The organism is Mesorhizobium sp. DxT, from assembly GCF_058448885.1.
Map to the genome: position 1 here is coordinate 164,938 of NZ_JBZFLJ010000011.1, position 43,215 is coordinate 208,152.

At 63.0% G+C, this 43,215-nt stretch carries 41 protein-coding genes and 2 tRNA genes (1 of these 43 only partly in view); 11 read left to right on the forward strand and 32 right to left on the reverse strand.

Annotation, left to right across the window (positions count from 1 at the left end):
- A protein-coding gene (locus ACVJNE_RS19930) for an SDR family oxidoreductase (RefSeq protein WP_499568408.1) crosses the window boundary here: on the forward strand, window positions 1–808 show its 3' portion. It extends 101 nt beyond the left edge of the window; 808 of the gene's 909 nt are visible here — the last part of the coding sequence; the start codon falls outside the window, past its left edge; it ends in the stop codon at window positions 806–808.
- Window positions 809–876: 68 nt separating this feature from the next.
- Here ACVJNE_RS19930 and ACVJNE_RS19935 read toward each other — a convergent pair whose 3' ends face one another.
- From ACVJNE_RS19935 to ACVJNE_RS19945, 3 genes are all read right to left on the reverse strand, one after another.
- Complete coding sequence (locus ACVJNE_RS19935; RefSeq protein WP_499568410.1) at window positions 877–3,738, reverse strand: SPOR domain-containing protein; 2,862 nt, start codon at window positions 3,736–3,738, stop codon at window positions 877–879.
- Window positions 3,739–3,839: 101 nt separating this feature from the next.
- On the reverse strand, window positions 3,840–5,597 hold the full coding sequence (gene argS / locus ACVJNE_RS19940) for an arginine--tRNA ligase (RefSeq protein ID WP_499568411.1): 1,758 nt from the start codon (window positions 5,595–5,597) through the stop codon (window positions 3,840–3,842).
- 62 nt (window positions 5,598–5,659) lie between these two features.
- Window positions 5,660–6,874: a deoxyguanosinetriphosphate triphosphohydrolase gene (locus ACVJNE_RS19945; RefSeq protein WP_499568413.1), complete on the reverse strand. Its 1,215-nt coding sequence runs from the start codon at window positions 6,872–6,874 to the stop codon at window positions 5,660–5,662.
- A 96-nt stretch (window positions 6,875–6,970) separates the two neighbouring features.
- On the opposite strand from ACVJNE_RS19945, the gene erpA reads away from it, so the two are divergent.
- The gene (gene erpA, locus ACVJNE_RS19950) at window positions 6,971–7,321 is read left to right on the forward strand and encodes an iron-sulfur cluster insertion protein ErpA (protein ID WP_444725627.1); all 351 of its coding nucleotides are present in this window, start codon (window positions 6,971–6,973) and stop codon (window positions 7,319–7,321) included.
- 4 nt (window positions 7,322–7,325) lie between these two features.
- The gene (xth, locus tag ACVJNE_RS19955; RefSeq protein WP_499568415.1) at window positions 7,326–8,108 is read left to right on the forward strand and encodes an exodeoxyribonuclease III; all 783 of its coding nucleotides are present in this window, start codon (window positions 7,326–7,328) and stop codon (window positions 8,106–8,108) included.
- Window positions 8,109–8,141: 33 nt separating this feature from the next.
- Here xth and ACVJNE_RS19960 read toward each other — a convergent pair whose 3' ends face one another.
- The 11 genes from ACVJNE_RS19960 to ACVJNE_RS20010 all read right to left on the reverse strand — a co-directional run bounded on the left by ACVJNE_RS19960 (window position 8,142) and on the right by ACVJNE_RS20010 (window position 21,445).
- A complete protein-coding gene (locus ACVJNE_RS19960; RefSeq protein ID WP_499568417.1) occupies window positions 8,142–8,951 on the reverse strand; it encodes a tetratricopeptide repeat protein in 810 nt (269 codons plus the stop codon).
- Window positions 8,952–9,296: 345 nt separating this feature from the next.
- Window positions 9,297–11,132 (reverse strand): dihydroxy-acid dehydratase, encoded by a 1,836-nt coding sequence (ilvD, locus tag ACVJNE_RS19965; protein WP_499568419.1) that lies wholly within the window; start codon window positions 11,130–11,132, stop codon window positions 9,297–9,299.
- A gap of 136 nt (window positions 11,133–11,268) precedes the next feature.
- Window positions 11,269–12,258 (reverse strand): TerC family protein, encoded by a 990-nt coding sequence (locus tag ACVJNE_RS19970; RefSeq protein WP_499568421.1) that lies wholly within the window; start codon window positions 12,256–12,258, stop codon window positions 11,269–11,271.
- A gap of 264 nt (window positions 12,259–12,522) precedes the next feature.
- On the reverse strand, window positions 12,523–13,638 hold the full coding sequence (locus ACVJNE_RS19975) for an OmpP1/FadL family transporter (RefSeq protein ID WP_499568423.1): 1,116 nt from the start codon (window positions 13,636–13,638) through the stop codon (window positions 12,523–12,525).
- A 294-nt stretch (window positions 13,639–13,932) separates the two neighbouring features.
- Window positions 13,933–16,833, reverse strand: coding sequence for a valine--tRNA ligase (locus tag ACVJNE_RS19980; protein WP_499568425.1), 2,901 nt, complete (start codon window positions 16,831–16,833; stop codon window positions 13,933–13,935).
- A gap of 151 nt (window positions 16,834–16,984) precedes the next feature.
- Window positions 16,985–17,620, reverse strand: coding sequence for a PopZ family protein (locus ACVJNE_RS19985; RefSeq protein WP_499568427.1), 636 nt, complete (start codon window positions 17,618–17,620; stop codon window positions 16,985–16,987).
- A gap of 171 nt (window positions 17,621–17,791) precedes the next feature.
- Window positions 17,792–19,174: a TolC family outer membrane protein gene (locus ACVJNE_RS19990; protein ID WP_499568429.1), complete on the reverse strand. Its 1,383-nt coding sequence runs from the start codon at window positions 19,172–19,174 to the stop codon at window positions 17,792–17,794.
- A gap of 204 nt (window positions 19,175–19,378) precedes the next feature.
- Window positions 19,379–20,053: a protein-L-isoaspartate O-methyltransferase family protein gene (locus tag ACVJNE_RS19995; RefSeq protein WP_499568431.1), complete on the reverse strand. Its 675-nt coding sequence runs from the start codon at window positions 20,051–20,053 to the stop codon at window positions 19,379–19,381.
- Between the two features lie 349 nt (window positions 20,054–20,402).
- Window positions 20,403–20,476: transfer RNA gene (locus ACVJNE_RS20000), tRNA-Cys, on the reverse strand.
- A gap of 154 nt (window positions 20,477–20,630) precedes the next feature.
- A complete protein-coding gene (locus ACVJNE_RS20005) occupies window positions 20,631–21,119 on the reverse strand; it encodes a CreA family protein (RefSeq protein ID WP_499568433.1) in 489 nt (162 codons plus the stop codon).
- Between the two features lie 23 nt (window positions 21,120–21,142).
- Entirely contained in the window at window positions 21,143–21,445 is a 303-nt protein-coding gene (locus ACVJNE_RS20010) for a hypothetical protein (RefSeq protein ID WP_499568435.1), read from the reverse strand.
- A 170-nt stretch (window positions 21,446–21,615) separates the two neighbouring features.
- Between ACVJNE_RS20010 and ACVJNE_RS20015 the strand changes: the two genes are divergently transcribed.
- Both ACVJNE_RS20015 and ACVJNE_RS20020 read left to right on the forward strand, forming a co-directional pair.
- Window positions 21,616–21,690: transfer RNA gene (locus ACVJNE_RS20015), tRNA-Asn, on the forward strand.
- 108 nt (window positions 21,691–21,798) lie between these two features.
- A complete protein-coding gene (locus ACVJNE_RS20020; RefSeq protein WP_499568437.1) occupies window positions 21,799–22,020 on the forward strand; it encodes a hypothetical protein in 222 nt (73 codons plus the stop codon).
- Between the two features lie 77 nt (window positions 22,021–22,097).
- Here the strand turns inward: ACVJNE_RS20020 and ACVJNE_RS20025 are convergent, their stop codons facing one another.
- Window positions 22,098–22,283 carry a hypothetical protein gene (locus ACVJNE_RS20025; protein WP_499568438.1) on the reverse strand — a complete coding sequence of 62 codons (186 nt, stop codon included), beginning with the start codon at window positions 22,281–22,283 and terminating at the stop codon, window positions 22,098–22,100.
- Window positions 22,284–22,546: 263 nt separating this feature from the next.
- Between ACVJNE_RS20025 and ACVJNE_RS20030 the strand changes: the two genes are divergently transcribed.
- Window positions 22,547–22,768, forward strand: a complete 222-nt coding sequence (locus tag ACVJNE_RS20030) for a hypothetical protein (protein WP_499568440.1) — start codon at window positions 22,547–22,549, stop codon at window positions 22,766–22,768.
- Between the two features lie 586 nt (window positions 22,769–23,354).
- Here the strand turns inward: ACVJNE_RS20030 and ACVJNE_RS20035 are convergent.
- The 13 genes from ACVJNE_RS20035 to ACVJNE_RS20095 form a co-directional block, all read right to left on the reverse strand.
- On the reverse strand, window positions 23,355–24,089 hold the full coding sequence (locus ACVJNE_RS20035; RefSeq protein ID WP_499568442.1) for a phosphoribosyltransferase family protein: 735 nt from the start codon (window positions 24,087–24,089) through the stop codon (window positions 23,355–23,357).
- Window positions 24,090–24,388: 299 nt separating this feature from the next.
- The gene (locus ACVJNE_RS20040; protein ID WP_499568444.1) at window positions 24,389–24,568 is read right to left on the reverse strand and encodes a hypothetical protein; all 180 of its coding nucleotides are present in this window, start codon (window positions 24,566–24,568) and stop codon (window positions 24,389–24,391) included.
- Complete coding sequence (locus ACVJNE_RS20045; RefSeq protein WP_499568446.1) at window positions 24,561–24,806, reverse strand: cold-shock protein; 246 nt, start codon at window positions 24,804–24,806, stop codon at window positions 24,561–24,563. The genes ACVJNE_RS20040 and ACVJNE_RS20045 overlap by 8 nt, the downstream gene beginning before the upstream one ends.
- A 205-nt stretch (window positions 24,807–25,011) precedes the next feature.
- Window positions 25,012–26,136 (reverse strand): phage major capsid protein, encoded by a 1,125-nt coding sequence (locus ACVJNE_RS20050; protein ID WP_499568448.1) that lies wholly within the window; start codon window positions 26,134–26,136, stop codon window positions 25,012–25,014.
- Between the two features lies 1 nt (window position 26,137).
- Window positions 26,138–26,458, reverse strand: a complete 321-nt coding sequence (locus tag ACVJNE_RS20055; protein WP_499568450.1) for a hypothetical protein — start codon at window positions 26,456–26,458, stop codon at window positions 26,138–26,140.
- Between the two features lies 1 nt (window position 26,459).
- The gene (locus tag ACVJNE_RS20060; protein WP_499568452.1) at window positions 26,460–26,927 is read right to left on the reverse strand and encodes a hypothetical protein; all 468 of its coding nucleotides are present in this window, start codon (window positions 26,925–26,927) and stop codon (window positions 26,460–26,462) included.
- 140 nt (window positions 26,928–27,067) lie between these two features.
- Window positions 27,068–28,003 carry a hypothetical protein gene (locus tag ACVJNE_RS20065; protein WP_499568454.1) on the reverse strand — a complete coding sequence of 312 codons (936 nt, stop codon included), beginning with the start codon at window positions 28,001–28,003 and terminating at the stop codon, window positions 27,068–27,070.
- Between the two features lie 187 nt (window positions 28,004–28,190).
- Complete coding sequence (locus tag ACVJNE_RS20070; RefSeq protein ID WP_499568456.1) at window positions 28,191–28,394, reverse strand: hypothetical protein; 204 nt, start codon at window positions 28,392–28,394, stop codon at window positions 28,191–28,193.
- Between the two features lie 196 nt (window positions 28,395–28,590).
- Window positions 28,591–28,770 (reverse strand): hypothetical protein, encoded by a 180-nt coding sequence (locus tag ACVJNE_RS20075; protein ID WP_499568458.1) that lies wholly within the window; start codon window positions 28,768–28,770, stop codon window positions 28,591–28,593.
- 199 nt (window positions 28,771–28,969) lie between these two features.
- On the reverse strand, window positions 28,970–30,214 hold the full coding sequence (locus tag ACVJNE_RS20080) for an AAA family ATPase (RefSeq protein WP_499568460.1): 1,245 nt from the start codon (window positions 30,212–30,214) through the stop codon (window positions 28,970–28,972).
- Window positions 30,215–30,218: 4 nt separating this feature from the next.
- Complete coding sequence (locus ACVJNE_RS20085) at window positions 30,219–31,049, reverse strand: DUF7146 domain-containing protein (RefSeq protein ID WP_499568462.1); 831 nt, start codon at window positions 31,047–31,049, stop codon at window positions 30,219–30,221.
- Window positions 31,050–31,124: 75 nt separating this feature from the next.
- A complete protein-coding gene (locus ACVJNE_RS20090) occupies window positions 31,125–31,331 on the reverse strand; it encodes a helix-turn-helix transcriptional regulator (protein WP_499568464.1) in 207 nt (68 codons plus the stop codon).
- 248 nt (window positions 31,332–31,579) lie between these two features.
- The gene (locus tag ACVJNE_RS20095) at window positions 31,580–32,839 is read right to left on the reverse strand and encodes a tyrosine-type recombinase/integrase (protein WP_499568465.1); all 1,260 of its coding nucleotides are present in this window, start codon (window positions 32,837–32,839) and stop codon (window positions 31,580–31,582) included.
- Between the two features lie 562 nt (window positions 32,840–33,401).
- Here ACVJNE_RS20095 and ACVJNE_RS20100 point away from each other — a divergent pair.
- From ACVJNE_RS20100 to ACVJNE_RS20115, 4 genes are all read left to right on the forward strand, one after another.
- On the forward strand, window positions 33,402–34,658 hold the full coding sequence (locus ACVJNE_RS20100; RefSeq protein ID WP_499568467.1) for a class I SAM-dependent methyltransferase: 1,257 nt from the start codon (window positions 33,402–33,404) through the stop codon (window positions 34,656–34,658).
- A gap of 124 nt (window positions 34,659–34,782) precedes the next feature.
- Window positions 34,783–35,793, forward strand: coding sequence for a TRAP transporter substrate-binding protein (locus ACVJNE_RS20105; RefSeq protein WP_368803246.1), 1,011 nt, complete (start codon window positions 34,783–34,785; stop codon window positions 35,791–35,793).
- Between the two features lie 66 nt (window positions 35,794–35,859).
- The gene (locus tag ACVJNE_RS20110; protein ID WP_499568469.1) at window positions 35,860–36,441 is read left to right on the forward strand and encodes a TRAP transporter small permease subunit; all 582 of its coding nucleotides are present in this window, start codon (window positions 35,860–35,862) and stop codon (window positions 36,439–36,441) included.
- Window positions 36,434–37,750: a TRAP transporter large permease gene (locus ACVJNE_RS20115; protein ID WP_499568471.1), complete on the forward strand. Its 1,317-nt coding sequence runs from the start codon at window positions 36,434–36,436 to the stop codon at window positions 37,748–37,750. The genes ACVJNE_RS20110 and ACVJNE_RS20115 overlap by 8 nt, the downstream gene beginning before the upstream one ends.
- A 20-nt stretch (window positions 37,751–37,770) precedes the next feature.
- Here ACVJNE_RS20115 and ACVJNE_RS20120 read toward each other — a convergent pair whose 3' ends face one another.
- From ACVJNE_RS20120 to ACVJNE_RS20130, 3 genes are all read right to left on the reverse strand, one after another.
- Window positions 37,771–38,514 (reverse strand): sulfite exporter TauE/SafE family protein, encoded by a 744-nt coding sequence (locus ACVJNE_RS20120; RefSeq protein ID WP_499568473.1) that lies wholly within the window; start codon window positions 38,512–38,514, stop codon window positions 37,771–37,773.
- Between the two features lie 91 nt (window positions 38,515–38,605).
- On the reverse strand, window positions 38,606–40,582 hold the full coding sequence (locus ACVJNE_RS20125; protein WP_499568475.1) for a bifunctional 2',3'-cyclic-nucleotide 2'-phosphodiesterase/3'-nucleotidase: 1,977 nt from the start codon (window positions 40,580–40,582) through the stop codon (window positions 38,606–38,608).
- Between the two features lie 139 nt (window positions 40,583–40,721).
- Window positions 40,722–41,195, reverse strand: a complete 474-nt coding sequence (locus ACVJNE_RS20130; RefSeq protein WP_173191847.1) for an Lrp/AsnC family transcriptional regulator — start codon at window positions 41,193–41,195, stop codon at window positions 40,722–40,724.
- Between the two features lie 151 nt (window positions 41,196–41,346).
- Between ACVJNE_RS20130 and ald the strand changes: the two genes are divergently transcribed.
- Window positions 41,347–42,462, forward strand: a complete 1,116-nt coding sequence (ald, locus tag ACVJNE_RS20135) for an alanine dehydrogenase (RefSeq protein ID WP_499568477.1) — start codon at window positions 41,347–41,349, stop codon at window positions 42,460–42,462.
- Window positions 42,463–42,596: 134 nt separating this feature from the next.
- Here ald and ACVJNE_RS20140 read toward each other — a convergent pair whose 3' ends face one another.
- Complete coding sequence (locus tag ACVJNE_RS20140; RefSeq protein ID WP_499568478.1) at window positions 42,597–43,070, reverse strand: DUF1203 domain-containing protein; 474 nt, start codon at window positions 43,068–43,070, stop codon at window positions 42,597–42,599.
- Window positions 43,071–43,215 lie beyond the last annotated feature (145 nt).

A 43,215-nucleotide genomic window follows, 5' to 3' on the forward strand; every position in this document is an offset into this window, starting at 1 on the left:
GACCGGGCGCACAACGCGCACCCGGCAGTCGGAATATCGCCGTGCCGAAACGATCGAGGAAACGGCCGAGCTGGTCGATGTGCTGGGTGGCCACGGCATCGCCGTTCAGGTCGATCATCTGGAGCCGGACCAGGTGGCCGCGCTTGTGGCTCGCATCCGTGCCGAACACGGCCGTCTGGACGTGCTCGTCAACGATGTCTGGGGCGGGGAACTGTTCGTGGAATGGGACACGCCCGTCTGGAAACACGACCTCGAGAAGGGCCTGCGCATGCTGCGTCTGGCGATCGACACGCATCTGATCACAGCGCACCACGCCCTGCCTCTGCTGATCGAACGGCCCGGCGGCTTGCTGGTCGAGGTCACCGACGGCACGGCCGACTACAACGCCGATCACTACCGGATTTCGCCCTTCTACGATCTCGCCAAGGTGGCCATCAACCGGCTGGGCTGGGCGCACGCGAAGGACCTCGCGCCGCACGGCGCAACCGCCGTTTCGCTCACGCCCGGCTGGCTGCGCTCGGAAATGATGCTGGAGCATTATGGGGTTTCGGAGGAGAACTGGCGCGACGCGACGGCAAAGCAGCCGGATTTCGCGATTTCGGAAACGCCGCGCTATGTCGGCCGCGCTGTCGCAGCCCTCGCCGCCGACCCCGAGCGTGCCCGCTGGAACGGGCAATCACTGTCCAGCGGGCAGCTCGCGCAGGTCTACGGCTTCACAGATCTCGATGGGTCGCAACCGGACGCGTGGCGCTACATCACCGAAGTGCGCGAAGCCGGAAAGCCCTCGGATACAACCGGCTACAGGTAGCGCCCAGAAAAAAAGCCGCCACGCTTTGAGGCGCGGCGGCTTTATATTTCGCGGCTGAGTATCACGCGTCAGCGCGATACGAAGCAGCTTCCGCCGGCCGCCTTGTAGCGGGTGCAGAGCTGGATGGCCTCATCGCGCGTGTTGGCCGGAATGCGAACCCGGTAATAGGTGCCGAGGCCGTCGATGTCGGCGCGCACGATGTTCACGCCCCTACCCTCGAGCACGTTGCCGTAACGGCGCGCAAGATCCTGGTAGGTAGCCTGCGCGCCCTCGGCGGTCGGCTGCGAGGCGATCTGCATCGACCACGCGCTGGCCCCTGCCGCGGGTGCTGCAGCGGCCGGCGCAGAGACCGGCGTTGCTGCGGGCGTCTGCGTTGCAGGCTGCTGAACCACCGGCTGCTGCGGAGCGGCCGCTGCGGTTTGCTGGGGTTCGCGACGCTGCGAAGGCACGACCGAAACGGTAGCAGGTGTCTCGACCGACGGCCCTTCATCCTGGGCGTCTGCGCCTGCTGGCGCCAGCGGCTGCGCATCGCCAACGGTGGCGGCGGCCAGATTGGTCTGCTCGGGCTGCGCCGGCGTCGGATCCTCGCGCGGCACCATGGTGCCATCCGAGCGAACGACCATTGTGCGAACCCGGCGCGGCGCGACAGCCAGCACGTCGTTGCTGGCTCCGACGCCTTCTGCCTCGGCCACCGGTTCGATGCGATCGTCTGCCTTCGGTGCGGCGGCGGCAACGTTCTGCTCGCCCGCGGCGGGATCGTTTCCTGCGGCCGTCGGCTCTTCGACAGCTTCGCCTATCGCGGACGGGAGCGCTGCCTGCTGCTCGCTGCCGGCCTCGATATTGACCGGTTCCTCGGAGGTGCTGATAAGCCGCTCCTGCTCCGGCGCCGCGTCTGAGGCACCGCCTGTGACACGCTGATAGACCTCGTTGTCCTGGTTCGGGACGGTCGTACCGCCGGGATTTTCCGGCCGCACCTTCATCGGATCGTCGCCGGCGCGCACGATAGCCGGCTCATCGGAACCGCCGCCGAAAAGCGACATCGCGAGGACACCGACGCCGCCAACCACTGCCACGCCCGCAACGACCGCTGCAATCATCAGGTTGCGGTTGCGCGGATAGGTCCGGGCAACCGGCTCGTCCTCGTAGGAGGACATGGCGATCGCCTGTTCGAGATCGGTCTCGTAGTTGAAATCGTCGTCCGCGAACCCGTTATCCGTCTGCCACTGCCCTTCGCCGACAGCGTAGGCATCGGCCGATGGCTGCTGGTGATCATGGGAGGCTTGCGCAGCCGATGCCGAGGAGGCAGCCGTTGCTGCATAGGCAGCGGCTCCGGTGGCCGCGGCTGCAACACCCCACTCGGGTGCGCTCGACGGCTGGGCTGCCGGCGCGGGCTCGTCCATGGACATATCGCCGAACGCCTGTGCGATCTCGCCCTCGAGATCGTCGTAGAGACCGGTCGAAGGCGCCGGTGCGCCATAATCGGGTTCCGGAATGTCGAGATCGTCGACCATGGCCTGGGCGGACTCGGCAACGTCGATGGTCTCGATGTCCGGCGCGGCACTGGCCGCCGCCACCGCTGCCGCCGGAGCAGCCGGGCTGAACGTCCGTTCAGGCTGCCATGTGGCAAGCGCCTCGACGCCGCTGGCCTCGGGCTGCTGCTGCATTTCCGGCTGGCTTTCGGGTTCCTTGATTTCGGGCTCTGAATCGAGACCGAATATCTCGGCGAAGGTATCTTCGAGCGGCGTGTCCGCCTCGGCCTCAAAAGGCGCTTCCTCGGCCTCGTAGGTCTCGGCGGTCAGCGTCTCGGCAGCCGGCGCTTCAGCAGGCTCGGCAGCCGGCGCAGTCTCGCGCATCGCCGCAAAGTTCGAGCGGCCGAATGTGCTGACGGCAGGCTTCCAGTCGTCAGCTGGTGCTTCAGCCGCGCGCGCCGCCGGCATAACGATCGGCTGCGGCTCCTCATGCGCCGCTTCAGGCTGCGCTGAGCCCTCGCCAAGCAATGCACTCAGCTCGTCTTCAAGGCTAAGTTCTGCTGCAACACTCTCTTCGGGTGCGGGTTCCGCCTCATCGGCGGGGGCAAAGAAGACCGGCCCGAATGACTCCTCGCTGGAAGTCGCTTCAGGCTCGCTTTCGGCAAACGGCTCGGGCTGCCAGTCGTCGGCGGCGGGGTCGATCGCGCGTGACGGCACCATGGCAGGCTCGACGGCAGCGGCGAGCTCCTGCTCCAGCATGCCGAAATCCATATCAACCTCGGCCATGCCGTCGTCGCCCTGGGCGACCGCTGGCGAGGATTCCTCCGCCCCGAAATCGACAGGCTCTTCCGTATGCGCAGCTTCGACGGCGTTGTAAGCACCCCCCTCGAAAGTCTCTGCCTCGAAGGCCTCCGGCTCTTCGGAAGGAGCCTCGAACGGGGCGTCATCGCCAACCAGTTCGCGCTCGAGCGACATCTCGAAGTCGTCTTGCACGGGCTCCGGGCTGGGGGCGGCAACCGCCTCCGGCTCCAACGCCGTCTCGATGGCATCGTCCTCGGCCATCTCCGGCTCGGGATCGAAGGCGTGCACCTCATCCTCAACGAAGGCTTCTGCCGCCATGTCGAAATCGATGGAGGCGTCGGCGGCTTCGACCGGCTGGGGCTCGCTATAGTGCTGCGCCGGCTGATACTCTTCCTCGGCCTCGGCAGCATGCTGCCACTCCGGCTCCGGGGCCTGCGGCTCGGGCTCTTCGCTTTTCGGCTCGTCGAATTCCCTGAAATCGAGGTCGCCCATCAGCTCTTTTTCAAGATCGAGGTCGAGGTCGAAATCGTCCTGTGCAACGGGCTTGGCGGGCTCGGGCGCTCTTGGGGCCTGCCCCATGATGCGCGTCAATTCCGCGAAGGGATCGTTGTCCGAAAATTCCGTAAAATCCGAGCGCCTGCTCTGGTTTGTGTCTGCCATGCTTTTTCCCGCACTCATACTGGGTCGGACGCCGGCGACGTCACTTGGGGTTGGCCCTACCAGCGCATTGTGGGTAAAAGGTGACAGAACGTTTGGTGAACCTAGCGCATTTCCGCGGGTGCTTCGGCACCCACCAATGCAAGGCCGGATGTCAAAACATCCGAAACGGCCTGCACCAGACCCAGTCTGGCATGCGTCAATTGTGGGTCGTTAACCTTAACAAACCGTAAGTCCGGGTTGTCGGTGCCGCGATTCCAGTGCGCGTGAAACACCTGCGCGAGATCGTAGAGGTAGAAAGCGAGCCGATGCGGCTCCATGGCCTGGGCCGCGGCCTCGATCAGCCTGGGGTATTCCGTCAGCTTGCGGATGACGGCGATCTCGCCCTCGTCGACCAGCAGCCGGGCGGCCTCCTTCATCGAAGCGCGCTCGATCCAGCTATCGCCAAGCTGCTCCTTCGCCTGCCGGAACACCGAATGACAGCGCGCTGAAGCATACTGCACGTAGAAGACCGGATTGTCCTTCGACTGCTCCGTCACCTTGGCGAAGTCGAAATCGAGCGGCTCGGAATTCTTGCGGTACAGCATCATGAAGCGGATCGGATCGCGGCCGACCTCGTCCACCACCTCGCGCAGCGTGACGAACTCGCCCGAGCGCTTGGACATGCGTACCGGCTCTCCATCACGGAACAGCTTCACGAGGTTGCACAGCAGGATCGTGACATCGACCGTGCCGCCCGAAAGGGCCTTGCCCAGCGCTTCCATGCGCTTGACGTAGCCGCCGTGGTCGGCGCCGAGAATAAATACGAGTTGCTCGAAACCGCGACCGATCTTGTCCTTCATATAGGCGACGTCGGCCGCGAAATAGGTGTAGGCGCCGTCCGACTTGATCAGCGGACGGTCCATGTCGTCGCCGACATCGGTCGAGCGGAACAGCGTCTGCTCGCGGTCTTCCCAGTCGTCGTTCTTCTCGCCCTTGGGCGGCGGCAGCTTGCCCTTGTAGACATGGCCGGACATCGTCAGGTCGTTGATCGCGGTGCGGATCGCCCCGCCATTGCCGGCATGCAGCGAGCGCTCGGAGAAGAACACCTCGTGATTGACGTTGAGCGCGGCAAGGTCCTCACGGATCATCGCCATCATCGCGTCGATCGTCCGGTCCTTGACGAGCGCCAGCGCCTCGGTCTGCGGCATCGACAAAAGCTTCGGGCCGAATTCGTCGGCCAGCGCCTTGCCGACGGGCACCAGATAGTCGCCAGGGTAAAGCCCCGCCGGAATCTCGCCGATGTTTTCACCCAGCGCCTCGCGGTAACGCAGCATCACCGAGTTGGCGAGCACGTCGATCTGCGCGCCGGCGTCGTTGATGTAATATTCCTTGGTCACGTCGTAGCCGGCAAACGCCAGAATGTTGGCCAGCGCATCGCCAACTACCGCGCCACGGCAGTGGCCGACATGCATCGGCCCGGTCGGATTGGCCGACACATACTCGACATTGACCTTCTTGCCGCCGCCGAAGGTCGACCGGCCGTATTCGGTTGCCGCGTCGAGCACGTCGCCGAGCCGCGCCTGCCAGAACCCGTCGGCCAGCCGCAGATTGACGAAGCCGGGTCCAGCCACATCGGCGGCGGCCACGTCCGGGTCATCGCGAAGCGCGCGTGCGATCTGTTCGGCGAGCGCACGCGGGTTCTGACCGAGCCCCTTGGCCAGCACCATCGCCGCGTTCGTCGCCAGGTCGCCATGGCTGGGATCGCGCGGCGGTTCGACGGTGACGCGCGCAAGGTCGGGTCGCTCGCCTGCCGGGGTCTTCAAGTCGAGCGTTTCGATGGCCTTAGCGATGCGGGTCGCGAAATCCGCGAAGATGTTCATGATGACGACTCTGTCGGAATGTGGAAAGGAGCGGCCATAGCGGCCGCAAAGTCGCGCTTCGCCTAGCCCAAATCGGGAGACCGGTCAAACAAGCGCCGGTGCTCCTTGATCGCATAGGTGTCCGTCATGCCGGCGATGAAGTCGGCAACGTCGCGCGCCTTGATCCGGTCTTCCGCTCTATCCAGCCCCTCGCGCCAGCCCTCCGGCATGTCGCGCGGGTTGGCGAAATAGTGGCCGAAGAGATCGCGCACGATCCGGTCCGCACCCTCACGCACCGCCATTACGCTCGGGTGGCGGTAGAGATTGGCATAAAGGAATGTCTTCAGTTCCTTCTCTTTCGCCGCCATGTCGGCCGAGAAGGTGACGACCGGCCGCCCCGCATTGTGAATATCGGCGCTCGATGCCGGCTTGAGCGCATCGAGATTCGCGCGCGCGGTGCCGATCACATCCTCGACCATCGCGGTTATCTGCCGGCGCATCAGTTCGTGGCCGGTTCGCACGTCGTCGAGCCGCGGATACTTGGTACGCACTTCGGCGAGTATCCCCGCAGGCAGCGGCACGGCATCCAGCATGTCCAGGCTGAGCAGCCCCGCGCGCAGCCCGTCGTCTATGTCGTGCGTATTGTAGGCGATGTCGTCGGCAATCGCCGCCGCCTGCGCCTCGACGGACGCGAACCTGTCCAGCTCGAGATCGAACAGCTCGGAAAAGTTGGCGATCGTCGCCGGCACCGGCCCTTTCAGTCCCCTTCCCTCGCCATCCGTCAGCGGCCCGTTGTGCTTGACCAGCCCTTCCAGCGTCTCCCAGCTCAGGTTCAGGCCTTCGAACTCGGCGTAGCGCCGCTCGATGCGGGTGACGATACGCAGCGACTGCGCATTGTGGTCGAAGCCCCCCCACGGCTTCATCATCGCGTCCAGCGCGTCCTCGCCGGTGTGGCCGAAAGGTGTGTGGCCGAAGTCGTGCACCAGCGCGATGGCCTCGGCCAGGTCCTCGTCCACGCACAGTGCCCGCGCCAGCGCGCGCGCGATCTGGGCGACTTCGATCGAATGCGTCAGCCGCGTACGATAATGGTCGCCCTCATGCGCGATGAACACCTGCGTCTTATGTTTGAGCCGCCGGAACGCGGTGGAATGAATGATGCGGTCGCGGTCGCGCTGGAACGGCGTCCGCGTCGGGCTTTCCGGCTCCTGGTAAAAGCGGCCGCGCGTCAAAGCCGGGTCGCATGCATACGCCGCACGCGGCCGGTAGCCGAAGCCGATCCCGTCGAAAGATGCTGACAATTCCGTCACCTGATGCCAAGCCCCGGTCGCCGGCTTGTTGACTTGCCCCTTGCGGCTTCATACCTATTGGGAGGATGCAAACGCAAGGTGACAGCCATGGGCGTCGACGCGAAGAGCGGCATGAAAAGCGTTGAAATGAGCGAGACGGCGGCGAAGCGGATCACGCAGATCCTCGCCAAGGAGCCGGACAAGATCGCGCTGCGTGTCTCAGTCGAAGGTGGCGGCTGTTCCGGTTTTTCCTACAAGATGGACCTGGTCGATGCGCGCAACGACGACGACATCGCTATTGAGCGCGATGGTGCGACCGTTCTGATCGACGACCTCTCGCTTGTCTATATGGGCGGCTCGGTCATCGACTTCGTCGACGACCTGATGGGCCAGTCCTTCCAGATCAGGAACCCCAACGCGGTCGCGTCCTGCGGCTGCGGCACCTCGTTCTCGATCTGACGCGATGAAGATCGCCACCTGGAACATCAACGGCGTCAAGGCGCGCATCGACAATCTAGTGCACTGGCTGAATGACAGCCAGCCCGACATCGCCTGCCTGCAGGAAATCAAGACCGTCGACGAGGGCTTTCCCCGCGCCGAGATCGAGGCGCTGGGCTATCAGGTCGAGACACACGGCCAGAAAGGCTTCAACGGCGTCGCCATCCTCTCCAAGCTGCGCTTCGACGAGGTCAATCGCGGCCTTCCGGGGGACGATGAGGACGAGCAGGCGCGGTTCATCGAGGGCGTGTTCTCCACGCCGCATGGTGCTTTGCGTGTCGTCTCGCTTTACCTGCCCAACGGCAACCCCATCACCGAGGATCGCAAATACGGCTACAAGCTGCGCTGGATGGATCGGCTGCATCGTTGGGCGCAGGAACGTCTGGAGCTTGAGGAAGCGCTGGTGCTTGCCGGCGACTACAACGTGATTCCCCAGCCGATCGATGCCAGGCGGCCTGAGGACTGGGTCAACGACGCGCTATTCCAGCCCGAGACTCGCGGCGCGCTGCGCAAGCTGGAATATCTCGGCTTCACGGACGCGATCCGCGCCGTCACCGATGCCGGCGACACCTTCACATTCTGGGATTACCAGGCTGGCGCCTGGCAGAAGAACAACGGAATCCGCATCGATCACCTGCTCCTGTCACCGGAAGCGGCGAACCTTTTCGAGGCGGCATCCATCGAAAAGCATGTGCGTGCCTGGGAAAAGCCGTCGGACCACGTCCCGGCAGTCGCCATTCTTCAGTAAACGGAAGCAGTTCGAGGCCGGTATCGCCGGGCGTCAGTTGGTGCCCTTTGCGAGCATGTCCTGTGCCAGCGCGATTGCCGTGCGGCGGTCGGCCTCGCCGGCAATCGCGAAGGCTTCTTCCTGCATGCCGCGGATCCACTGCTTGTCGGTGGGCTGTGCCCGCTCCAGCGCGGCCGTCATCATGGCCAGCCCCTTCACCGCCTTCCCACTCTGGAAAAGCAGGTTGCCAAGCGTGGCCTGCGCGCCGGCATGGCCCTTCTCGGCGGCAAGCTGCAGCCAGCGCCCAGCCTGCTGGATGCTCGACTTCATGCCGCCCTCGCCGTTGAGGAACATCTTGCCGATCTCGAACTGCGCCTTGGGATTGCGGTAGTTGGCGGCGGCGCGCATGTAATATTCCTGGGCTGCGGCGGCGTTCGGCTGCACCGGCGTGCCGGGGATGCCGCTGCGCGCATAGCCTGCCAGCGCCACCAGCGCGTCCGAGACATAGCTTTCGTCTGGCGAACCCGGCTCCACCTCTTGCGCAGCGATTTCCTGGAAGAACTTGAACGCCTCGTAGTCGTTCTTCGTCACACCATCGCCTTCGGCATACATGCGTGCGAGCTTCCAGCGCGCGCCGAGCTGGCCGTTGTCGGCGGCGTATCGGTATGCTTCGACCGCCTGCTGCTTGTGGCCGCTCTGATAGGCGGAAAAGCCGAGACGGAACACCGCCCACGGGTTGCGCTTCTCCTCGGGGCTGCCGATGACGGACTGGTCCAGCGCGTAGGCCCTGGGCGCCGCAGCACCCATCGCTCCAGCCGCTACCGTACACACAATACCCGCCCTGACGACCGTACCTAGTGACATGATACCCTGTTGCTCCAGCCCCGCCCGGACCCGAATGTCACGCAGGAGACCGCGCAAGCACATACCGGATGGCTGCTGGTCGAATACATCTGCGCTCTCATCGTCATCCTTGCCGCGGACGGCTGCGGCGTTGAATTTTCGTTTGTCGGCAGCTCTGACGGCACCGTTCAATGACGCCCGCGAGCTAGCTCTCGGTTTATGGCGGGAAGTAGGCAAATTTCCTTAAGGCCGGACCATAGCCTATCCGGAGCGAAACGAGTGTTGCCGGAAAGCCACAACGAAAAACGCCAGTGGCAAACCACTGGCGTTCATTCGATCCCATGCCGGTATTTGCGGGAAAACGCCCTATTCCGGCAGGATGCGCACGGCGCCCTTGTCGGCGCTGGCGGCAAACGCGGCATAGGCTTTCAGCGCCGTCGTCACGTTGCGCTTGCGCGGCCCGGCGGGCTTCCAGCCTAGCCTGTCCTGCTCCGCACGGCGGACGGCAAGTTCTTCCTCCGATAGGCGCAGGCTGATCGTGCGATTGGGGATGTCGATATCGATGATGTCGCCGTTACGAACCAGGCCGATCGAGCCGCCCTGCGCCGCCTCAGGCGAGGCATGGCCGATCGAGAGGCCCGACGTGCCGCCGGAGAACCGACCGTCCGTCAGCAGCGCGCAGGTCTTCCCGAGCCCCTTCGATTTCAGGTAGCTGGTCGGGTAGAGCATTTCCTGCATGCCCGGCCCGCCTTTCGGCCCCTCATAGCGGATGACGACGACGTCGCCCGCCTTGACTTCGTTGCTGAGAATCCCCTTCACCGCCGCATCCTGGCTTTCATAGACGACCGCCGGACCGGAGAATTTCAGGATCGACTCGTCCACGCCCGCGGTCTTCACCACGCAGCCGTCCAGCGCGATGTTGCCCTTGAGCACGGCAAGACCGCCATCCTTGGAGAACGGATGTTCGACGGAGCGGATGACGCCCTTTTCGCCGTCGGTGTCGAGTTCGTCCCAGCGGGCCTCCTGGCTGAAGGCTGTTTGGGTCGGGATACCGCCCGGAGCGGCCCGGAAGAACGTCTTCACGGTTTCGCTGGTGGTGCGGGTGATGTCCCAGCGGTCGATGGCGTCGCCCAGCGTCGCTTCGTGAACCGTGGGGCTGTCGCGATGGATCAGACCGCCGCGCTCCAGCTCGCCCAGAATGCGCATGATGCCGCCGGCTCGATGGACGTCTTCCATATGAACGTCGTTCTTCGCAGGCGCGACCTTCGACAAGCATGGTACGTTGCGCGACAGGCGGTCGATGTCTTCCATCGTAAAGTCGATGCCGCCCTCATAGGCCGCGGCCAGGATGTGCAGAACCGTGTTGGTGGAGCCGCCCATCGCGATGTCCAGCGACATGGCATTCTCGAACGCGCGCTTGTTGGCGACATTGCGCGGCAGCACGCTCTCGTCGTCCTGTTCGTAATAGCGCTGTGCCAGATCGACGATCAGATGGCCGGCCTCGACGAAAAGCCGGCGACGGTCGGCATGGGTGGCGAGCGTCGAGCCGTTGCCCGGCAAAGACAGGCCCAGAGCTTCCGTCAGGCAGTTCATGGAATTGGCCGTGAACATGCCGGAGCAGGATCCGCAGGTCGGGCAGGCCGAGCGCTCGATGACTTTCACGTCTTCCTCGCTGACGCTGTCGTCAGCAGCCGCGACCATGGCATCCACCAGATCGAGCGCATGCGTCTTGCCGTTGAGAACGACCTTGCCGGCCTCCATCGGCCCGCCGGAAACGAAGACCGCGGGGATATTGAGGCGCATCGCGGCATTGAGCATGCCGGGCGTGATCTTGTCGCAATTGGAGATGCAGACCATGGCGTCGGCGCAATGCGCGTTGACCATGTATTCGACGCTGTCTGCGATGATCTCGCGCGACGGCAGCGAATAGAGCATGCCGTCATGCCCCATGGCGATGCCGTCGTCGACGGCGATTGTGTTGAATTCCTTGGCCACACCGCCGGCCGCTTCGATCTCGCGTGCGACGAGCTGGCCGAGGTCCTTCAGGTGCACGTGGCCCGGCACGAACTGCGTGAACGAGTTGACCACCGCGATGATCGGCTTGCCGAAGTCGCCATCCTTCATGCCGGTGGCGCGCCAAAGGCCGCGCGCGCCGGCCATGTTGCGGCCGTGGGTGGTGGTGCGTGAACGATAGGCGGGCATGGCGTTTCCAGTTCAACGTTTCTTTGTTGGCCGATACTACCGGCAAACGGCCACGATGTCAGCGACCGTACCGGCGGGTACTCCCCTCCGATACGGCCCTGGCATCATGCCGTCAATAGGCTTCGCCTGGCGCCTGTCAGGCGCGGTCGGTCTCGCCGGCATGGGCGCGCCGTTCCATATCGGCGACCTGCTCCGGCGTGCGTTCCTCGCTGTCGGGCTCCTCCTTGATGAAGATCGACACGAGCACCGAACCGAGAATGAGCACGCCCACCACCCCGAGCGCCAGCTCCGAAGGCAACTTGTACCAGTGCGCCACGATCATCTTGGCACCGACGAAGATCAGCACCAGCGAAAGACCGTGCTTGAGGAAGCGGAACTCCCGCATCATGCCCGACAGCACGAAGAACAGCGCCCTCAGACCCATGATCGCGAACACGTTGGACGAGAACACGATGAACGGATCGTTGGAGATCGCCAGCACCGCCGGGATCGAGTCGATCGCGAACACGAGGTCGGTGATCTCGACCGTCACCAGCACCAGGAACAGCGGCGTCATGAACAGGACGCCGTTGCGCCGGGTCAGGAACTTGGAGCCCTCGTAGTCCTCGGTCACGCGCCCGGTGCTGCGTAGCCATTTGACGACCCGGCTGTTGCCGGGATCGGCCATGTCTCCGTCCGAGGTCATCATCTTGTAGCCGGAGATGAGCAGCACGACGCCGAGGATCATGCCAACCCAGAAGAATTGGTCGACGAGCTTTACGCCCGGCACGATTAGCGACAGCCGCATGACGATGGCGCCCACGATGCCGTAGAAGAGAACGCGGTATTGCGCTTCCTGCGGAACCTTGAAGTAGGCGAAGATCAGGGCGATCACGAAAATATTGTCGAGCGAAAGTGCCTGCTCGACGAGATAGCCCGTCAGGAACTCGGAACCGCGCTGCGGCCCCTCGAAATAGAAGATGCTGGCCGCGAAAAGCATCGCCAGCGAGACATACCCGCCGACGGTCAACAAGGCTTCGCGGGTGGAGATGACGTGGTCCTTGCGGTGCAGGACGAACAGGTCGAAGAAAAGGATCAAGGCGACGAACGCCAGGAATCCGGGCCAGAGCCACTCATGGTCAAACATGTTTTTGGAGTTTCGGTAGCGCTGCGTGGGCGCGTCGTCGATCGGTCCGACATCACAGGCGACGCCTCGCCTGCCAGAGGGGCCCGGCCCGGGTGACTGTGCGGAAAAATGGGCCTATCCCGGCGGAAATTCAAGGCCTTTCAGTCAATATCGGCCGAAAAAGCTGCTCGAGGTCCTTTTCCGGCAAACAAAAAGGCCCGGGGCGCCATGCCCCGGGCCTTTGAAATCGGTCAGCCTGCCGCCAGGCAAGCCGCAAAGCGCTGCTTACCAGCTCAGCTTGTAGCCGACATTCAGCGCATAGGCCCAGCCGCTGTCCACTGCGCGGCCGGCGTTGGCGCCAAACACCTCTTCTGCGGATGTCAGGTAGGAAACGCCGACGCCGCCGCGCAGCTCGCCGCCCCATGTGTCCTTCACCGAACCACCCAGCGCGACGGTCCACGTGTCACTCGACAGGTCCCAGCCCGTGCTCACGCCCTGATCCCAGGTCAGGCTCGCCAGACCCGAAATGCGGTCGTTGAAGGCATGTCCGACGCCTCCGGTGACCGTCCAGCCGTCCTTCCAGTTATAGACATCGAGGCTGTCGGCGGGCGGGAAGTCGGGAACCGACACGGCGAGCTGGTTCTGCACGCTCCAGTCCGTCCACTTGATCGAGCCGAATGCAAGCCAGCCGGGCGCGATGCCGCTCTGAATCTTGAGTTCCAGGTTTTGCGGGAGATTGCCGGTACCGAATGCGGCAGCGTCTACGCTCATCACCGGCAGCGTGAAACGGCCATCGGCCCCGTAAGATGTGGAGGAGCGATAGAGAAGCTGCGTCCTGAAAGCGATCTCGGGGATGTCGTAGGCAACGCCGAGGCGATAGCCATAGTCGGTACCGTCCAGCGCGAGATTGGCGTTGGCCACGCCCGGAATGACCGAATTCACCCGCTCGTAGTCGAAGCGCTCCACGAAGGCACCGCCAATGACGTAGAAATTGCCCCGCTCCATACCGAACTTGGCGGCGCAGGTCAGTGCGAATTCATCGACCGTGAATTCTTCCCTCAGTTTGCCGGGAAGCAGACGCCCCTCGTAATTCACACTGCCGCCATAGGCCTGCGTGTAGGTGCCCGCGCAGCTCAGCGGGTCGAACAGCCGCACCTTTGCGGCAACTGACGGAATGAAATAGCTCTCAGTATAATCCTTGCCGATGAGGCCGGGGTCACCGTCGCTGGTGATCTTCCGGCTTGGACTGACGAACGTCACCCCGGCCCGAAAATCGAACTGTCCCGGTTCGTACAGAATGTCCGTGTCCGCCGAGCCGCGCGAGAAGCCGCCAGCCTGCGCGCTTCCCGCTGCAAGCATCGCAACCGCAAGCAGCGCCCCGCCTATTGCATGATGTCTCATGGAAATCCCTCCTCTATGCCGCTCCCTCGGCACAACCCTGCCGAGAATGCACGAGGAGAGCGCTCCATCAAAGGGGGTAGGCCACGCCACCGGTTGGTTGATGACATGCCCTGGCCGCCGACACCGCTCCTACGGAACCCGTATCGCCGCAACAAACCATAGGTAATCCATTGATATTGCGAGATAAGTTACGGCGCGTCACATTACGGCAACAATAAGCCGGAAATGCACTAGGGCCGCCACATTCCAACATGGCGGCCCTGCTGTCCGTCGATTGAAAGCCGAATCGCGCGCCTAACCGGCCTCGCGCACCCGTGCCAGCGCGGTCTCCAGCTTGGCTTTCGCGTCGACGAGCTCCGCCTGCTTCTCGCGCTCCGCATCCACGACGTCCGGTGCCGCCTTGGCGACGAAGTTCGGGTTGGCGAGCTTCTTTTCGATACGCGCGATCTCGTCGGCGTTTTTGGCGAGTTCCTTGGAGAGCCGCGCCTCCTCCGCCTTGAGGTCGATCAGGTCGCCGAGCGGCAGGCATGCAGTTGCCTCGCCGATCACGATCTGCGCTGCCCCCTTCGGCGCCGTTGCGTCGAACCCGACTTCGCCGATGCGCGCCAGCCGGCGGATAGCCGGGTCGTGCCGGGCAACGCGCTCGCGCGTCGTGGCGTTGGCGCCGACCATGACCAGCGGCGCAGTCGCGGCCGGCGGCACGTTCATTTCCGAACGCACGGAGCGGATGCCGGAGACGAGATCGACCAGCCAGTTGATCTCGGAGGCGGCTTCAGCATCCTCGAAATCGGGCGTCGGCCACGCAGCGTGGCAGAGCAGCGTGTCGCGCTCCTTGCCGGCCGTCTGCGCCCACAGCTCCTCCGTCATGAACGGCATGATCGGGTGGAGCAGCTTGTAGATCTCATCGAGAACATAGGCCATGCAGGCACGGCTTTCGGCCTTGGCCGCCTCGTCCTCGCCGTTGAAGACCGGCTTCAGCAGCTCGACATACCAGTCGCAGAACAGGTTCCAGACGAACCGGTAAGCCGACGCGGAAGCGTCGTTGAAGCGATAGCCGGTGATCCCGTCCGTCACCGCGGTGGTCGTGCGGGTCAGCTCGGTGAGAATCCAGCGGTTTATCGTCAGCTTCGCGTCCTGCGGGCGGAAGTCCGGATTGCCGGCAACGCCATTCATCTCGGCGAAGCGCGTCGCGTTCCAAAGCTTCGTGCCGAAGTTGCGGTAGCCGGCAATGCGTGCCGGGTCGAGCTTCACATCCCTGCCCTGCGCGGCCATGATCGCCAGCGTGAAGCGCAGCGCATCCGCGCCATATTCGTCGATCAGGTCGAGCGGGTCGATGACGTTGCCCTTGGACTTCGACATTTTGGCGCCGTTCTTGTCGCGAACCAGCGCATGGACATAGACCGTGTGGAACGGCTCCTCTTCCATGAAATGCAGTCCCATCATCATCATCCGGGCCACCCAGAAGAAGATGATGTCGAAGCCGGTAACCAGAACGTCGGTCTGGTAGTAGGTGTCGAGCTCTTTCGTCTTTTTCGGCCAGCCGAGCGTCGAGAACGGCCACAGCGCCGACGAGAACCAGGTGTCGAGCACATCCTCGTCGCGCGTCAGGATGTTGCCCGGCTCGAAATTCTCGAGCTGGTCCTTCACCCAGTCACGCCACGGCGTGTCGACGGCGAGATAATATTCGACGGCCTGGTCGAGCGCTTCCTTGTCGGTCTTGGCAACGAAGACGTGCCCGTCCGGTCCGTACCACGCCGGAATGCGATGCCCCCACCAGAGCTGGCGCGAGATGCACCACGGCTCGATGTTCTCCATCCACTCGAAATAGGTCTTTTCCCAGTTCTTCGGCACGAAGTTGGTGCGTCCCTCCCGCACCGACGCGATCGCCGGCTGGGCCAGCGTCTTCGCATCCGCGAACCACTGGTCGGTCAGCATCGGCTCGATCACCACGCCCGAGCGGTCGCCGAAGGGCTGCATGATTTTCTTGCTTTCAACGTAGGGGATGTCGTTGCCCTCGTCGTCCTTGACCGTGACCGCCAGCCCTTCCGCATTGATCGCCTCGACGATCCGCCGACGTGCCTCGAAGCGGTCGAGACCGCGATATTCGTCCGGCACAAGATTGATCCCGTCGACCTCGTCTTCTGCGGGCAAGTCGCCGGATTTGGCGATTTCCAGAGCCCGCGCTGCGTACACCGCATAAGGTTCGCCATCAGCCCGCATGCTCGCGCGCGTGTCCATCAGGCGATAGAGCGGAATGTGATTGCGACGGGCGACCTGATAGTCGTTGAAGTCGTGCGCGCCGGTGATCTTCACCGCGCCCGAGCCGAAGGTCGGGTCCGGATATTCGTCGGTGATGATCGGGATCAGGCGGCGATGCTCTTTCGGGCCGACCGGAATCTCGCACAATTTTCCGACGATCGGCGCATAGCGTTCGTCGGACGGATGCACGGCCACCGCGCCGTCGCCGAGCATCGTTTCGGGCCGGGTCGTGGCGATGGAGATGTAGTTGCGCTCTTCCTGGAAGACGACGTTGCCGTCGGCGTCCTTCTCCACATAGGTATAGGTCTCGCCCCCGGCCAACGGGTATTTGAAGTGCCACATATGGCCGGCGGCTTCCTTGTTCTCGACCTCGAGGTCGGAGATCGCCGTTTCGAATGTCGGGTCCCAGTTGACCAGCCGCTTGCCGCGATAGATCAGCCCTTCGCGGTAGAGCGAGACGAACACCTCGATCACGGCCTCCGACAGGCCGTCGTCCATGGTGAAGCGCTCGCGGTCCCAGTCGCAGGACGCGCCCAACCGCTTGAGCTGGTGCATGATCGAACCGCCGGACTGCTCCTTCCAGCCCCAGACGCGGTCGATGAACTGCTCGCGCCCCATGTCGCGCCTGTTCAGCCCGCTTTCGGCGAGCTGGCGCTCGACCACCATCTGTGTCGCGATGCCCGCATGGTCCATGCCGGGCTGCCACAGCACGTTCTTGCCGCGCATGCGCTCAAAGCGGATCAGGATGTCCTGCAGCGTATTGTTGAGCGCGTGGCCCATATGCAGCGAGCCGGTGACGTTCGGCGGCGGGATCACAATGGTGAAGGCTTCCGCGTCCGGCTTCGAGCCGGCTCCGGCGGCGAATGCGTTCGCATCCTCCCACGCCTGGGCGATCCGGGGTTCGACGGACTTGGCGTCGTAGGTTTTTTCGAGCATCGAAGCGATCCAACGGATTTCGGGAAGAAGATGTGCGCCGGTGTAAACCGGAAGCCCCTCGGCAAGTCAACTGCGCGGCGCGCCACGGGTTCCCGACAGCAAAAACGCCGCCCGAGGGGCGGCGCTGCAAATCACGCTTGGCAGGAAGGGCTCAGCCTCCCCGCGCGACCCGCTCGATCTCCTCGCGCACCAGCTTTTCCACCAGCGTCGGCAGGTTGTTGTCCAGCCAGTCCTGCAGCATCGGCCGCAGCATTTCCTCCGCCATCTCGTCGAACGAACGACGGCGGCTTGCGGCAAACACTTCCGAAAGCTCGCCGAACGCGGCGGCAACCTGCCGCCCCGCCTGGTCGGAGATGATTGCGGGCTTGAGCTGCACGCCCACCGGGTCGGCCTGCTCCTGCGCGTCGCCGCCGGCCGGTGAAATATCCTCGTCATCCAGCGTGACGTCGAGGCTGTCGGCCTCGAATGCGGCTTCCACCATGGCAGGCTCCTGAGGTTCATGGACAGCGGCAGCTTCCGGCGCGGCATCTTCCTTCGCCTCGACGCTGTCGACATAAGCCGACGGCGCTTCAATGCCTGCCATGTCCACCGGCTGCGCCACGGAGGCGACCGGTTCGTCGAGCTCGGCGCGGAACGCCTCGACTTCGTCCGCCGCACCGCCGGCTTCCTGCGCGACATCCTCCTCGCCCGGCTGCCGCGCGGTGTCGCTATCCTCGATGATCCTGCGAATGGACGCGAGAATCTCCTCCATGGAGGGTTCGCGCTGTGCACTTCCGGTCTGTGCCATAACTCAAATCGCCGCCTTCTTGATCCGATTGCCGGCCCCGCCCGCCTGCATGCCAGACAGCGACCGAATCGTCCCTAGGCTAGACGACACTGCGCCGCGAGAGAATCCCCCCTCGCGGCGCAGCGCAGCTTTCGCACAAGTTTGGGTCTTTTGCGTCGCCGGGGACAGGCCTCAGCGGCCGTCGGGCGTGCGCGTGCCGATCCACTTGTCCTTCACGGCATCGTAATGCTCGCGCGGATTGTAGTTTTCGACGGCAAGACCGAGCCGGTCAGGCGAAAGCCGGCCCATCGCGGAAACGATTGCATAGCTGGCCGCCACCACGTCGCGCTCGGCAGAAGCAAGGTTGATCTGGGCGGTGATCACGTCAGCCTGCGCCTCGAGCACGTTGAGCGTCGTGCGCTGGCCGACGTCGCGTTCCTCGATCACGCCGGAGAGCGCGAGCTGCGCGGCGGACACCAGTTCGCGGTTGGCAGCCACCACCTCGCGCGCGGCGACATATTGCGTCCAAGCGGCCGTGACCGCCCGGCGAACGCTGTCACGCGCTACGTCGACCTCGATGCGTGCCTGTCCCAGCGATTCCTTGGACTGGCGCACCTGAGCCGAAACACGCCCACCCTGATAGATCGGGATCGTCAGGTTGAGGCCGATCGATGCGGAATTGGTGGTTCCGTCGCCCACCGCGCCGCCACCGACGCCCGGCAGGTTGGTGTCGCGGAAGCTGCTCGATACGCCTGCCTGCGCGTTCACCTGCGGCAGCAGGGACCCCTCGGTGGCCTTCACCACAAAGGAGGCCGCGTCGACCAGATGCAGTGTCGCGCGGATGGCCGGATGCTCGTTCAGCCCCGCGCCAATGGCCGTTTCGATGCCGTTCGGCAGCAGTTTGGATACAGGCCGCGCACCCTCCAACCGGCCCGGCCTGTCGCCGACGAAGTTGAGGTAGGCGGCTTCGCTGACCTGCACCTGAGCGCGCGCAGCGCTCAACTGGGCAACGGCCGCGGCCTGCTGTGCCTGCGCCTGTGCGACGTCCGTGCGCGTGCCCTCGCCCACCTCGAAACGCGAGGACGCTGCGCGAACCTGCTCGCTGAGGAAGTCCAGGTTGCGCTCGCGGAACACGGCGATCTGGCGATCGCGAAGCACGTCGAGATAGGCGGCCGCCGCATTGAAGAGAATGTCCTGCTCGCTGTTGCGCAGGCTTTCATTGGATGCACGCACTCGCGACTCGGCGGCGCGCACATTGTTCTGCGTCTGGAAGCCGTCGAACAGCGACTGCTGGATTTGCACGCCGAATGAGCCCGCAAGAACCTCGCCGCTGTTGTTGCTGCTGGTATAGGTGAGGCTGCCGGTCGCGCCGATCACCGGACGCCAGCCCGATTTGGCAATCGCAACACCCTCGTCCGTCACGCGCACGCCGGCGCGCGCCGAATTCAGGCTGGAATTGTTCTGATAGGCCTTGGCCATCGCGCCATGAATCGTCTCGGCCAGAGACGGCCCGGCGAAGGATAGAACCCCCGACAATGCAACTGCAGCGAAAAGGCCTTTGCGAACAACAGACACGAACCACCTCTTAAAGTCTCGACGGGACCTGCCTGAAGCACCCCAACCGAATTGATCCATCGCCGTTGTACGACGAGCAACACAACCATCGGACCTCGCATTCAAGCGATTCCGCTCGCTCCCGTGCCCGACGCTATACCACTTTCCCGCTCGAGGGCGTTACACATAGGTAACAATTCAGGACTTTTTAAACTTCAGCGCCCTCTAAAACTCGAATGCGGGCACGCGCCGGAACTCCACCAGAGGCTTGACGGCCGCGTTGAAGCCGTGGCGGCGCGACACCAGGCCGTCCTCCTTGACGTACAGCGTCGCCCAGCCCGAATTGCCCTCGCCGACCACCACGACAAGCCGTCCGCCCTCGTTGAGCTGGTCGAACAGCGCGGAAGAAACCTCATCGACCGCACCGTTGATGAAAATGACGTCGTAGGGCGCCTGCGCGGCGTGACCGTCGGTCAGTGGCCCCTCGACCACGGAAATGTTCTCGCAGCCAAGGCTGGCAAGCACCTCATTGGCGCGCGCTGCAAGCTCCGAATCGCTTTCGACCGCGACCACGAAGCTGGCGATCTTGGAAAGCACGGCGGTCGAGTAGCCGGTTCCACAACCCACATCGAGCACGAGATCGCCGGAGCGCACGCCGGCAAGCTGCAACAGCCGCGCGAAGGGCGACGGCTCCATCAGGAAGCGTGCAGGCTTGCCATCGCGCGCCGGAGCAACCTCCAGATCCTCGTCGATATAGGCAAGCGCACGCTTGGTGGCGGGCACGAAATCCTCACGCGGCAGCGTCAGCATCGCACTCAGAATGGCGACATTCGTCACATCGGTCGTGCGCACCTGGCCATCGACCATCTTGACCCGCTGTTCGTGGAAATCGGTCGTCATGTCTCAACCCGTCCGGCGCCGCGCCGGCGCTCTGCCCAATCGGATAGAACATCGCCTTCCCGGAAAGCCCGGCATCCGCCAGAGGGCGCCCCAACGATGTGCTACATGTTCCGCGCGGGTGTGACAAAATTCGCCCGCACCGTCAATGAAGCACTTAGCGATCCGAATGCCGCACCTCAAGGGCGCCGAACACCCTTTGTCGGATAATGCCGGGCATCTTTTGAGATATACGCGCCCGCCCTTTGCCATCCCGTTCGCCGATGCGGTTGAACCGGCAACGCGCCAGTCGTCCCGCTGCACCGGAAATATCAGCCGATATATGGGAAGAAACCGCCTGGAAGTCGCGAATTGGAGGCCTCGCCCGGAATCGAACCGGGGTGCAAGGATTTGCAGTCCTCTGCGTAACCACTCCGCCACGAGGCCTCGACGCATGCGCGTTTGCAGGCGCCTCAATAGGTTGAGGCGCAAACCGCGTCAAGCGCCGGCTGTCCGTTCTGAAAGAAATCCGCGGCGCCATTCCGAATAAGGTTCACGGAACGCTTCGACCCGCCCGATGCGCTGAAGCCCACCGGCTGCTCTATTCCGGCTTGCCGTTGATCCACTCCACCTTTTGCCCATACAGCGGCACCGTCGAGATCGACATCTTCGCAGAGCCGTCCTGCACCTGCCGCGAATGGGCCAGATAGATCAGCGTGTCGTTGGCCTTGTCGTAGATGCGGTTTACCACCTGTTCCTTCCAGATCAGGCTGATACCCTGCTTGAAGACCTCTTCGCCATCCTCGCCCAGCTCGATTTCGCCGATCGTGATCGGTCCCGTCTGGTTGCACGAAATTGCTGTGTCCGAAGGATTCTCGAAGTAGTTGCCCTTGCGCAGCCGGTCGATGATGCCCCGGTCGAAATAGGAGACATGGCATGTCACGCCATCCACCTCGGGATCCTTGATCGCCTCGACAATGATGTCGTTGCCAGTCCAGTCGACGCCCACCTCGCCAACCTGCTCGGCCCACGCCGTGCCGCACACCGACATCGCGATCGCGAAGCTGCCGAACCAGTTGATTGACCGCATTCCCACTCTCCTTGTTTCGCGCGTCAGCGCCTGTCGTTTGCGTCGAATTGTTGCCGGTCACGCGCACGCCGCCTGCCCCGCCTTTCGGCCCACCACACCTCGAAGCGCCGCCGCCACCGCCGCACTGTCGCGAACTCATAGGAAAGCACGATGAGGCCGACGGGAATCATCCAGAAGCCGAGCACTGGAAGGAAGCCGAACAGACCGAAGAATACCAGCAGCCCGCCGATGACGATGCGCAGCAGACGTGACTGCGGCATGGTGATCTCGCGACCGAGCAACGTGATCGTGCGGGTCCTGCCCTCGTTCTCTTCCGTTTCATCCATCCAATGCCACCTTTCCGGCCCCGCCGGCACGCTGTGTCCGCGACATATGAGGCGCACGTTTGGCCAAAGCCAGTTGGCAAATGACAAAAAGCCGAAAAAATCGCAGAATGGCGCTTTGCAAAGCGGAAAACTGTTTGCTATAGGCTGCCCCGTTCACATGAGCAGGCTATTCCCCGGTAGCTCAGTGGTAGAGCAACCGGCTGTTAACCGGTTGGTCGCTGGTTCGAATCCGGCCCGGGGAGCCACTTTCCATTGATTTCATTGAGTTTTTTGGAAAAATCGGGAAGCTTCCCCGCTTTCCCTCCCCGCTTTTGGCGGCATCGCTCTAGACCAAGGGATCCGATGGAGTCGTCATGAAAACCGAGAGCGAAAAAGAACGAATCAAACACCTTGCCAACTATTTGAATGGACTCGCCGTTGTGTTTTTTGCAGCGGGGAGCATCGGGCCATATGTAGCCTACGCAGGTGATACGGCGACGCCGCGGCACCTTCTACTGCTGGCAGTTGCCCTTGGTGCCGGCACGAGCATTCTTCTCCACCGCTTGGGCAACGTCCTGCTTAAGTCGCTCGATTGAGGGGTACAAACCAAGAGCGGCGCCCCGCCGAAGCCGCGCCGCCCTTGCTGGCCTGCCCGTGTGGTGAATCAGGCGGCCTAATCTACCTCCTCGACCAGATCCTCGCCGATGAACCACGAGCGGATTGGTTTGCCGCGGCTTTCGTATTCAACGAGATAAGACGGCGGGCCTTCGGAAAACTCCGACCGGCCGACAATGACGCCGATGATCGACACCGGCGAGCCGAGGGGCATCCCGTTCTTGGTGTTGGCTTCCGTGTTCATAGCAATGACCCTCCGTTGGAATGACGGAAAGCCTACAGCGGGCTAGGTGGGCGCAATGCTCCACATGCGACACAAAGCATCGAATATGCGGCAAGCCTGAAATGGTACCTACGACGTCAATAGGCGAAAACGCATAATCTGTCAAGCGGGGGATAGGCGAAAACGCATACGGAGCTTCCGCTTGGCGTCATCCAGGGAATCGCCCCATAGTCCAACCGTGGCTGACTGGGCGTTCGGCTACGGATTCGGCAGGAGGGGCGGCCATGAAGAAAGCAGAAGCCGAAAAGGCAATTCGTTACTTGGCAACGCAATGGGCCAATTCACTTTCGAAGGAAGATAGGGAGCACCCTTCATTCTCGACCTTTAAGGCGTGGCTCTCGGCCAATCGGTACTCCGGCTATCTGGACTTCCGATCAGTCATGGGCGCCGATTACGATGCGGAAGCATGGTTTGATGAGGAATTGGGGCAGATGTGGCGAAACTGACGCCGAAGCGCTATTTCTCCAAATGTATTTCGCTAGTACCCACGGATATTTACAAAAGTATCTTTTTGTGGTATCAGCCTCATCGCTTCGGCTTTGATACCAGTTAGCGGTTTTAGGAGTCGGCATGCCGAAGCGATGAGGCTGACCCGAATCAAGCTTAATTTGCTTTTTGCGTATTTAACAGCAAGCAAAGTTATGCTTTTCATCTTAAGCGCAATTGTGTCTGGACTCATTTGGGATGCCTTGAAGCCGATTCTGATGCGGTTATTCTACTATTTTTACTGAATCTTTTCAAGAAAAAGCTTGGCATCGTTCGGCGTTCGGCACGCAACGAAAAAAGGGAGCCAAGCGGCTCCCTTTTCCGTATTGTCACCAGCCGATCCCTGGTTTGTGGTATTTCCCGCTTATCGGGTTGACCCCACAAGGTGCTCGCTCGGACCTGTGCAGCTTTCACCACACCTGATATTTTCTGACCGTGAGGCGTAAACACGGTCAGGGTGTTGCCACCCACTTTCACTTCCAATGTGAATATGGTCCACCTTCGGTACATAGTCAAGCACACGGACATGTGCTTGCTAGGTACGGTTCACAAACCACTGAGAAAACATATGGCTGCCGGTACAGCACATCCGGTGCCTTGAGTTAACAAACCGGCGACGGACGTAATGGACGCCCCGGATGACATCAGGTCATCCACTACGAGCACTCTCTGCCCTTCGATGATAGGAGCATTTTCGGTCAACGCGAGCGGCTGGAAACAAGTCCTGATCTTGGTGTCGATCTTTTTCATCGTGACCAGTTGATTCGGGCTTTTGACGCTTGCGAGACGCCAGTCCGCCAACTGGTCTTTGAACTTCCGCGCCAACTTACCGTTCAGATCGTCAGGCACATTTCCGTCGTACTCTGCAAGCATTTCGCTAACAGTGCGCTTGCGGATGAATATCGGATCTAGAAGCTCCTTATGAACCACATCGCAGATTAGTTCTGCGACCTCCCTAGAGAAATCATACCCCGATGGCATTGGCATAACGACATCAACAGCTATATCGCCAGCAAAGGATGTTAAGACTTCTCTCGCCCTATCCATTATTTGCTGTCTGTACATAGGCATGATTTGGTATCCGCCCATGCCCTTCAGAGCTTTGATTAGCGGATTTCCATCACGATCTTTGTCCCCGTTCTGGTTGCGTCGGAAAATGTGGTGAACGTGGATGCCCGAAAGATCATTGAAAGTCGGGTTGTTCTCCAGCGATGTGTCGACGCGTTTTTGGTGGGTGTGATCGAGTGTAACGAAATTTGTCGCAGATATGTTGATTCCCACGGCTCCCCCGAGCGCGAACTATTGCGCCCGAATGGAATACACTATGGCTCCGGTGTTTTCACTTACCCGTTCTCAAACAGCAACACCCAAACGCGGCGAGCGCACTCGCCGCGCTCGGCTAGGCCCGCTCTCAAACTCGCCGCTTTGCCTTTTTCGCGGACCGCCCCCCTTCGAAAGCGTGCGTGTCCACGATTGAAAATATGACCCCCTCGCGCGCTTGCGCGCGCACGCGAGGAAAAAACTGTATTTGCGCTAGGCGTCGTTTGCCCAGCCGGTCCGCGGCTGGGGGCCTCTAGACTTCAGACCGGCCCGGCCTTCTGGCTGCGCCACCAACGCTTGCCGCCACCTCGATGGCGCTGCGCCAAGTCGCGCAACGCATTTACGATCTCCGCCTTGTCGATGTGGAAGCGTTCCGGATCGCCATGCGAAGGCGCGAGGAATTGCACGGCCAACGCGAGCCTTTCCAGTTCTTCAGTCATATCCGAAAACCCTGTCCGCTTCCTCACGCGCCGGCGAGAGCGACACGAGGTTGACTGCAGTTTCGCGTCCATCGCGTCCAGGCGCCAATTCATATCCGTAGGCGTCGCCCTCGGCGGGAGCGGTGCCGTTCAATGCGGTAATGTGGACGAACGTCCAGCGTTTCGCCGGCAACTGGTCGTCGCTGATAAAGCCGAACCCACGGTCCTGGTTCCAGCGTTTGATGGTGCCAATTGGCATTGTTGATGTTGTCCTGTTTGTTGGGAAAGAAAAGGCGGCCAGCCCGCTATGACTGGCCGCGAATGGCGCACGCCGGAACCCGCTAGGCGGGCTGGATTATGCCGGGTGCACGGGTCGCTGCGGTGGCTGCATGTCTGACAGATGGCGGCCAGCCAACCGCTTGCACGCCGGCGTTCGGCGCAAAGGAGGTTTGCCGCCTAAACTGTTATTCGCTGGTCGCACCGAACTCGCCGTGAACGAAGGCCAGCGGCTGATAAACCGCGAGCGCCAGGCGTTCTTCAATTCGCACCATGATGAGGTTGCGAGCGAAGTAATCTGCGTGCTCGGAACTGAACTCAATCGTCGCCTGTTGCCGGTCGAAAAGCTGCGCGGCATGCCAGTCGGCAACGATGAACTCGTCCTCGCCGATTGCGGTGGTCTCGACAATCGGCAGTCGCCAGGCAACGCCGTCCTGCCCTTTCGCGGGATCCACCCAATATTTCCCCGAGTCCGTCTCGCGGAGAAGGTCCATATCGGCGGCCGCGTTGGGGTGCAGAAGGATGCCGGTTGCGTGATGCTCGGTAAGCCGAACCTGCTGGATGGCACGACGCAGGTAGGCATACTCGTCAGCGTCGCCAGATTTTAGCAAGCCGGTGTTGAATGCGGTCGCCTGCGGCACGATACCATGCAGGTTCACGCCCGTGCCATTACCGTTCAGAAGCTGCGCTTCCTCAACGCGTTTCAGGCCGGCAACGCCGCGGTTTCCGATGTAAGATGCAAGAGCCGGCGTATCGTCGAGAATCTGTTTCGACGCCGTGAAAGTGTGGGCGATGGTCTGAACCTTGGCCGTGCGCAGTTCGAACTTCAGGTCGGACTCGCCCTTCGTTTCGCCCTCAGTCTGCGGCTGGGCACCGTTGGTGTAGTCCGTCTCTTCAGGCCATTCGACGGTATTGCTCGTGGTCGTGCCCGGCGCGATCAGGTCGCGAACCGTCAGCTTGCGTTCCGGCGCATGCACCATGCCCGGCAGACGATGCGCAGGCACCAGCGACGTGCCCGGCGAAGTTATGGCGCCAACGGTCGACGGGCCGGAAGTAATCGCCGCCATGGCTTCGGACAGGCCGCCCTGCAGTTCGATACGCTGGTGACGGCGGCTATTGTAATCGAACTTGCCGAAATCGCGGTTGGCGAGGAGCAACGAGACGACGCCGCCGTTATCGTTGGCCGCAATATAGCTCTCGCTGCGCGCGGCTCTCTTCTCGAGCTCGGAAAGGCGTCCAGCCAATTCGTCGGCGGTTGCTTTGAACTGGTTACCGACGCGCTCGACGGCGGCCATGAGGGGATCAGTTGCCATATTAGAAAGTCTCCTGAAGTTCGGCCCGAATCCAGGCCGGTAAAGGGTGTTGGGTATGGTTTGCCGCGTTGATGGCGCGGAAGTTTGCGGCGCCGCTTAGCGCCTGCTGGCGTTTCACCGCGGCTTCGGTCTCAGCGGGTACGTCGCCCCGATACGGATGGCCGGCTCGCCGTGCGAGTAGGATTGCAGCCGCCGCAACGTCGTGTTTGCCTGCGCCGATCGCCGCAGCGACGTGATCGTCAAACGGCAAGCCTCCATCGTCAGGCGCGTGCTCTATCGCCCGGCGCGCAAGCGCGTCGGCCAATTCTTTCAATTCTTTCATTCTAAATCCTCGATAGGGCGGCGATCGCATCCGCCTGGTGTGGAGCGACGCCTTGGAACTCGGCAGCGATTGCCGCGAGCGTCGGGCCGGTTGCGAAACGCGCGTGTCCATCGTCAGCCGGCTTGCCGTAAACCGCGTGAGCGCCATCGAACGTGGCCGATGCGCCACCGTCTTTGACGATCACGTCGCCGGGTTGCGCCTGGCCTCGCAGTACCGCCGCAATGGCGTCGTGCAGGCCGGTTTCGGCAAGTTCAACGGCGCGGGCCGGTGCGGTGCCGACGCCGTTCTCCGCGAGCACGGCAATAAGCAGGAGCGCCATGTCCGCCTCGATCAGCGATGGCGGTGTCCGCTTTGCGTCCGCCAAAGGCAAGCGGCCCGCGTGCTGGAGCCGGTTCGCGATAGCCGCAACGCGACCGGCCTTCATGCCCAGCCGGCGGGCAAGCATCTGCACGGCTTCCGATAAACGCACGGTTGCCTCCTTGTTTCTGCAAAATCAAAGAAAAAAAGGCCGCTCTCCGGTGTGGAAAGCGGCCCAACGAAGGAAGGCGAAGTTTGACAGAACTCCTTCCTATTCTTTCAGTATATCAAAAACACTAGGCACCCTCGCGCTTACGCTGCAACCCGCATTGGTGTATTGTCGTTTGCGGCGACGCGCAGGCGCCGCTTTGCTTCCAGCTTGCTGCACTCGGCGCATGCCGCGCGCGCAACCGACAGCGTTTCCCATAGCGGCAACTTGTCGGTTTCGCGCTCTACCATTGTCGCGCAAAGCTCTAGCGCCGCCCGCAAGCGTATCCGGCCGGCCTCGGCACGGTGGCGCTGGGGGATTGGCCATGCAGGCGCAAGCTCGCGCATCTCGGCACCTTCCAGGGCGCGCACGACTACACGCGCAAGGCCGCCTAAGCTGCGGAAGCGATGGCGGACTCGGATTGCGGTATCGGCCGCGGCTTCGATTGGAAACAGGGCGAGCGGGTCGCGTGTCGAGTCCACCACGATTCCCCCGCTCGCCGGCGCAAGCGGGTGCCCGCCTTCCGCTTCGTGGTGCAGGTCTCGCTGGAACCAATCGGCAGCGTTTACGTGCCGGGCCGACAACCGGCAGGCGGTGTGCTCTTCGGCCAGAGGTAACCGCATCGGTGCGGCTCGGTGTGGCGGCACAGGGGCGGCCACATACGCGATCGCGGTGCGCGCGGTGTCCTTGGCCGATAAGGGCCGCAGCAGCTCCCACATCGGCCTGCCTGCGGCCTGTGTGGCAGCCCGGCGCGGATTGCCCCTATTCTCGCGTGTCGGGTCGCTGTAGCGCCGTGGGAAGCGGCAGAGCCGGCCGAGCCAATAAACGGGATCCTGCCGCGGCTGCGGTGCTGCGCAGGGCTTGGCGGCGCGCAGGATGGCGCCGGACGGGATTATCCACGCCACGTCACTGCCGCCCTGCTCGGCGCGTTCATAGGCCCTGCCGCCCGGCATGGGGCGCGCCACGCCTTCCGCGCAGAACTGTGCGGGCGCGAACTCTACCATGGCCGTTGCGATCGTTTCGGCCCGCGTGGGTGCCAAGCCGGGAAACTCCTGCCAACTTACTCGCCGGCCCCGATAAGCGCCGCGTTGCGCTATGGGCGCGCCCGTGGTGTCCGTTTTTGGCGTCACATCCGACATGGCCGGACAGCGGGGCCGCGATATGGCGAATGGTATCTTGGCATCATGATCGCGCCAGCGAGCCGCGCGGCGGCGGGTGGCTGCTATGTCAAGCAGCATCGGCTGCTTTCTGGTTGTCGTTAGCGGCCAGAAGCACGGTCGTAGGCAGACGCTGCGGCTCCACCAAGCTGTGCGGGCGCCGGCCTGCCCGGTTCGTGCCGTTGAGGCGCACTAGCCGCTCGTCGCGGTAGGGGATGGCTGCGTCGTGCTCAGCCCAGCGTGCGGCGCGGCGGGCAAGGGTGGTGTCAGTCATGGTATCCTCCTAAAAATAACCTCGAAACCTGCGCCGTTTAACGCGCGCCTCACACGCCGGTCCGCGAAGGGGGCAAGTCTAGACTTTTGATAGGTCGGTGGGGGCCTTCCGAAGTCGGCGCGCGGCCCGCGCAGGGGAACGGTCGAGGCCCATCGCGCGCATTTTTCCGATTGAAAATATGACCCCTGGCGGCCCGTCATGCGGCTTCGTCGAAGCGCAGATGCTCGTAGCAGCGCATGACGCTTTCGCCCTCCGCAAGCACCCTGCGAACAACCCACAAGGCGACGCCGGTATCGCCTTTCGTGACACCTAGCACCTCAACCTTTTCGCCATCGGCGAGCGCCGCCATGCGCGACTTCCGAAATAGTGAAATCATGAAATCTGAACTCCCAAATATTGTTCAAGTTTGAACGGACGGATAGGACGGACGCCTTAAGGAAAAGTCCTATCCGTCCGGTCAGCATTGCTGTCCTATTTTTGCTCCATCTCGCGCCCGGAAGGGTGCCTATCCTGGGGATAGGCGCCCCTGTTTTCCGGTACTGCGGACGGTTTTGGCTCTCCGGACAAATCTGGATTTATCCGGATTTATCCGTATCCGTCCGGTCGGCCTCCAACCGCCAAAGCCACTCGGTTTCGCCCCATGTTCCGGCACAATAGGCGCCGGATTCCGTTGCTCGCCGAACGGCATCGGTAAAGCGACGCCGCAGATTGTCGGCACGTTTCACGGGGTCGCTCTGGCCGGTGACGTACCGGCTTTCGAATTCCGGCTTAACGTCTTCAAGGCGAACGGCCCGCACGAGCGGCGCGTCTGCTTCGCCGTGAACGCGGACAGATTCGGATTTGTCCGCAAATGTCGCATCGACGGCATCGCGGAATGGCCGGTCGGTTTTGCTCGCCTTCGCCTTCTTCGGTGCCGCCTTCCGGTCGGTGTCGAAATCCAGAACGAGCGAGGTGATTGGCGTGCCATCATCACGCTGCCCGATTACGACCGACTCTGCATGGATGGCAGCAATCGGCCCTTCAGGTGCATCGCGGCTTTTCGTGAGGTGTAGGAAGTGGTTCGCAGTCAGCCCCGTGATTTCGTCGCGGTCGCAGGCAAGCATCAAGGCGAAGTCGGCACCGGCCCTTGCGTTGGACGAGCCGCGCAATCCCGCGGACGCATTCTTGCCAGCGTGGTGGACGAGGATGACGACACAATCCAGCTTCTTCGAAATTGGCTGGAGCGCGTCAAAGACCTTTTGCCAGGCGCCGGGGTCGTTTTCCTTGTCCTCCGGAATCATGCCGGCGGCGGCAACGGTATCGACAATCAACGCGACAAGCGGCTGGCCGAAATTCTGCCGCATGACAGTGGCGGCATCGGTCAGGCGAGATGCCAGCGCCGTGTATGCGGCCTCGTCGGAAATCGCGCCCATTCCCGTCAGCATGTAGAACGGAACGTCGGCGGTGGGGTTCTCGAGCTTCATGCGGCGAGCCTTCATGCGGCCCTCGATTGTTCCCTCGCCTTCAGCGGCTAGGTACACAACGCCGCCAACGCGCTCGATTTCCCGGCCCGCAAGAGGTTCGCCGGTCATGAAGCATGTGGCAGCATGAATGGCGAAGAACGTTTTGTAGGCGCCCGACTGGCCGCCGAAGAAACCAACGCCCGTGCGGGGCATGGTGTCGCGGACCAGTTCCGGCTTTGGAATAAAAGGCCGGTCCTCGCCGATAAAGACGAGTTGCCCGCGCGGCTTGTTATCATTCGCCGCCGCCGGCTTTCCCGGAACCGGAACCGGCTGGAATTGTCCGCCGGGTTCCGACTTGAATGCACTCAAATTTCCCATGTAATTAAGCCGCCTCTGAAATGATGTCGGCGAAGTCCGCGCCAACCTGGTCGATGATGTTGATGGTGGTTTCGCGCTCGGCTGCATGCCATCTGCGAGCGCATTCGTTTGCGGCCCGTTGGCCGGTGCCGCTCGCGTCGTTATCCGCGAAGATTGTCAGCGCCTCGATGCCGTCCAGGACCGGGAAGCGCTCCAGCGTGTTCGCGCTAAGCGTTGCCCAGACAGGCCGTCCGGGCGCCGCTAATGCGGTCTCGATGCCCTCGGCGATTGCAAGCCCGGTCGTCACATCGTCGTCGCTGGAAAGCCGCACAACTCCGCCTCCGGCGCGGCCATGCATCTTCCGGCCGGTCTTCTTTCCGTCCCGGTCGAGATAGGTACAGTGGACGCCACAAGGGTCGCCGGTGGCGATGTCGGTGATGAGCGCAATCATGGCACGGCCGCCAGGATAGAACCGTAGGGCATCGCCTTCGTAGGAAAGGCCACGCGATGCTAGGTAGATCTCGGCGAGTGTGCCGGCCACCGGCTTGCTGCGCGCCCACATCGACAAGGCGTCGCGCTGCTTGCGCAGCTTGTCGATGTCAATGCGGGGGGTGTCGTCGACGTGTATCGTATCCGGCCGTGCCCAATCCCGTGAAAGGCCGAGCCGCTCGCGCACATAGTCCTTGCAGTCCCGCCAATCGTCGCCTGCGAATGACGTGACGCGAAGCCCGTCACCAACGTCAACAAATCTGACGACGAGAGAGCGGTCTTTCGAGCTATGCCCTGGGCCAGGGCATCGAATGGCGCGGCCCGACACCTCGCCGCCCAATAGCTGGGCCGCGTGTTGCAGGTTCATTTTGCCACCTCAAAGGTATGTGGATTTTAGGGCTTTGCCGGCTTCGCGCCGGTCGTTCTTCTTGGCGCTGGTGCGCTACGCGGCACGCCTTTCGGCAATGCGAGCGTCAATCCATTCGCATACTTCCGATTTTACGAAGGCGACACGACGATCGCCGAGCGGTACAGCCTGGGGAAAGCGTCCTTCGGCACGATACCTGTTGAGCATGGTGCGCGACATACTCGTCATGGCCGCGGCTTGTTTGACGTTAACTAGCACAGCGTTATCGTTCGCAGGCGTCATGAAACCTCCTCGCGCCGGACAGAGTCCGAGCGCAGACAAATTATGTTTATGGATGGCTGGTTGAATGGCCGGGCGTTGGACCGAGGTTGCTTCGCGCGAAGCGCGGCCACGTCTCGTGCGGCTACGACTGCAGTTGCAGTGGTTTAGGTGGACATTGATTCCACGACGACCACTCTATGCGTTTTCGCCTATTGTGTCAACCCCGTTTCATAGATTTTTTCGTTTGTCAATGGTGTAATTTGCGCTTTTTACTTTGCTATGTAAGCCGCCCAATCGGCCATCAACTCGCGCCGCTTCTCCAACGCATCACCGCGCGCATAGGCGCGCTCTACGGCGTCACCAACGGCATGCGAAAGCGCCATCTCCACTAGTTCGCGCGGATGACTGGATATTTCGGTGCCCCAGTCTTTGAAACTGGAGCGGAAGCCGTGCGGCGTGGCGATCTTCGGGCGCCCCTCCCCGTCAAGCTCCTTCGGGTCAACGTATCCCGTGTGCCCCGCCCTCAATTCAGCGGCATGCATATCCTTCACGACCTTGGCCAGCGTCATGTCGGAAAGCTCGCCACCGCGAGGGGCCGGAAACACAAGGTCATTACCCTCAAAGCGCGGGATGGATTTTAGCAATTGCACCGCCTCCGATGACAAAGGCACGCGATTCGGCCTCTTGCCGGACTTTGTCCGTTTCGCCGGGACAATCCACAACTGCCGTTCAAAGTCGATTTCATCCCACCTCGCGCCTCGGGCCTCGCCGCTCCTGACTGCGGTGAGGATGGCGAATTCCAACGCACGCGCGCCCATGCCCTTGCGCATCCGAAGGTGCTTCATGAAGGCCGCCATCCGCCCATACGGCAACGCGGCGTGGTGAGCGCCGTTGGTAAGCGCTTCGGGCTTGTGAAAGATGTGCTCCAGGTTGCCCTTCCAGCGGGCGGGGTTCTCGCCGTCGCGCAATCCCCTCACCTTCGCGGCGTCAAGCACCTGCTCAAGCCGCTCTCGCAGTTTCTTGGCGGTCTCTTGCTTGGTGCCCCATAGCGGCTCGAGAACGGCAATCACGTCGTCGGTTGCGATGTCCTTTGGCAACATCGATCGCAACGGCGCCGCGTGATTTCCGAGAGAGTTGCGCCAACTGGCTTCGGTCTTTCCGCCGCGCCATTTGCCAGCCTTCACGGCCGCGTCAATATAATCGTCGGCGAACTCCCCGAACGTCTGGCCGGCGGCCTTCACCTTCACGGATTCTGCGTCCGCCACGCCGCGCCGGTGCGCAATAGGGTCGATACCCTGCCGCAAGAGCGCGCGCGCGTCCTCGGCCGCCTGTCGGGCATCAGCAAGGCCAACCGAATGCAATGGGCCTATGCCAAGCTCGCGGCGCCTGCCGGCGTGGCGATAGTCGAGAATCCAATAGCGGCCTCGGCCCTTTGTCACCAGCCACAAGCCACCGCCGTCGCGCAATTTCTTCGCCTTGCTCGCCGCGATCGTTTTAACCGTCAGAACGTTACGGGTATGGTTCCCCATTATGGCTCCCCGCCCTCGCTTTCCCCACTTTTTCCCCGTTATTGGGGTCGGCGCTAGCGATAGCATGACCAATAAGGATTCGCAACGAAATCCCTGTATCGCAAGGGATGGCGCGTTTACATCATGGACAACATGGGACAACAAAAACCCTATCAAGGCTCCGGCCCGGGGAGCCACTTTTTCCAGGATTTGCAGCATCTGAGCGCGCTTCGGCCCGAGCGCCGACCGCAGTGTTTTCGAGCCTGCCGGGGCGCCCCCGCCCGCGTTCCCCGGCAGACCCTTGCCTGACGTTCGCCCCATGGACCCCCGTCAGGGCCGGCATGTGCCGACATGGACGACGAAGCAAGCGACGTGCCCGCCGCCATGTCCCAAAACGGGGCAGCATCGATGCGCCCGTGGCGAAACCTGCCAAATACCTTTTGCCGGCATGGCAGCAGCGGTTGGTCCAGCCTCTTGCAGAATTGCGCGAACGCATGACAAATTGCGGCCTGAAAACGTTTGCCTTTCGGGCGACATGCCGCAAGGCGGGCCCGTGCCGCTACGGATTACAGAGGACGCAACCATGTCGGCAGCAACTCCGGACGTTTCCGGCGAAACGTCTGCAATCAGGCTTGATGCCGCCAACTTCGCCGAGGTGACGCGCGGTATGCCGGTTCGTGCGCGCATGATGCTGTCGGTCGCGATGGGCCTGCCGCGCGGCGCGCTCACGGTGCGCACCCCCGAGGGTCTTGTGCTGGAGATGGGAGGCAAGGCCCCCGGCCCGCATGGCGAGGTGATTCTGCACAACTGGAACCTGCCCGGCCGCGCCTTCACCGGCGCCACCATCGGCGTCGCCGAATCCTACATGGACGGCGACTGGGAAAGCCCGGACGTCACCACGCTGCTGGAACTCTTCGTCATCAACGAGGAGGCCGGCGAGACGGTGGCCGGCGGCGCGAGCTGGCTGCTGACGGCCCTGCAGCGCGTCCGCCACTGGCTCAACCAGAACACACGCACCGGCTCCAGGCGCAACATCTCGGCCCATTACGACCTGGGCAACGCCTTTTATAAGGAGTGGCTCGATCCTTCGATGACCTATTCGTCGGCGCTCTATTCAACAGGCGCCAACGATCTGGAGAGCGCGCAGGCGGCCAAATACAGGGCACTGGCGCAGGATGCCGGCATCGGCCCCGGCGATCATGTGCTCGAGATCGGCTGCGGCTGGGGCGGCTTTGCCGAATTCGTCGCGCGCGAGATCGGTTGCCGCGTCACCGGACTGACGATCAGCCGCGAGCAGCACGACTTCGCCAAGGCCCGGATCGCACGGGCCGGCCTGTCCGACCGCGTCGAGATCAAGTTCCAGGACTATCGCGACGAGACCGGCCGCTACGACCGCATCGCCTCTATCGAGATGTTCGAGGCGGTCGGCGAGAAATACTGGCCCGTCTTCTTCGGCAAGGTGAAGGACTGCCTCAAGGCCGGCGGCACGGCCGGCATGCAGATCATCACCATCAAGGAACATGCGTTCCAGCGCTATCGGGCAAGGCCGGATTTCATCCAGCGCTACGTCTTTCCCGGCGGCATGCTGCCGACGCCGTCGATCCTGAAGGCGCTGGGCGCCGACCACGGCCTCACCTTCGCGCGCGAGCGCGTCTTCCCGCAGGACTATGCCCGCACGCTCGCCGAGTGGCGCACGCGCTTCCGGGGATCGTGGGAAAAGATCGTGCCCCTCGGCTTCGACGACCGCTTCCGCAAGCTGTGGGAGTTCTACCTGCATTATTGCGAGGCCGGCTTCCGGGCCGAATACATCGACGTGCGCCAGGTCATATACAAGGCCTGAGAGCCGGCGGCGGGATCGCCTATTGATCTGCCGCAAGGCTTCGTGAAAGGATGTATACAGAGCGGGGAGGAAACGCGGCAGCCGCACAGGCGCCGGGTAACGCTCATGGAGGAGACAAGGCATCATGAAGCAACTTTTGGCTGCATCCGTTTTCGCGGGGCTCCTTGCGACGACGGCGTTCGCGCAGGACACCTACAATCTGAAGTTCCAGAGCAGTGACACGTCGGGCACCGCCGCCTTCGAAGTCCAGCAGGACTGGGCCAAGCACGTGGGCGAGCTTTCGGACGGACGCATCACGGTGGAGATGCTGCCGGTCGGCTCGATCGTCGAATACAACGAAACGCTCGACGCCGTCGGCGCCGGCATTCTCGACGGCCATATCACCGACAGCTCCTATTTCACCGGCAAGGACGCTGCCTTCGCGCTGATCGGCAATCCGGTGGGGGCCTATTCGAGCCCCGAGGAACTGCGCGCCTTCTTCAATGACGGTGGTGGCACCGAGCTCTACAACGAAATCCTCGCGCCTTACGGCGTGCACTTCATCGGCCCCGCCGCCCAGACCGCCGAGGCGATCCCGTCCAAGGTGCCGATCGACAGTGTCGAGGACTTCAAGGGCGTGAAGATGCGCGCTCCGGAAGGCATGGTGCAGTCGGCCTTTGCAGCCGCAGGCGCCTCGCCCGTCAACCTGCCCCAGTCGGAGGTCTTCACGTCGCTCGACAAGGGCGTCATCAGCGCCGCCGACGCGACCACGCTCGCGACCAACGATTCCATGGGTCTGCACGACGTCGCCAAGCATCCCATCTGGCCGGGCTTCCATTCCCTGCCGCTCAACGAGGTGTCGATCACCAAGGCGACCTGGGACGGCATGCCGGACGACCTGAAGGAAGTCCTCACCCAGTCGGTCAAGGACTATGCGGAGGACCTGGCCACGCGCATCCGCGCACGCGACGAAGAGGTGGCTGAAAAGCTGCGCGCGCAGGGCGACGTGACCATCCACACCTGGTCGGAGGAGGAAAAGAAGAAGTTCCGCCAGATCGCCCAGGAGCAGTGGCAGCCTTACGGCGAGCGTTCGGAGAACGCGCAGAAGGTCTACGAAAAGCTCACGACCTACCTGAAGTCCGCGGGACTTCTCTGACGCCTATCGGGCTTTGACTGACACGGCCGGGTGGCGGGCCCGGCCGGCAATGCGAGGAGAATCGGCATGGCTTCCGGGGACAATCCTCGCGAGGAGGTGCGGGACGAGGCGCACGATACGCTTTCGCGGCTCCTGATTCCGTTGGCGCCCGTTTTCGCCGCGGCCTTCCTGCTCATCACCGCCTTCACCTTTTACGAAGTGGTGATGCGCTACGTCTTCAATGCCCCCACCATCTGGGTGCACGAAACGACGACAGCCCTCACTGCGCTTTGCTTCGCCTTTGGCGGGGCCTACTGCCTGGGCACCAACCGCCATATCCGCGTCGTGCTGATCTACGATTCCGTCTCGCAGCGCGTGAAGCGTCTGCTCGATGTCGCCATCAGTCTTGTCGGCGCTGCGGCCTGCGCCCTCATGGCATGGGCCGCGTGGAGCTTTGCATACAAGGCCTTCTTCACGCCGACCGGCCAGATGCACCTGGAGACCAGCGGCAGTGCCTGGAATCCGCCGACGCCGGCGATTGTAAAAGCCGTGCTGTTCCTCATCCTCTGCGTCATGTGCATCCAGTTCCTGCTCCAGGCCATCGCCCATCTGCGGCGCAAGCCCACCGATGAAAACCGCAGCCCGGAGCAGGAGCTCGGCGATGCTTGATCTTCAGTCCCTCGGCATCGGCGGGGGCAGCGTTGCCATGTTCGGCATGCTGCTGGTGCTGTTGCTCACCGGCATGCCGCTGGCATTCGTCACAATTCTGGTGGCGTTGATCTTCGCGCTCGGCTGGTTCGGCCCGATGGCGGTGCCGATCGTCACCACGCGCGTCTACTCCTTCATCATGCAGTACGTCTTCGTGTCGATCCCGATGTTCGTGCTGATGGCGTCGATCCTCGACCGGTCCGGCATCGCGCGCGACCTGTTCGACGCAATGCGGCTGGTGGGCGGGCGCATCCGCGGCGGCGTCGGCGTTCAGACGCTGCTTGTGGCCGTCGTACTGGCGGCAATGTCCGGCATCATCGGCGGCGAGATCGTGCTGCTCGGCCTGCTCGCGCTGCCCCAGATGCTGCGTCTTGGCTACGACCGGCGTCTGGCTATTGGCATCGTCTGCGCCGGCGGCGCGCTCGGCACGATGATCCCACCATCCATCGTGCTCATCATCTACGGCCTGTCGGCCAGCGTTTCGATCGCCGAGCTTTTCACCGCCTCCTTCCTGCCGGGCCTGCTCCTTGCCGCGCTCTATGCGACCTATGTGCTCGCCATCGTCTATTTCCGGCCGGAGATGGCGCCGATACCGACCCAGCAGGAGCAGATGCCGTTTGCCGACAAGCTGAAGCTTCTGAAAGGGCTGTTCCTGCCGCTTCTGGTCGTGGTCTTCGTGCTTGGCTCCATCTATGGCGGCATCGCGTCCGTCACCGAGGCATCGGCCATCGGCGTCGTCGGCGTTATCCTGTCGACGGTGCTGCGCGGCGAGTTCTCCATGAAGATGATGCTCGACGCATCCATGCAGACACTGCGCACCTGCGGCATGATCGTCTGGATCGGCATCGGCGCAACAGCACTGATCGGCGTCTACAACCTCATGGGCGGCATCAACTTCATCAAGGAACTGCTTCTCGGTGTTTCCGAAACGCCGATCGTCATCATTCTGGTGATGATGCTCATCCTTGCCGTGCTCGGCATGTTCCTCGACTGGGTCGGCATCGCACTGCTGACGATCCCGATCTTTGCGCCCATCGTGAAGGAGCTCGGCTACGATCCGGTCTGGTTCGGCGTGCTGTTCGCGCTCAACATGCAGATCTCGTTCCTGTCGCCGCCATTCGGGCCGGCCGCGTTCTACCTGAAAAGCGTCGCCCCGCCCGACATATCGCTGGGCACCATATTCAGGTCGCTGCTGCCCTTCATCGCGCTGCAGGCCGTGGCGCTGGTGCTGGTTCTGCTCTTCCCGTCGCTGGCGCTCTGGTATCGGTGACAAACCGCCGCCCGTCGGTCTCAACCGGCGAGATTGGGCAGGAGGTAGAGCCCCAGCGCCAGCAGCGCCGAGAACAGGACGACGCGGAACCGCGCCTCGGACAGATGGCCCCTCACCTTCTGCCCGATCACCATGCCGGCGATGGCCGGCAGCAGTGCGACGGCCGACTGCGCACCGAGCGTCGCGTTGAGCAACCCGTTGCCGCCGAGCGCGACCGCAAGCGCCGCCGTGGACAGCACGAACAGAATGCCCATCGCCTGCACAAGTGCGTCGCGCGGCATGCCGGTCGCCTGCAGATACATCACACCCGGCACGACGAACGATCCGGTCATGCCGGTCAGCACGCCGTTTGTCGCGCCGAAGACGGAACCGACCCATGGCTGGCGCGCCGCCGGCACGGTGAAGCGCAACCCTGACAGGTTGAGCACGGCATACACGATCAGGATTACGCCCAACAGGCCTGCGAGCACGTTGGTATCGAGCCGCGACAGACCGAGAGCACCGATCCACACGGTCAGCGTCGCAAGCGCGAAGAACTGCCAGTTGCGCCGCAGGATCGAGAGCGCGTTGCCCCCGGCAAGCGCCTGCCAGAGATTGGTCGCAAACGACGGCACCAGCAGCAGCGCCATCGCCTGCGGCAGCCCGAGCACCGCTGTCAGAAGCGCCAGGCTGATCGTGGGCAGTCCAAGTCCGACCACGCCCTTGACGAAGCCCGCCAGAAGGAAAGTCGCGCAGATTGCGAGAAGGATGGAAGGATCGGTCATCGGGGCTCCGTCGGCTGCGGCGACATTGTATCGCCACGCCGACGGAAACAAGAGCCACAGGACCGGCTGCCGCCGATCCTGTCTGGCGCCCTTAGAGCGTGATGCGATACTTCGCGAAACCGTCGGCGCCCTCGCCCGCGGCCTCGATCGCCACGCCGGTCACCTCGCCGATGAAGGCCTCGGCCTTAGGGCCGGTCTCGAACACGACAGTCGTACCTTCCAGGGGCACGAAGTTCCAGTTCGCGTCGGCCTTCGGGTTGATGGTGCCCTGCTCCACGATGTAGCGCACGATCACGTCGCGGTTGGTGTCTGGTGCCTCGAACACCACCTTGTCGGGGCCGATCTCGGGAAAGTTGCCGCCACCGCCGGCGCGGTAGTTGTTGGAGGCCACAACGAAACGCGCCTCCGCATCGATCGGCGCGCCGTCGAACTGCAAGTCCACGATACGGCTCGAATCGGCGTTCTGCAGCTCGCCCTTGGAGGTGTATTTCGCCGGCTGCGAAAGGTCGATGCGGTAGGTAACGCCGTCGATCACGTCGAAATTGTAGGACGGGAAGTCGGGGTTGATGAGGGGCTGGTCGGTGCCGCCCGCCTCGACCTGGTTGAAGATGCCGGCTGACATTTCCAGCCACTCCTTCACCTGCGCACCGGTAATCACCACCGCCTGCACCGTGTTGGGATAGAGATAGAGGTCGGCCACGTTGCGGATCGCCACGTCTCCCGGCGGAACGTCGGTGTAATAATCAGGCCCGCCGCGCCCGCCGGCCTTGAAGGGAGCGGCAGCCGAAAGCACCGGAAGCTCGGCATATTCCGTGTCCTTCAGCATGTCGGTGATGTACCAGACCTGCGCCTGGCTCACGATCTGCACCGACGGGTCGTCGGCGACCAGCGCAAAATACGAATGCAGGTGCGCATCCGTCTTGCCGACCGGCGCGCGCACGTAAGCCAGCGTCGCCTCGTGGTCGGCGCGCACCGCGTCTTCCACCGCCGCCACGCTTTCCACCAGCGCCTTCGTCTTGCCGTCGACGCGCTCCGAGATCGGCCGCGCCTCGCTGGTCGAACTCACCACCCGCCAGCTATTGCCGTCGCGCTCCAGCAGTAGGTCGAGCAGGCCGAGATGCGAGCCCCAGAAGCCGCCCATCACGCCCGGTTTGCCGCCGATCGTACCGGCCGCGTTGTCGACGCCTTCCACGCCGTCGAACTGCGGCCCGGGGAACGCAAGATGGCTGTGGCCGGTCACCAGCGCGTCGATCCCGTCGATGCCGGCGAGCTGGATCGATGCGTTCTCGAGGTTCTCCTCGTAACCCATCGGCCCCATGCCGGAGTGCGAGAGCGCGATGATGATGTCGGCGCCCTCCTCCCTCATCTGCGGCACCCAGGCCTCCGCGGCCTTGACGATGTCACGGGTCGCCGCCTTGCCGACGAGGTGGCGCGAATCCCAGTTCATGATCTGCGGCGGCACGAAGCCGATCAGGCCGACCCGCACGGGATGCGATTGCCCCGCGCCGTCGGTCACCGTCTTGTCGAGGATCAGATAAGGCTTGAGGAAAAGCTCGTCCTCGCGCGCGTTGCCGGCAAGCTGCCCCTTGGTGACGTTGGCGCAGACCACGGGAAAGTTGGCGCCCGCGATCGTGTTCATCATGAAGTCGAGCCCGTAGTTGAACTCGTGGTTGCCCAGCGTCGAGGCGTCGTAACCGAGCACGTTCATGCCGGCGATGATAGGATGGATGTCTCCCGCCTTCATGCCCCGCTCATAGGCGATGTAGTCGCCCATCGGGTTGCCCTGCAGGAAGTCGCCATTGTCGACCAGCATCGCGTTGGTCGCCTCGGCGCGGATCGCCTCGATGATCGAGGCCGTGCGCGCAAGGCCCATCGTGTCGTTGGGCCGGTCGCCATAATAGTCGTAGGGGAAGACGTGGACGTGCAGGTCCGTCGTTTCCATGATCCGCAGATGCGCCTGGTTGGCCTGCGCCCGCGCCGAGAACGGGTGCAGCATCACGACCGCGCCCGCGGCTGCGGAACCGGCCAGGAAAGTGCGGCGGGAAATGGCAGGTATCGTCGCGAACATTGTCGTTCTCCGTCTGGATATTTGCTCTTGGACGTGAAGGGGCGCAACGAGTGTCGCGCCGTCGGAACAATGAGTCCAGCAGCTTCGCGTGACGCGCCGATGAAATTTTGCCGGCTCATTGCCCCATCCAACCCACGCCTCACGCCATATCCGGCTTCATGCCGACATGGGTGCGGTCGATCACCTCGCGCAGCGCGAATGACGAGTTGATCTTGGTGACGTGCGGCATCGCCGTCAGCCATTCCTTATGGATGCGCTCATAGTCCTCGAGATCGCGCGCGGCGATACGTAGGATGTAGTCGTATTCGCCCGACATCAGGTGGCACGACAGCACGTTCGGGCAGCGTTTCACCGCCGCCTCGAAATCGGCCAGCGTCTTTTCGAACTGCCCCGACAGCGAGATATGCACGATCGCCGTCATCCGGTGACCGAGTGCGGCGTTGGAAAGGCGCGCGTGATAGCCCCGTATCACGCCTTCCTTTTCCAGATTGTCGAGCCGGCGCGAACAGGCGGATTGCGACAGCCCCACAGCCTCCGCAAGCGCGGCATTGGAAATTCGGCCATCCTTCTGCAAAGCTTCAAGAATAGCGATATCGATCCTGTCTCGGGTCATAAACCGTGACTCCTCCCGCGAGAACTCCATTTTGCGCAAGAATATACGAAACCGACGGTCCCGAACACTCCTATTCGCAAACACGTTCCACGGCAGGCGTGTTAACAATTTCCCTCAGGGAACATAACGTCAAATGCGAGGAAGAGCGCCAATGCGCGTCGGCTGCCCCAAGGAAATCAAGAACCACGAATACCGCGTCGGCCTCACCCCCGGCTCGGTCCGCGAATATGTCACCCATGGCCACGACGTGCTCGTCGAGACCGGCGCGGGCGCCGGTATCGGCGCCGATGACGCCGCTTACATGGCCGCCGGCGCGAAGATCGCGAAGACGGCCGCGGAAGTGTTCGCCAAGTCGGACATGATCGTGAAGGTCAAGGAGCCGCAGCCCTCGGAATGGGTGCAGCTCCGCGAAGGCCAGATCCTCTACACCTATCTCCACCTCGCACCCGATCCGGCACAGACCAGCGGCCTCGTAGAGTCCGGCGTCACCGCGATCGCCTACGAGACCGTCACCGACGATCGTGGCGGCCTGCCGTTGCTCGCCCCGATGTCGGAGGTCGCCGGCCGGCTGGCGATCCAGGCCGGCGCGACGGCGTTGCAGAAGGCCAATGGCGGCCGTGGCGTTCTCCTGGGCGGTGTGCCGGGCGTGCTGCCCGGCAAGGTCACGGTCATCGGCGGCGGCGTGGTCGGTCTGAATGCGGCGAAGATGGCCGCCGGTCTCGGCGCCGACGTCACCATCATCGACCGTTCGATCCCGCGTCTGCGCCAGCTCGACGACATCTTCAACGGCCGCGTGCACACGCGCTATTCCACCGTCGAGGCGCTTGAGGAAGAGTGCTTTTCCGCCGACGTGATCGTGGGCGCGGTGCTGATCCCGGGCGCAGCCGCACCCAAACTCGTCTCGCGCGAAATGCTCTCGGGCATGAAACAAGGCGCGGTGCTGGTCGACGTCGCGATCGATCAGGGCGGTTGCTTCGAGACCTCGCATGCAACCACCCATGCCGAGCCCACCTACGAGGTCGACGGCGTCATCCATTATTGCGTCGCCAACATGCCGGGCGCCGTGCCGGTCACCTCGGCGCACGCGCTGAACAACGCGACGCTCCACTATGGCCTGCAGCTTGCCAATCGCGGCCTGAAAGCGATCGTCGACGATCCGCATCTGCGCAACGGCCTCAACGTGCACAAGGGCCGCATCACCAACCAGGCCGTCGCCGAAGCGCTGGGCTACGAAATGGTCGAGCCGCGGGCCGTCATCGCGGCCTGAAGCATGTCTCCCGAAAGTGGGAACCGGTTTCGGGATAAAGACATGCCTTGAAGCCAACCGGGGTTTCCGCGCAAGTCCTCCCGCGCGGAGACGATGGCCCGCCGGTCTGCACCACCGGCGGGCCTTTTTCTTGGCTACGCCCGCTCGATCCTGAGCTGATAACAGTTGTTCCGCGCCGATCGCATGTGGACATACGCGACATCCGCGCGTTCGAAGATTTCGTGCGCGCGGCCGCAGATCTTGTGGGTCGCCACCACGCCGCCGGTGCCATAGACGATGCGGTCGTCGGCACTGTAGCCGCGCAGTATGTAGTCCGGCGTTGCCCGGAACATCGGCGACAGCACGTCGCCTTCCGGCGCGCGTTCGCATTCGGCGGCATGCACAAAGACTGGCCCCGTCTCCGCATAGGGCTGCAGGGTCGGAAACGGCCTGTAGGCAAATGTCAGATAGTCTTCACCCGCCGCGACATGGCGCAGGCAGTGGCGGCACGGAATGCCGGAACCGTCCGAGATCCTGCGCTCGGGCGGGTCTCCGTAAGCGTCGGGCGCGCCGCGCTGATAGGCGCGGGCCTGTTTGGTGGGCATGGCGACAAAGCGGATCAGGGCCATTTTCGGGTCTCCGGCAGGGTTCGTGTCTGCCGCACCATCGAAAGATTGCATCGTAAGCGAGCAGCCGAAGCCGTTCAGGGCTGGTAGTTCCAGGGCATGAGGTCGTCGATACGGCTGTCAGGCCAGCCGTTGGCGAGGCGCTCGA

Coding starts and splice junctions, on each gene's coding strand:
- ACVJNE_RS19980 (WP_499568425.1), bottom strand. CDS start 16,833: ATGCTCGAAAAAACCTACGACGCCAAGTCCGTCGAACCCCGGATCGCC.
- ACVJNE_RS20090 (WP_499568464.1), bottom strand. CDS start 31,331: ATGACGCCTGCGAACGATAACGCTGTGCTAGTTAACGTCAAACAAGCC.
- ACVJNE_RS20095 (WP_499568465.1), bottom strand. CDS start 32,839: ATGGGGAACCATACCCGTAACGTTCTGACGGTTAAAACGATCGCGGCG.
- ACVJNE_RS20115 (WP_499568471.1), top strand. CDS start 36,434: ATGCTTGATCTTCAGTCCCTCGGCATCGGCGGGGGCAGCGTTGCCATG.
- ACVJNE_RS20020 (WP_499568437.1), top strand. CDS start 21,799: ATGAAAACCGAGAGCGAAAAAGAACGAATCAAACACCTTGCCAACTAT.
- ACVJNE_RS20110 (WP_499568469.1), top strand. CDS start 35,860: ATGGCTTCCGGGGACAATCCTCGCGAGGAGGTGCGGGACGAGGCGCAC.
- ACVJNE_RS20050 (WP_499568448.1), bottom strand. CDS start 26,136: ATGGCAACTGATCCCCTCATGGCCGCCGTCGAGCGCGTCGGTAACCAG.
- ACVJNE_RS19995 (WP_499568431.1), bottom strand. CDS start 20,053: ATGACGACCGATTTCCACGAACAGCGGGTCAAGATGGTCGATGGCCAG.
- ACVJNE_RS20120 (WP_499568473.1), bottom strand. CDS start 38,514: ATGACCGATCCTTCCATCCTTCTCGCAATCTGCGCGACTTTCCTTCTG.
- ACVJNE_RS20075 (WP_499568458.1), bottom strand. CDS start 28,770: ATGATTTCACTATTTCGGAAGTCGCGCATGGCGGCGCTCGCCGATGGC.
- ACVJNE_RS19970 (WP_499568421.1), bottom strand. CDS start 12,258: ATGTTTGACCATGAGTGGCTCTGGCCCGGATTCCTGGCGTTCGTCGCC.
- ACVJNE_RS20100 (WP_499568467.1), top strand. CDS start 33,402: ATGTCGGCAGCAACTCCGGACGTTTCCGGCGAAACGTCTGCAATCAGG.
- ACVJNE_RS20070 (WP_499568456.1), bottom strand. CDS start 28,394: ATGACTGACACCACCCTTGCCCGCCGCGCCGCACGCTGGGCTGAGCAC.
- ACVJNE_RS20080 (WP_499568460.1), bottom strand. CDS start 30,214: ATGGGAAATTTGAGTGCATTCAAGTCGGAACCCGGCGGACAATTCCAG.
- ACVJNE_RS20030 (WP_499568440.1), top strand. CDS start 22,547: ATGAAGAAAGCAGAAGCCGAAAAGGCAATTCGTTACTTGGCAACGCAA.
- ACVJNE_RS20085 (WP_499568462.1), bottom strand. CDS start 31,049: ATGAACCTGCAACACGCGGCCCAGCTATTGGGCGGCGAGGTGTCGGGC.
- ACVJNE_RS20045 (WP_499568446.1), bottom strand. CDS start 24,806: ATGCCAATTGGCACCATCAAACGCTGGAACCAGGACCGTGGGTTCGGC.
- ACVJNE_RS20130 (WP_173191847.1), bottom strand. CDS start 41,195: ATGACCCGAGACAGGATCGATATCGCTATTCTTGAAGCTTTGCAGAAG.
- ACVJNE_RS19975 (WP_499568423.1), bottom strand. CDS start 13,638: ATGAGACATCATGCAATAGGCGGGGCGCTGCTTGCGGTTGCGATGCTT.
- xth (WP_499568415.1), top strand. CDS start 7,326: ATGAAGATCGCCACCTGGAACATCAACGGCGTCAAGGCGCGCATCGAC.
- ACVJNE_RS20010 (WP_499568435.1), bottom strand. CDS start 21,445: ATGGATGAAACGGAAGAGAACGAGGGCAGGACCCGCACGATCACGTTG.
- ACVJNE_RS20105 (WP_368803246.1), top strand. CDS start 34,783: ATGAAGCAACTTTTGGCTGCATCCGTTTTCGCGGGGCTCCTTGCGACG.
- ACVJNE_RS19935 (WP_499568410.1), bottom strand. CDS start 3,738: ATGGCAGACACAAACCAGAGCAGGCGCTCGGATTTTACGGAATTTTCG.
- ACVJNE_RS20125 (WP_499568475.1), bottom strand. CDS start 40,582: ATGTTCGCGACGATACCTGCCATTTCCCGCCGCACTTTCCTGGCCGGT.
- ACVJNE_RS20140 (WP_499568478.1), bottom strand. CDS start 43,070: ATGGCCCTGATCCGCTTTGTCGCCATGCCCACCAAACAGGCCCGCGCC.
- ald (WP_499568477.1), top strand. CDS start 41,347: ATGCGCGTCGGCTGCCCCAAGGAAATCAAGAACCACGAATACCGCGTC.
- ilvD (WP_499568419.1), bottom strand. CDS start 11,132: ATGCCCGCCTATCGTTCACGCACCACCACCCACGGCCGCAACATGGCC.
- ACVJNE_RS19985 (WP_499568427.1), bottom strand. CDS start 17,620: ATGGCACAGACCGGAAGTGCACAGCGCGAACCCTCCATGGAGGAGATT.
- ACVJNE_RS20025 (WP_499568438.1), bottom strand. CDS start 22,283: ATGAACACGGAAGCCAACACCAAGAACGGGATGCCCCTCGGCTCGCCG.
- ACVJNE_RS19960 (WP_499568417.1), bottom strand. CDS start 8,951: ATGTCACTAGGTACGGTCGTCAGGGCGGGTATTGTGTGTACGGTAGCG.
- ACVJNE_RS20055 (WP_499568450.1), bottom strand. CDS start 26,458: ATGAAAGAATTGAAAGAATTGGCCGACGCGCTTGCGCGCCGGGCGATA.
- erpA (WP_444725627.1), top strand. CDS start 6,971: ATGGGCGTCGACGCGAAGAGCGGCATGAAAAGCGTTGAAATGAGCGAG.
- ACVJNE_RS20040 (WP_499568444.1), bottom strand. CDS start 24,568: ATGACTGAAGAACTGGAAAGGCTCGCGTTGGCCGTGCAATTCCTCGCG.
- argS (WP_499568411.1), bottom strand. CDS start 5,597: ATGAACATCTTCGCGGATTTCGCGACCCGCATCGCTAAGGCCATCGAA.
- ACVJNE_RS20005 (WP_499568433.1), bottom strand. CDS start 21,119: ATGCGGTCAATCAACTGGTTCGGCAGCTTCGCGATCGCGATGTCGGTG.